This window comes from Paraburkholderia solisilvae (assembly GCF_902859875.1).
Taxonomy (GTDB): Bacteria; Pseudomonadota; Gammaproteobacteria; order Burkholderiales; family Burkholderiaceae; genus Paraburkholderia; species Paraburkholderia solisilvae.
Window position 1 is genome coordinate 1 of the sequence record NZ_CADIKF010000043.1, and the last position, 57,671, is coordinate 57,671.

49 protein-coding genes (1 of these 49 running past the window's edge) are annotated in these 57,671 nt (G+C 63.7%); 18 read left to right on the plus strand and 31 right to left on the minus strand.

The genetic code is table 11. The features are described from left to right. Nucleotides 1–309: tetraacyldisaccharide 4'-kinase (locus HV675_RS23230; protein ID WP_246270494.1), on the minus strand; the 309-nt coding region annotated here is incomplete at its 3' end. Nucleotides 310–851: 542 nt separating this feature from the next. Here HV675_RS23230 and xseA point away from each other — a divergent pair. Together xseA and HV675_RS23240 are read left to right on the plus strand one after the other, a co-directional pair. Further along, a complete protein-coding gene (gene xseA, locus HV675_RS23235; protein ID WP_175113576.1) occupies nt 852–2,231 on the plus strand; it encodes an exodeoxyribonuclease VII large subunit in 1,380 nt (459 codons plus the stop codon). A 448-nt stretch (nt 2,232–2,679) separates the two neighbouring features. Further along, nucleotides 2,680–3,258: a superoxide dismutase gene (locus HV675_RS23240; RefSeq protein ID WP_175113578.1), complete on the plus strand. Its 579-nt coding sequence runs from the start codon at nt 2,680–2,682 to the stop codon at nt 3,256–3,258. A gap of 223 nt (nt 3,259–3,481) precedes the next feature. Here the strand turns inward: HV675_RS23240 and HV675_RS23245 are convergent, their stop codons facing one another. The 3 genes from HV675_RS23245 to HV675_RS23255 form a co-directional block, all read right to left on the minus strand. Further along, nucleotides 3,482–4,102 (minus strand): LysE family transporter, encoded by a 621-nt coding sequence (locus HV675_RS23245; RefSeq protein WP_175113580.1) that lies wholly within the window; start codon nt 4,100–4,102, stop codon nt 3,482–3,484. A gap of 231 nt (nt 4,103–4,333) precedes the next feature. After that, nucleotides 4,334–5,737 carry an NYN domain-containing protein gene (locus tag HV675_RS23250; RefSeq protein ID WP_175113582.1) on the minus strand — a complete coding sequence of 468 codons (1,404 nt, stop codon included), beginning with the start codon at nt 5,735–5,737 and terminating at the stop codon, nt 4,334–4,336. 213 nt (nt 5,738–5,950) lie between these two features. Beyond that, the gene (locus HV675_RS23255) at nt 5,951–6,538 is read right to left on the minus strand and encodes an isochorismatase family protein (RefSeq protein ID WP_175113585.1); all 588 of its coding nucleotides are present in this window, start codon (nt 6,536–6,538) and stop codon (nt 5,951–5,953) included. Nucleotides 6,539–6,590: 52 nt separating this feature from the next. Between HV675_RS23255 and HV675_RS23260 the strand changes: the two genes are divergently transcribed. Further along, on the plus strand, nt 6,591–7,199 hold the full coding sequence (locus HV675_RS23260) for a TetR/AcrR family transcriptional regulator (protein ID WP_175113586.1): 609 nt from the start codon (nt 6,591–6,593) through the stop codon (nt 7,197–7,199). 71 nt (nt 7,200–7,270) lie between these two features. Here the strand turns inward: HV675_RS23260 and clpP are convergent, their stop codons facing one another. Further along, nucleotides 7,271–7,936, minus strand: a complete 666-nt coding sequence (gene clpP, locus HV675_RS23265; protein ID WP_175113588.1) for an ATP-dependent Clp endopeptidase proteolytic subunit ClpP — start codon at nt 7,934–7,936, stop codon at nt 7,271–7,273. A 213-nt stretch (nt 7,937–8,149) separates the two neighbouring features. On the opposite strand from clpP, the gene HV675_RS23270 reads away from it, so the two are divergent. Beyond that, complete coding sequence (locus HV675_RS23270; protein WP_246270496.1) at nt 8,150–9,409, plus strand: sigma-70 family RNA polymerase sigma factor; 1,260 nt, start codon at nt 8,150–8,152, stop codon at nt 9,407–9,409. Here HV675_RS23270 and HV675_RS23275 read toward each other — a convergent pair. From HV675_RS23275 to HV675_RS23285, 3 genes are all read right to left on the minus strand, one after another. Further along, nucleotides 9,365–10,639 (minus strand): EAL domain-containing protein, encoded by a 1,275-nt coding sequence (locus tag HV675_RS23275; protein ID WP_175113590.1) that lies wholly within the window; start codon nt 10,637–10,639, stop codon nt 9,365–9,367. The genes HV675_RS23270 and HV675_RS23275 overlap by 45 nt on opposite strands. Before the next feature lie 250 nt (nt 10,640–10,889). Continuing rightward, a complete protein-coding gene (gene mdtD / locus HV675_RS23280) occupies nt 10,890–12,275 on the minus strand; it encodes a multidrug transporter subunit MdtD (protein WP_175113674.1) in 1,386 nt (461 codons plus the stop codon). A 364-nt stretch (nt 12,276–12,639) separates the two neighbouring features. Next, nucleotides 12,640–14,055 carry an aminotransferase-like domain-containing protein gene (locus tag HV675_RS23285; RefSeq protein ID WP_175113592.1) on the minus strand — a complete coding sequence of 472 codons (1,416 nt, stop codon included), beginning with the start codon at nt 14,053–14,055 and terminating at the stop codon, nt 12,640–12,642. 158 nt (nt 14,056–14,213) lie between these two features. Here HV675_RS23285 and HV675_RS23290 point away from each other — a divergent pair, with 158 nt between their 5' ends. Then, a complete protein-coding gene (locus HV675_RS23290; protein ID WP_175113593.1) occupies nt 14,214–14,516 on the plus strand; it encodes a DUF2917 domain-containing protein in 303 nt (100 codons plus the stop codon). Nucleotides 14,517–14,763: 247 nt separating this feature from the next. Then, on the plus strand, nt 14,764–16,182 hold the full coding sequence (locus tag HV675_RS23295) for a CoA transferase (protein WP_175113595.1): 1,419 nt from the start codon (nt 14,764–14,766) through the stop codon (nt 16,180–16,182). 15 nt (nt 16,183–16,197) lie between these two features. Here the strand turns inward: HV675_RS23295 and HV675_RS23300 are convergent, their stop codons facing one another. Then, entirely contained in the window at nt 16,198–16,944 is a 747-nt protein-coding gene (locus tag HV675_RS23300; protein ID WP_175113597.1) for a GntR family transcriptional regulator, read from the minus strand. Between the two features lie 159 nt (nt 16,945–17,103). Between HV675_RS23300 and HV675_RS23305 the strand changes: the two genes are divergently transcribed. Beyond that, the gene (locus tag HV675_RS23305) at nt 17,104–17,949 is read left to right on the plus strand and encodes an aldo/keto reductase (protein WP_175113599.1); all 846 of its coding nucleotides are present in this window, start codon (nt 17,104–17,106) and stop codon (nt 17,947–17,949) included. Between the two features lie 225 nt (nt 17,950–18,174). Here HV675_RS23305 and HV675_RS23310 read toward each other — a convergent pair whose 3' ends face one another. The 11 genes from HV675_RS23310 to HV675_RS23360 all read right to left on the minus strand — a co-directional run bounded on the left by HV675_RS23310 (nt 18,175) and on the right by HV675_RS23360 (nt 31,697). Continuing rightward, nucleotides 18,175–18,951 carry a hypothetical protein gene (locus tag HV675_RS23310; protein ID WP_175113601.1) on the minus strand — a complete coding sequence of 259 codons (777 nt, stop codon included), beginning with the start codon at nt 18,949–18,951 and terminating at the stop codon, nt 18,175–18,177. A 402-nt stretch (nt 18,952–19,353) separates the two neighbouring features. After that, nucleotides 19,354–21,453: an ABC transporter ATP-binding protein gene (locus tag HV675_RS23315; RefSeq protein WP_175113603.1), complete on the minus strand. Its 2,100-nt coding sequence runs from the start codon at nt 21,451–21,453 to the stop codon at nt 19,354–19,356. Beyond that, nucleotides 21,450–22,376, minus strand: a complete 927-nt coding sequence (locus HV675_RS23320) for an ABC transporter permease (RefSeq protein ID WP_175113605.1) — start codon at nt 22,374–22,376, stop codon at nt 21,450–21,452. The genes HV675_RS23315 and HV675_RS23320 overlap by 4 nt, the downstream gene beginning before the upstream one ends. Beyond that, nucleotides 22,373–23,380, minus strand: a complete 1,008-nt coding sequence (locus tag HV675_RS23325; RefSeq protein WP_175113607.1) for an ABC transporter permease — start codon at nt 23,378–23,380, stop codon at nt 22,373–22,375. The genes HV675_RS23320 and HV675_RS23325 overlap by 4 nt, the downstream gene beginning before the upstream one ends. A 138-nt stretch (nt 23,381–23,518) precedes the next feature. Then, nucleotides 23,519–25,219: an ABC transporter substrate-binding protein gene (locus HV675_RS23330; protein ID WP_175113609.1), complete on the minus strand. Its 1,701-nt coding sequence runs from the start codon at nt 25,217–25,219 to the stop codon at nt 23,519–23,521. A gap of 378 nt (nt 25,220–25,597) precedes the next feature. After that, entirely contained in the window at nt 25,598–26,650 is a 1,053-nt protein-coding gene (locus HV675_RS23335) for a HoxN/HupN/NixA family nickel/cobalt transporter (protein ID WP_175113611.1), read from the minus strand. A gap of 18 nt (nt 26,651–26,668) precedes the next feature. Further along, the gene (locus HV675_RS23340) at nt 26,669–27,187 is read right to left on the minus strand and encodes a cupin domain-containing protein (RefSeq protein ID WP_175113613.1); all 519 of its coding nucleotides are present in this window, start codon (nt 27,185–27,187) and stop codon (nt 26,669–26,671) included. 156 nt (nt 27,188–27,343) lie between these two features. Then, nucleotides 27,344–29,449: an elongation factor G gene (gene fusA / locus HV675_RS23345; protein WP_175113615.1), complete on the minus strand. Its 2,106-nt coding sequence runs from the start codon at nt 29,447–29,449 to the stop codon at nt 27,344–27,346. Between the two features lie 425 nt (nt 29,450–29,874). Beyond that, entirely contained in the window at nt 29,875–30,390 is a 516-nt protein-coding gene (locus HV675_RS23350; protein ID WP_175113618.1) for a DUF192 domain-containing protein, read from the minus strand. Nucleotides 30,391–30,537: 147 nt separating this feature from the next. Beyond that, nucleotides 30,538–30,726, minus strand: coding sequence for a hypothetical protein (locus HV675_RS23355; RefSeq protein WP_175113620.1), 189 nt, complete (start codon nt 30,724–30,726; stop codon nt 30,538–30,540). A gap of 401 nt (nt 30,727–31,127) precedes the next feature. Then, on the minus strand, nt 31,128–31,697 hold the full coding sequence (locus tag HV675_RS23360) for a pseudouridine synthase (protein WP_175113621.1): 570 nt from the start codon (nt 31,695–31,697) through the stop codon (nt 31,128–31,130). Between the two features lie 307 nt (nt 31,698–32,004). On the opposite strand from HV675_RS23360, the gene icd reads away from it, so the two are divergent. After that, nucleotides 32,005–33,261, plus strand: coding sequence for an NADP-dependent isocitrate dehydrogenase (icd, locus tag HV675_RS23365; RefSeq protein ID WP_175113623.1), 1,257 nt, complete (start codon nt 32,005–32,007; stop codon nt 33,259–33,261). Nucleotides 33,262–33,351: 90 nt separating this feature from the next. Here icd and HV675_RS23370 read toward each other — a convergent pair whose 3' ends face one another. Genes HV675_RS23370 through HV675_RS23380 form a run of 3 tightly spaced genes read right to left on the minus strand, consistent with a single transcriptional unit; the run spans nt 33,352 to nt 36,335 of the window. Further along, a complete protein-coding gene (locus tag HV675_RS23370) occupies nt 33,352–34,908 on the minus strand; it encodes a hypothetical protein (protein ID WP_175113625.1) in 1,557 nt (518 codons plus the stop codon). Beyond that, nucleotides 34,905–35,315, minus strand: coding sequence for a GtrA family protein (locus HV675_RS23375; RefSeq protein WP_175113626.1), 411 nt, complete (start codon nt 35,313–35,315; stop codon nt 34,905–34,907). The genes HV675_RS23370 and HV675_RS23375 overlap by 4 nt, the downstream gene beginning before the upstream one ends. A gap of 21 nt (nt 35,316–35,336) precedes the next feature. Beyond that, nucleotides 35,337–36,335: a glycosyltransferase gene (locus HV675_RS23380; RefSeq protein WP_175113628.1), complete on the minus strand. Its 999-nt coding sequence runs from the start codon at nt 36,333–36,335 to the stop codon at nt 35,337–35,339. Between the two features lie 428 nt (nt 36,336–36,763). Between HV675_RS23380 and HV675_RS23385 the strand changes: the two genes are divergently transcribed. Beyond that, nucleotides 36,764–37,156, plus strand: a complete 393-nt coding sequence (locus HV675_RS23385) for a hypothetical protein (RefSeq protein WP_175113630.1) — start codon at nt 36,764–36,766, stop codon at nt 37,154–37,156. Nucleotides 37,157–37,331: 175 nt separating this feature from the next. Continuing rightward, nucleotides 37,332–39,002, plus strand: a complete 1,671-nt coding sequence (locus HV675_RS23390; RefSeq protein ID WP_175113632.1) for a multicopper oxidase family protein — start codon at nt 37,332–37,334, stop codon at nt 39,000–39,002. 150 nt (nt 39,003–39,152) lie between these two features. On the opposite strand, the gene cspD is transcribed toward HV675_RS23390, so the two are convergent. After that, on the minus strand, nt 39,153–39,359 hold the full coding sequence (gene cspD / locus HV675_RS23395; RefSeq protein WP_017776809.1) for a cold shock domain-containing protein CspD: 207 nt from the start codon (nt 39,357–39,359) through the stop codon (nt 39,153–39,155). 585 nt (nt 39,360–39,944) lie between these two features. Here cspD and clpS point away from each other — a divergent pair. Both clpS and clpA read left to right on the plus strand, forming a co-directional pair. Beyond that, complete coding sequence (gene clpS, locus HV675_RS23400; protein ID WP_175113634.1) at nt 39,945–40,259, plus strand: ATP-dependent Clp protease adapter ClpS; 315 nt, start codon at nt 39,945–39,947, stop codon at nt 40,257–40,259. Continuing rightward, nucleotides 40,256–42,556 carry an ATP-dependent Clp protease ATP-binding subunit ClpA gene (gene clpA, locus HV675_RS23405; protein ID WP_175113636.1) on the plus strand — a complete coding sequence of 767 codons (2,301 nt, stop codon included), beginning with the start codon at nt 40,256–40,258 and terminating at the stop codon, nt 42,554–42,556. Before clpS ends, clpA begins: the two co-directional genes overlap by 4 nt. Before the next feature lie 76 nt (nt 42,557–42,632). Here clpA and dut read toward each other — a convergent pair whose 3' ends face one another. The 6 genes from dut to HV675_RS23435 all read right to left on the minus strand — a co-directional run bounded on the left by dut (nt 42,633) and on the right by HV675_RS23435 (nt 50,306). Beyond that, a complete protein-coding gene (gene dut / locus HV675_RS23410; RefSeq protein WP_175113638.1) occupies nt 42,633–43,079 on the minus strand; it encodes a dUTP diphosphatase in 447 nt (148 codons plus the stop codon). A 71-nt stretch (nt 43,080–43,150) separates the two neighbouring features. Beyond that, complete coding sequence (locus HV675_RS23415) at nt 43,151–44,152, minus strand: LLM class flavin-dependent oxidoreductase (protein ID WP_175113640.1); 1,002 nt, start codon at nt 44,150–44,152, stop codon at nt 43,151–43,153. Nucleotides 44,153–44,211: 59 nt separating this feature from the next. Beyond that, nucleotides 44,212–45,411 (minus strand): bifunctional phosphopantothenoylcysteine decarboxylase/phosphopantothenate--cysteine ligase CoaBC, encoded by a 1,200-nt coding sequence (coaBC, locus tag HV675_RS23420; protein ID WP_281364118.1) that lies wholly within the window; start codon nt 45,409–45,411, stop codon nt 44,212–44,214. A 280-nt stretch (nt 45,412–45,691) separates the two neighbouring features. Then, nucleotides 45,692–46,192: a signal peptidase II gene (gene lspA / locus HV675_RS23425; RefSeq protein ID WP_175113644.1), complete on the minus strand. Its 501-nt coding sequence runs from the start codon at nt 46,190–46,192 to the stop codon at nt 45,692–45,694. After that, entirely contained in the window at nt 46,192–49,029 is a 2,838-nt protein-coding gene (gene ileS, locus HV675_RS23430; protein ID WP_175113646.1) for an isoleucine--tRNA ligase, read from the minus strand. Before ileS ends, lspA begins: the two co-directional genes overlap by 1 nt. A gap of 263 nt (nt 49,030–49,292) precedes the next feature. After that, nucleotides 49,293–50,306 (minus strand): bifunctional riboflavin kinase/FAD synthetase, encoded by a 1,014-nt coding sequence (locus tag HV675_RS23435; RefSeq protein ID WP_175113648.1) that lies wholly within the window; start codon nt 50,304–50,306, stop codon nt 49,293–49,295. Between the two features lie 166 nt (nt 50,307–50,472). Here HV675_RS23435 and purN point away from each other — a divergent pair, with 166 nt between their 5' ends. From purN to nadC, 6 genes are all read left to right on the plus strand, one after another. Next, entirely contained in the window at nt 50,473–51,159 is a 687-nt protein-coding gene (purN, locus tag HV675_RS23440; protein ID WP_175113650.1) for a phosphoribosylglycinamide formyltransferase, read from the plus strand. Beyond that, nucleotides 51,156–52,415, plus strand: a complete 1,260-nt coding sequence (locus HV675_RS23445; RefSeq protein WP_175113652.1) for an RsmB/NOP family class I SAM-dependent RNA methyltransferase — start codon at nt 51,156–51,158, stop codon at nt 52,413–52,415. The genes purN and HV675_RS23445 overlap by 4 nt, the downstream gene beginning before the upstream one ends. Nucleotides 52,416–52,449: 34 nt before the next feature. Then, nucleotides 52,450–53,802 carry a mechanosensitive ion channel family protein gene (locus HV675_RS23450; protein WP_175113654.1) on the plus strand — a complete coding sequence of 451 codons (1,353 nt, stop codon included), beginning with the start codon at nt 52,450–52,452 and terminating at the stop codon, nt 53,800–53,802. A gap of 242 nt (nt 53,803–54,044) precedes the next feature. Beyond that, nucleotides 54,045–55,241 (plus strand): DesA family fatty acid desaturase, encoded by a 1,197-nt coding sequence (locus tag HV675_RS23455; RefSeq protein ID WP_175113656.1) that lies wholly within the window; start codon nt 54,045–54,047, stop codon nt 55,239–55,241. A 138-nt stretch (nt 55,242–55,379) separates the two neighbouring features. Then, a complete protein-coding gene (nadA, locus tag HV675_RS23460; protein ID WP_377700621.1) occupies nt 55,380–56,519 on the plus strand; it encodes a quinolinate synthase NadA in 1,140 nt (379 codons plus the stop codon). Then, on the plus strand, nt 56,519–57,424 hold the full coding sequence (nadC, locus tag HV675_RS23465; RefSeq protein WP_175113658.1) for a carboxylating nicotinate-nucleotide diphosphorylase: 906 nt from the start codon (nt 56,519–56,521) through the stop codon (nt 57,422–57,424). Before nadA ends, nadC begins: the two co-directional genes overlap by 1 nt. 156 nt (nt 57,425–57,580) lie before the next feature. Here the strand turns inward: nadC and nadB are convergent, their stop codons facing one another. Continuing rightward, nucleotides 57,581–57,671: the 3' end of an L-aspartate oxidase gene (gene nadB, locus HV675_RS23470; RefSeq protein ID WP_281364115.1), read on the minus strand. 1,517 nt of this gene lie beyond the right edge of the window; only the last 91 of its 1,608 coding nucleotides appear in the window; its start codon lies beyond the right edge, outside the window — the gene reads right to left on this strand; its stop codon occupies nt 57,581–57,583.

Below are 57,671 nucleotides of genomic sequence, written 5' to 3' on the forward strand. Positions count from 1 at the left end.
CGGTGTGCGCACGCGCGCGCCGTAACCGCGCGACACCACGCCGGGTGCGAAGCCGGCCGCGCGCAGCGCTTCGACGAGCGCGATCACGGTGGGCGTCTTGCCCGTGCCGCCGACCGTCACATTGCCGACCACGACGACCGGCACGCCAATGCTGACCTGTTCGAGCCAACCCGCCGCGAACGCGCCACGGCGTGCGGCCGCAACGGCGCCGAACACGCACGCGAGCGGCGACAGTGCCCACGCGAACGCACCGCGCCGCTGCCATTCGCGCGCGATGTACGTCTCGATGCGGGCTTGCAGTTCGTTCATGGGCGTGCGGCGCGGCGGCGCAAGGGGACGCTGCATCCTGGCTGCAGGAGCGGTGCGCGCGACACGATGAACGGGATCGACATCGACAGGATTCTCCGGGGCGATCGATTGCAAAGATTGCAACGGCTACACCCGGCGGGTCGCCGGGACCCGGCACTCTAGCGCGCGAAGCCGTATCGCGGCAAGTCGCCGCTTGTAGCATCGGACAGGCCAGGCGCCGCTTTGCAAACCCGCGCGATGCGCACCCGGCTTGTGGATAACTTTGTGGAGAACCTGCCCCGCATGGACCCGCAAGTACCGCCGCCCAAGCCTTCCGCCGCTATAGGCATACATTTAAGAGATAAAAAACTCATAAAAATCAAATAGATATATCGAAATCAGTGGGTTTCCCGGGCTGTTTTCGATCGCTTATCTTTAGCATCCCGACATGTGGACACTTTTAACAACGTGACTAACCCGCATCCGCGAAGGGTGGACGCAGCCGCCTTGCCGGTCTATCGTCTGTCCGGCCAGTCACTCCGACTCATCGATCCGATCGCCGCATGAATCCAGATAGTTCCTTTGCTTCGTCCATTCCGAACGGCAGCGATGCCGTCGTGCCGGTATCGGCGTTGAACCGTGCAATCGGCACGATGCTCGAGCGCTCGTTTCCACTCGTGTGGGTATCCGGCGAGGTGTCGAACTTCACGCGGGCCGCGAGCGGTCACTGGTACTTCTCGATCAAGGATGCGCAGGCGCAGATGCGCTGCGTGATGTTTCGCGGTCGCGCGCAGTATGCGGAGTTCACGCCGCGCGAAGGCGATCGCATCGAGGTGCGCGCGCTCGTCACGATGTATGAGCCGCGCGGCGAACTGCAGTTGAATGTCGAGGCGGTCCGTCGCACCGGCCAGGGTCGTCTGTACGAAGCCTTCCTGAAGCTCAAGGCGCAGCTCGAAGCCGAAGGGCTGTTCGCCGCGGAGCGCAAACGCGCGCTGCCCGCGCATCCGCGCGCGATCGGCATCGTCACGTCGCTGCAGGCCGCCGCGCTGCGCGATGTACTGACGACGCTTGCGCGCCGCGCGCCGCACGTGCCGGTGATCGTCTATCCGGCGCCGGTGCAGGGCGTGGGTGTGGGCGCGCGACTCGCGGCCATGGTTGAAACGGTGAATGCGCGGCGCGAAGTCGACGTGTTGATCGTGTGCCGCGGCGGCGGTTCGATCGAAGACCTGTGGGCGTTCAACGAAGAGGTGCTCGCGCGTGCGATCGCGGCGAGCGAGGTGCCGGTGGTGAGCGGCGTCGGTCACGAAACCGACTTCACGATCGCCGATTTCGCAGCCGACGTGCGCGCGCCGACCCCCACCGGCGCCGCCGAACTCGTGAGCCCGCAGCGTGTGCTGCTGCTGCGTGAGCTCGATCATCGGCACGCGGCGCTCGCGCGCGGCTTCGGCCGCATGATGGAGCGGCGCGCGCAGCAGCTCGACTGGCTGGCGCGCCGTCTGGTCTCGCCGGCGGAGCGGCTTGCGCGGCAACGCACGCATTTGCAGCAGTTGAGCGTGCGGCTCGCGTCGGCGGGTGCGCGGCCGGTTCGCGATGCGCGTGCACGCTTCGCGTTGCTGCACATGCGCTGGCAGCGCGGCTGCCCGGACGTCGCGGTGCAGCGCAGTGCGCTTGGCCGGCTCGACGAGCGTCTGCGCGCCGCGTTTGCGCGACGGCACGAACGCGACGCCGCGCGGCTTGCCTCGTTTGCGGCGCGACTCGAAGTGCTCAGTCCGCAACGTACGCTCGAGCGCGGCTATGCCGCATTGCTCGACGGGCAAAGCGGCCGCGCGGTGCGCGCGCCGGCTGCGCTGAAACCGGGGCGCCGTTTGACCGTGCATCTGGCGGAGGGCTCGGCGGACGTCGCGCTCGCTGATGTGCAGCCGCGTCTGACCGATGGTTTCTGAGCACTGTAGATTTGACCTGATCGACGCGCAATTGCGTAACGTTCTATCTGCGTCGCGAGCGGGCATTCGGATGGACTCATTACGCCGTTTCATGGATGGGGCAAATCAGACAGCCGCACGCCGCGAGGAGCGCGGATAAAACGAGCGGATGGCGCTGAATAACAGGGCCAATAAAGAGTCCCGATAACGGGCCCGATATCCGCCCGGGTACGCCGCTTGATACCGTTGTTGATACAACACTTGATGGCACGTCCGGTCAGAACGGAATGCGGCATCGACGTGGCGCGAAGACCTGCGGTCACGATACGTGCGCGCCGCGTGAACCTCGCGATTGGCATGCCGATGGCCGAAAGACCGTCGGTTTGCGGGGTTATCCCAACTCGCCTACAATCCATTGCTCCAAGCGTTGTCCGCAGACTTCCCCATAAACAGATAGAAGGAAAGCACCATGGAACATCAGCTCCCGCCTCTGCCGTACGCGAAAAACGCACTCGCGCCGCACATGTCCGAAGAGACACTCGAGTTTCATTACGGCAAGCACCATCAGACCTATGTGACTAACCTGAATAATCTGATCAAGGGCACCGAATACGAAAATCTGCCGCTTGAAGAAATCATCAAGAAATCGTCGGGCGGTGTGTTCAATAACTCCGCGCAAATCTGGAATCACACGTTTTTCTGGAACAGCCTGAAGCCGCAAGGCGGCGGCGCACCGAGCGGCGCGCTCGGCGAAGCGATCAACAAGAAGTGGGGTTCCTTCGACAAGTTCAAGGAAGAGTTTACGAAGACGGCAGTCGGCACGTTCGGTTCCGGCTGGGCGTGGCTCGTGAAGAAGCCCGACGGCTCGCTCGACCTCGTGTCGACCAGCAACGCCGCCACGCCGCTCACCACGGACGCGAAGCCGCTCCTGACCATCGACGTGTGGGAGCACGCGTACTACATCGACTATCGCAATGCGCGTCCGAAGTTCGTCGAGGCGTTCTGGAACATCGTGAACTGGGACTTCGCTGCGAAGAACTTCGCGTGAGCTAATGCGGTGCCGATGGCACTTCATCCGGCACGTTGTGACTCACGCGGTTCTGCGTAGAGTTCGCGATACAACCGGCAGCAGTGCGTAGTCGAAATGAAAGCCCTCCGTTGCGAGGGCTTTTGTTTTTGAATCGGCTCTTCGTCTCTTCGTCCCTTCTCACCTTCTCACGACGGGCTGCTTGCGCCGTTCTTCATGGCGCGCTCGCCGCGGCGGCGCGCGCTTACCGGTCGAGCGCGAGTTTGGCGCCCAGCGCGATCAGGATCGTGCCCATCGCGCCATCGACAATCTTCCGGATGCGGCCATAGCCGTGTTGCACACGCTGCATCGAGAACACGATGGCCATCGCGTTGAACCAGCCGAGCGATACGAGGCTCACCACCGCGACCGTCATCGCATGCACCCACAGCGGCGCATGCGCGGGCAGCACGGTCACGAACAGGCCGCCGAAGAACGCGGCCCCTTTCGGATTGGTCAGGCCGACGAACAAACCGCGGCGATACGCGCCAGACGCGCTGGTGGGGGCGGCGGCGCTGGCGTCGAGCGTGCCGGCGGGCTGACGCAGACCGGCGAGCATTCTGATTCCGAGGTAGACGAGATACAGCGCGCCGGCTACACGGATCGCGCCGTACAGCCATGCGAGCTGCGCGAGGATCAGGCCCAGACCGAAGATCGCAAGCGTGGCCCACAGCGCATGCGAGGTCGCGATGCCGCACGCGGCGAGGAGTCCGGCGCGGCGCCTTGCAAGCGCCTGCGACGTCACGGCCATCAGATCGGGACCGGGGCTCGCGCACGCGAGCAGCATCACGCCGGCGACCAGCGCGAGGTGGGGAATGTAGCTCATAAAACACCTTCGAAAGGACGCGCGCGTGACCGGTAGGACGAGTGAGCCGGCACGACGCGCGTCGAATGTCCAATCCCGTACGGGATTGGCGAATCTAGCATGCGCGGTGAGGATGTGCCGCACGCGGCGCCGCTCCATCCGCGCGTGAAGTGTCGCGGTTCGCTGCGTGCTTGCGTGCTTGCGTGCCGCGCGAGCGCGCGGCGTGTGGCGGCGCGCCGCGCGTTTGGAGGATCAGCCGGCGTCGGTCGCCGCCGTCGATTTGCGTGGCCGGCGGCCGCGCGACGCCGATTTGCGCGCGGTCTTGCCGGACGGCGATGCGCTTTCGTGAGCGGCGGTGGCCGAGGCGTCCGGTTCCGGCGATGCCTGCGGCGAATCTGCGCGGGAGGCCGACTCTTCGGACGCGCGTGCCGTGTTGCCCGCGGCAGATTCGGCCGATGCCTGCTTCGTTTTGCTCGCTTTCTTCGCAGCGGACTTGCGCGCCGGTCGCCTGGTTGCGCGCGTGTCCGCGTGATCGGCCGCCGTTTGCGTGGCGAACGCGCCGCTTCGCTCGCCGGTTTCCGCTTCGGCTTCGGGCGATGTTTGCGCGCTCGCGTCGGTCACTTCGCGCCACCCCTCGACTGCCGTTTGCGATTCGCGTTCGCCGCCATCCGCGGCCGTCGCTGGCGCGCTTGCGGACGCGCCGGTCGATTCGCGTGCGTGCCTGCGGCCGCCGCGGCCGCGGCCTGTTGCGGCCTTGCTTGCCGCTTCATGTGCAGCCTCGCTGGTCACCTCGCTCGCGGTTTCGACAACCGCTTCGCCGGCCGGCGCCATCAGCGCATGGCGATACACATAAGTACCCGATTTCTCGTCGCGGCCCACTTCGAGCAATCCGCGCGCTTGCGCTTCGTCGAGCAGATTGCCGAACGCGCGAAAGCCGTAATACGTTTCGTTGAAGTCGGGCTTGCGCCGCTTGATCGCGTTTTTCAGCACCGACGCCCAGATCTTGCCGCTGTCGCCGCGGTCGGTTGCGAGCGCATCGAATGTCTGCACGGCAATTTCGATTGCCTTTGTCTTGCGCGCGTCGAGATCTTCCCTGCGCTGCTTGTCGCCGTCGGGCGCGCGTTTCGCGGCCGGCTGCGGCGCGCGCGCCGCTTCGCGTTTCGCGGCGGCACGCTGGCTCTCGCGCACCAGATCGTCGTAGAAAATAAACTCGTCGCAGTTCGCGGTGAGCAGATCGGACGTCGAGCGTTGCACGCCGACGCCGATGACCTGCTTCGCGTTCTCGCGCAACTTCGACACGAGTGGCGAAAAATCCGAATCGCCGCTGATAATCACAAAGGTGTTGACGTGCGATTTCGTGTAGCACAGATCGAGCGCATCGACGACCAGCCGGATATCCGCCGAATTCTTTCCCGATTGCCGCACATGCGGAATTTCGATCAGCTCGAAATTGGCTTCGTGCATGGTCGCCTTGAAGCCCTTGTAGCGATCCCAGTCGCAATACGCCTTCTTGACGACGATGCTGCCCTTCAGCAGAAGCCGCTCGAGCACGAGCTTGATGTCGAATTTTTCGTACTTCGCATCACGCACGCCGAGTGCGACGTTCTCGAAGTCGCAGAAAAGCGCCATGCTGACAGTATCGGAAGATGACGCCATGAGGGGTTCTCCATTGGGATGCGGGCCGGCCTGCCTCACGTCGCGGCAGGAAAGAGAGAAAGTAGTAGATGGTAAGGGACAGGGCAAGTGCCGGCCAGCAAAAAAGCCCTCGCGGCGAAGCGGCTTTCACCGATCCATACGGTGCGGCTGCATGAAGCGGCCGTGACGGTCATGCGGCTGCCGCCGCATCGCATGTTCAGGATCACCCGGTTCTCACGGCCGCGGCGCGCTCACCGCGGCGACGAATTCGTCCGTCGAACGGACTCGCCCCATGCGCGGGAAGACGGCTTGCACCGCGAAACGGTGCGCGTCCGCGCTGAAGGTGCTCATGGCGTCCTCGATGAACACCAGCTCGTAGCCCTGATCGAACGCGGCGCGCGCGGTCGATTCGACGCCGAAGTTGGTCGCGATGCCGGTCAGCGCGATGGTGCGAATGCCGCGCCGCTGCAACCGCTGTTCGAGGTCGGTGCCATAGAACGCGCCCCACTGACGCTTGGTCACGATGAAGTCGCCCGGGTGCACGCCTGCTTCGGGTACGAGCTCCGATGCCGACGGCGGCGGCGCCGGCGAGCCGGGCGCGCGCAAAGGTGCGTCGGCCGGCAGCGACAACAGTTCGGCGATATCCACCCGCACATACACGATGGCGCCGCCGGCTGCGCGCAGCGCCTGCGCCGCGCGCACCGAATTCTGCACGACTTGCGCGCTCGCATGAGGCTCCAGCTGCCGCGCGATATTGCTCTGCTGCAAGTCGATCAGCACGAGCGCGGTGGCTTGCGGATCGATGGAAAGGGCTTGCGCCATGGAACACCTTTATGTGAGGATTGCCTCAAATCATCATACTCGAAAAATGAGCATGGCCTCAGCTACAGGAATGACCGCGCGGCGTGTGCCGCAACAGCCGCGCGCCGCGCGCCGCGTCGAAGAACTGCTTGACGCGGCCGCCGCAACGATCGCGCAGCGCGGCTTCGAGGCGGCGACGATGACCGAGATCGCCGAACGCGCCGGCGCATCGATCGGCGCGATCTATCAATACTTTCCGAACAAGGACGCACTGGTGTTCGCGCTGCGCACGCGTTACGGCGACACGATGGATGCGCGTTGGTCGGCGCTCACCGCGAGCGCGGACGGGCTGATGGTGCCGCAACTGGTCGAGCGCATCTTCGCGTTGCTGGTCGAGTTTATGAAGACGCATCCGGCGTACCTGCCGTTGTTATCGGTATCGCTCAATTTCAGGCGCGACGCGGCGGTGCGCAACCGGCTGCGCAAGCGCTTCGCCGAACTGTTTCAGCGCTATCAGCCGGCATTGTCCGGCGACGAAGCGTTTCGCGTCGCCGAAGTGACGCTGCAGGTCGTAAAGAGCATGAGTGCGCTTTACGTTCCCGCAAAGCCGAAGGAGCGGGCCGCGCTGGTCGGCGAATACAAGGCGGTCCTGTCCGCGTATCTGGGTGCGCGTCTTGCGTGAGTTGCGCGACGACGTGCGACGTGCGCCCTGTGCGCTGTACGACGCGGCACACGGCGCGCATGGTTCATCGCTCATCGCGTGTTGAGCAGCGGCGCGGTGCGCGTTTCTAGCACGTCGTCGATCAGCCCATAGCTTCGCGCGGCGTCGGCCGACATGAAATTGTCCCGATCGGTGTCCTTCTCGATCTGCGCGACGCTTTGCCCGGTGCACTGCGCGAGTAGCGCATTCAACCGTGTGCGCAAATAAAGCACTTCCCTGGCCTGGATCTCGACGTCGGCGGCCGTGCCCTGGCTGCCGCCCGACGGCTGGTGGATCATGATGCGCGCGTTCGGCAGCGCGTAGCGCTTGCCGTGCGCGCCCGCGGCCAGCAGGAACGTGCCCATGCTTGCCGCGAAACCGGTGCACAGCGTCGATACATCCGGCTTGATGAACTGCATCGTGTCGTAAATCGAGAGGCCGTCATAAACGGAACCGCCTGGCGAGTTGATATAGAACGCAATATCCTTATCGGGGTTCTCCGATTCGAGAAACAACAGCTGTGCGACGATCAGACTCGCCGACTGCTCGTTGACCGGGCCGACCAGAAACACGATGCGTTCGCGCAACAGCCGTGAGTAGATGTCGTATGCGCGTTCGCCGCGACTGGACTGTTCAATGACGGTCGGCACGAGGCCGAAGCCGGACGCGGACGCTGATGCTGACGGAAAGGAAGATGCAAGCGGGTGGCGCACAGGCATAGGGTCCTCGCTGGATCGGGTAGCCAGGGTGAAATGACGTAAATGGGGCCGCGCGCAATCGGCGCGATGCCTGTCAGCGAAGACGCGCGGTCAGTGGGGCGCGTGACGAAAAGAATTTTTTCGATCAGGTGTCACGGCATGATGCGTTCGTGCGTCTACAGGGAAGCGGGGCGCGATGTGAAGCGCCCGTGTGACCATCGAGGAGCATGACGAATGGACGACGACGCGCAACGCACGGAGGCGGGTGGTATGGACGAAACGAGTCACGCGAGCGACGCGAATAGCGTGCGTCAAGGCGAAACAGGTGGCGCGGGCGGAACAAGCTGTGAAGCAGGCTGTGAAGCCAGCCGCGAAGCAGTCAGCGAAGCAGTCAGCGAAGCAGTCAGCGCAACAGAAGCCAGCGCATACGCGCCGGACGCCGCATTCGCCGCGTTGCGGCGCAAGCTGGTTGCGCATGCGCAGCGTCGGCTCGGCAGCCGCGCGGAGGCGGAGGACGTGGTCCAGGACGCCTGGTTGAAATGGCATGGCGCGCAAGGCCAGGGCGCAGGCGCCATCCGGTCGCCCGAAGCGTGGCTCATGACCGTCACGACGCGGCTCGCGATCGACCGCCTGCGCCGCCTGCGTACCGAGCGTGCATCGCACCTCGCCGGCAGGCTGCCGCAGCCGTGGCTCGATGCGCTCGCGCCTGCGGCCGACCAACCGGCACTGCACGCTTCGCAGATGTCATACGGCGTCACGCTGCTGGTCGAGCGTTTGAAGCCCGACGAGCGCATCGCGTTCGTGCTGCACGAAGCGCTCGACTGCGACTATGCGGAAATCGCGAAGATTCTCGCGAAGACGCCGGCTCATTGCCGGCAGATCGTCCATCGCGCGAAGGAGCGCCTGCGGCGCGCGGGCACGCCGTCGAAAGCGGCGGATGCCGCGCAGCACGCGCGCATCGTCGAACGCTTGCGGGCAGCCATCGATGCGCAGGACCACGCGGGCCTCGTGCGCCTCTTTAGCGACAGCGTGCCGATTGCGATCACGGAAGACGACGGCCGTATCGACTGCACGCAAGCGAATGGCGCTGCCGATACCGCGCTCACAGCGCAGGCTGCCGCCGCGCGGGTCGCTGTGCTAACGGATGAAATCGTGGCGCGCGCAGTATCCGGTCGGCCGCATGATAACGGCGCAGGCTGCACAAGCGGCGCAAGCGGCGCCGTGCAGGCCGAAGCGTTCTGCGTTCACGCCGGCGGCACGCCGAATATTGTCTTGCTGGTGGATGGAGAAATCGTTGCGCAGTTGCATGTATCGACCGCATATGGTGCGATCGCCGCACTGCGTATCGTCACGGACCGGGTGGCGCTGCAAGCGGTCAATCGCGCGTTCGGTCTCCCGGCTATCCGGCGCATAGTGCAGCAAGCGCAGCGGATCGCCGCGCAGCAACCGTCATGGACGCGGTGCGGCGCCGTCCCAGTTGATATCGACGCATAGCACCTGCATGCCGAGCGCGGTCTGCGATGCAATCGACGCGGTCACGCACAGGTGCGCTTCGTTGATCGACAGATACGGCGGCGTCAGTTGCACATGGCCCGGCGCGCGTACCGCCTGGATGAAATAGGGGCGTCGCTCCCAACTCGCGCCTTCTGAATGCAGCAGCGGACGGAAGCGTTTCGCGCGCTGCGATGCGCGCCCGGTCGGCAGCACGTTATCGCCGATCTGCCGTCCCGACCCATCGAGCAGAAAACAGCGCGCGGTTTCGCGCAGTGCGAGCAGCGGCCCGGTCGCGTCCGCGATGGTCGCGCCGTCGGCAAGCTGTGCGCTCGCGTGCTCGAGCGCGGCGACGAACGGCGCCAGCCGTTCCGCCTGCGCCTGTTCGCGCGATGCAACCCGCTTGCGCAGCGCGGCGGACAGGCTGTCCATCAGGCTCACCGTCGCCTGCGGTTTGACCGGCTCGACGCTCGGGCTCGCGAAGTACGTGCCTTGCACGAAATCGACGTTGCATTCGAGCGCGATCAGCGCATCGTTTTCAGTGGTCAGATTGCCCATCAGCACGAGCTGCCCGGATTCATGCAGCAGCGACACGATGCCGGGCAGCACCCGCTCGATATGCGAATGCTCGGTGGCCTGCGCAAGAATGCCGCGGTCGAGCGTGACGATATCGGGGCGCAGCGTCCATACGCGGTCGATGTTCGAATGCTTGGCGCCGAAGCCGTCGAGCGCGATCAGAAAGCCCGACTTGCGCAGCGCATCGATGATTTCCGCGAAGCGCGTGGTTTCGCCGCCGGCCTGCTCGGTGACTTCGAGCACCACGCGTTGCGGCGGCAGACCGAGCGACTTCAGGCCGGCCAGCAATGCGTCGCCATAGCTCAGATCCATCAGCGCGGCCGGATGCAGGCTCAGGAAAAGCCATTCGTCATGGCTGTCGAATGCGTTGAAGTTGCCCAGATGCAGCGATTCGGCGAGCCGCCCGAGTTCGAGCAGGTCGCCGCGCCGCGCGGCTTGCGAAAACACTTCGTGCGACGGCACTTGCAGTGCGTTTTCATCGTGCACGCGCAGCGACGCGTGATAGCCGATCGCGCGCCGATGCGACACCGAAAACACCGGCTGGAACACGCTGAAGACGGTATAGCCGCCGTAGCGCACCGTGCGTCGGGAACCTTCCTCCCCCGCAACAGGGCGCGGCGGCTGAAAGCCAGGAGGATCGAGTTCGACCATGCTCATCGTGTCAATCATTCGCTGGAGTGCGCACGGGCGCGAAGCATTTAGTTTACAGGATCGGCCAGCAAGAAACATGCGCAAGGGCAAACTGTCGCGTCATCTGACGGATGGCTTTCCGGCAAGGCTTTGCGCTTTGCCGACCGGGCCGGTCGGCGAGGTGCACGCCGGTTGTGCGCACGACGTTGGTGCACGATGCGCGCATTGACGTGTGCGACGCCCCGTTGCGGCTCGAAGCGGGCCGTCAGGCGCGAAGTCAGGTTCGTTCCGACGGATCCGTCTTCGGCGCCGGCCGGCGGATATCCTGCGCGAGCTGCGCGAAGATCCACGACGTCCCGGCGGTGATGATGCCCACGCAGATAAACGTCGCGTGAAAGGCCGGCAGCGTGTTCGCTTCGGTGACGCGCGGGATGATGCCGGTGAAGGTGGTCAGCATCGCGCCCGCGACCGTGACACCGAGGCTCATCGACAGCATCTGCACCAGCGAAAAGAGGCTGTTGCCGCTGCTGGCGCCGCCGGTGCCGAGGTCCTTCAGCGTCAGCGTATTCATGGCGGTGAACTGCATCGAGTTCACGCCGCCGAAAAACGCGAGCTGCACGAGGCGCAGCCACAGCGGCTGGTTGGGGCTCGTCAGCGCGAAGCTCGCCATCGCGAGGCCGACCAGCACGGTGTTCGTCACGAGTACGGGCCGATAGCCGTAGTGGAAGATCAGCCGCGTGACGAGACGCTTGGAGGTCATGCCCGCCGCGGCGACCGGCAGCATCATCAGACCGGCTTCGAAGGCGCTGTAGCCGAGACTCACCTGCAGCAGCAGCGGCAGCAGATACGGCATCGCGCCGCTGCCGATGCGCGCGAACAGATTGCCCAGAATGCCGACGCTGAACGTGTGAATCCTGAACAGGTCGAGCGAGAAGAGCGGCTGCGGCGTGCGCACCGCGTGCAGCCCGTATGCGGTGAAAAAGCCGAGGCTCAGGATAAGCAGCACCAGCACGGTCGCGTGTTCGAAGCCGAACTCGCCGTGCCCGTCGAGCGCCATCGAGATGGCGATCATCGCGACGATCAGGAGCAGATAGCCTTTCAGGTCGAATTTCGCGGTATCCGGATTACGCGAATCGGGCATGAAGATGGACGTTGCGATCACGCCGACTACGCCGACCGGCACGTTGATCAGGAAGATCCAGTGCCATGACGCGATCTTCACGAGCCAGCCGCCGAGCGTCGGGCCGATCAGCGGACCGATCAAGCCCGGTATCGCGACGAACGACAGCGCGGGCAGGTAGCGTTCGGCCGGAAACACACGCAGCACCGCGAGGCGCCCGACCGGCAGCAGCATCGCGCCGCCGGCGCCTTGCAGGATGCGCCACAGCACCAGTTGCGGCAGCGTATGCGCGCTCGCGCACAGCAGCGAGCCGACCGAGAACACGAAGATCGCGCTCATGAATACGCGCCGCGTGCCGAGCTTGTCGGCGAGCCAGCCGGAGACCGGGATCATCACCGCCATCGTCAGCGAGTATGCGATCACCACCGATTGCATGCGCAGCGGCAATTCGCCGAGGCTGGTCGCCATCGCGGGCAGCGCGGTGTTGACGATGGTCGCGTCGAGCGTCTGCATGAAGAAGCCGGTCGCGACGATCCATAGCATGACCGTGAGGGCGCGGGCGGACGGCTTGGCGGGAGGTGTCTCGGATGTTGTCGTATTGGCCATGGAGTGCGAAGGGCGAGCCGGTTGAACCGGTCGGGCGATATTTTAAGCAGAAACTGTGTCGGCGGGCAGATCCGGTTGTGCAGGGGCAGCGGAAACGACACGTCATATGACGCGTCATGCGTTCGCGGTGCAAGCGGCAGACCTGTGGAGGATAGCGATGCATTGCGCATCCGCCGCCGCGCCGCTTGCGGCGTGGTGCGGTAGGCGCGTGATCGGCGAGTGCGACGAGTGTGACAAGCGCGACAAGTGTGACAAGCGCGACAAGCGCGGCGTATGACGCGCGCCGTCGGCGTCGCCTGGATCACGCTTTCAGTTGCGCCGCCGCTTCGAAGAACGCCCGCGCCCGCGGATCTTGCGTATAGGCCGCGTTGATGCGGATCCACGGACTCGGTTCCGCGTTCGGGCGAAAGTAGTGGCCCGGCGCGACGGTCACGCCAAGCGGCGTGCCGCAATCGGCAAGCACGCGCGAATCTTCGATATGCGGCACGCGCGCCCAGATGATGTTGCCGCCAAGCGGCTTCTCGAACACTTCCCAGCCGGCCGTTTCGAGCATCTGCACGGATGCGCCCAGCGCGTCGTGCATGCGCCGGCGCAGCCGTTCGAGATGCTTGCGATACATGCCGCGCTCGAGCAGCGCGACCGCGACCGCTTCCGCGAAACGCGACCCGCCGATGGTGGTCAGCATCTTGATGTCGGCGAGATCCTGGATGATCGCGTGGCGCGCGATCGTGTAGCCGATGCGCAGCGATGACGACAGCGTTTTCGACAGCCCGCCGATGTAGATCACATGTTCGAACTGATCGAGCGTCGCGAGCCGGTCGGTCGCTTCGGTCTGGAAGTCCGCATAGATGTCGTCTTCGATGATCGTGAAGTCGTGCTCGCGCGCGAGTTGCAGCAGACGGAACGCGACGTGCGGGGCGATCGTCGTGCCGGTCGGATTGTGGAACACGCTGTTGATAAAGAAGAGCTTCGGCCGATGCTGCTGCAACTGTGCCTGCAGCACGTCGAGATCGGGGCCGTTGCGGGTGCGCGGAATGCCGACCAGCTTCACGCCGTGCAGTTTCAGGAGGCCGAACAGGTTGTAGTAGCCGGGGTCTTCGACGAACATCGTGTCGCCGGCTTTCAGCAGGTAGCGCATCAGCAGGTCGAGCGCCTGGCTCGCGCCCTGCGTGATCAGGATTTGCGAGGCGTCGACCTCCATGCCGAGTTGCGCCGAGCGGCTGCGCAGGTGCTCGCGCAATACCGCATTGCCGAGCGGCGTCGCGTAGTCGATCAGGCTCGCGGAGTCGGTGCGCGAGACGTGGCGGATCGCTTGCGCGAGGCTGTCGACGTCGCGCCACGCTTCGGGGATAAAGCCGCTGCCGAGTTTCAGCGAGCCACCCGGATGATTCAGCTGCTGCAGGATGTGGTACGACTCTTCTTCGGCGCGCCGCGGGTCCGAGGTGCCCTGGCTGCTGTCGAGGCCCGCGCGCGTGCGTTGCGCGACATAAAACCCCGAGCCGTGCCGCGAATCCAGATAGCCAAGCGACACGAGCCGGTCGTACGCCTCGATGACCGGAAAGCGGCTGATCTGACAGTCGGCGGCCAGCTGGCGGATCGACGGCAGCTTGGTGCCGGCGTGCGCGGCGCGCGAACCGATCCATTGCGTGACGCCATTGACGATCTGCTCGGTGAGCGGCACGCCGCTGTCGCGATCGAGTTCGATATCGAGTTTCATCTGACTACCCTCGTGGGCCGCACCTCTGGCTAGGTAAGCGAAAGTGTCCGTTTTTTTAACTGCACAGTTCCGTTGAAAGTGTTCGGTACTGTGCATGTGATTGGCGCCATCGTACGTCAATAATGAACTTACCGAAATGCCTTGCAAGGAGCACGGCGATGCGCGAAATCCGTATTTTCGAACTCGAACACGGCGAGCCGGCGGCCGCGTGGCGCGTCGCGCAGCCGGCTACGCTGAAAGTGACGGCCGGCGAAGTCTGGCTGACCGTCGAGGGCAAACCTGAAGACTACTGGCTTGCCAGCGGTGAATCGTACCGGCTGCCGCGCGGCGTGACCGCGTGGATCAGCGCCGGGCGTCATGGCGCACGCGTCGTGCTGTCGGGCAGCCGTCACTTTGCGGCGTGGCCGTTGCGCCGCTGGTCGGCGCGGAACTGGGTGCCGCGCTGGTTGTTGCCGGTCTGAATGGCGCGGCGGCCCGATACCTCGGGCGCTATTGAACGATCGCGTGTGATCCGCGTGTGATCCGCATGTAACCCGCGTGTTCCATATGTTCCCTGCGATCGGTTCAGGCGGCGTGCGCGGTGGCGCAAGTGTCCCGCGCCGCTCGTGCGGCAAACGCGCCGCGCGTCGTTTGTCTTGATCGCCGCGCGGCCGGATTCTAGACTGGTCGCCCATGCCACTGCGGCGGCGCGCGACGCCACCTTGAATCATGACCACGCCTCGGGTTGCGCTGGACCATCTGTGGACCGCGGCCGGCTGCGATGCCGCCGCGCTCGACGCCGTATCGATAACGGGCGACGATCCTGCTTTGCCGTCGGTGTTTCGGGTCGGCACGCTCGCTGCCGCGACGATTGCCGCAACCGGGCTCGCCGCGGCCGAGTGCTATCGCTTGCGCGGCGGCCAACGGCAACATGTGAGCGTCGATGTGCGGCGCGCGCTCACGGCGTTTCGCAGCGAGCGGTATCTGCGCGTGAATGACGCGCCGGCGCCCGAAATGCGCAGTCCGATGTTCGGTTTCTTCGAGACCCGCGATGGCCGTTGGGTGCAATTGCATACGAACTTTGCGCATCACCTCGACGGCGTGCTGAACATTCTCGGTTGCGCGAATGATCGGGCCGCCGTTGCACAGGCCATTCGCGGCGACTGGGACGGCGCCGCGCTCGACCAGACACTTGCCGACGCAGGGTTGCCCGCCGCGCTGATCCGCACGCCGCACGAATGGGCGGCGCTCGAGCAGGCGCAGGCTATCGCGAGTCTGCCGCTCTTCGAGATCGAGCGGATCGGCGACGCGCCGCCGCAGCCGATCGCCGCGTCGTCGGGCCGTGCCGGCGAATTGCCCGGGCAGCCGCTCTCCGGCGTGCGTGTGCTGGACCTGTCGCGGATCATCGCGGGGCCCGTCGCGGGCCGCGCGCTCGCGTCGCACGGCGCGCAGGTGCTGCTCGTCAACGGGCCGCATCTGCCGAATATCGCGCCGCTCGTGATCGACACCGGCCGCGGCAAGCGTTCCGCGACGCTCGACCTGCGCGAAGCGGCGGGCCGCGAACAACTGGCGTCGCTGACACGCGATGCCGACGTGTTCCTGCAGGCGTACCGGCCAGGCGCGCTCGCCGCACGCGGTTTCGGCCCGCAGGCGCTCGCGCGATTGAAGCCCGGCATTGTCTGCGTATCGATCTGTGCGTATGGGCACGAAGGGCCGTGGGCGCAGCGTCGCGGTTTCGACAGTCTCGTGCAGTCCGCGAGCGGCATCGCGCATACCGAGGCGCGCGCGGCGGGCGTCGACGCGCCGAAGCATTTGCCGTGTCAGGCGCTCGACCACGGCACCGGCTATCTCGCCGCATTCGGCGCGATGGTGGCGCTCACGCGCCGCGCGACCGAGGGCGGCAGCTGGCATGTGCGGCTGTCGCTCGCGCAAACCGGCCGCTGGCTGCACACGCTCGGGCAGATCGAAGACGGCTGGCAAACGCCCGAGGTCGGGTTCGACGATGTGAGGGACTGCCTCGAAGCGGTCGATTCGCCGTTCGGACGTGTGCTCGGCACGCCGCCCGCCGAGCAACTCGCGCACACGCCGGCACGCTACGACCGGCCGCCGGTGCCGATCGGCGCCGATGACGCGCGCTGGGCAAGCTAGCGCGCCGCCGCTTCGCTATTTGCGCAACTCGGCGACGAAGTCGTAATAGTCGTTGCGGCAATACGTATCGGTCAGTTCGATCGCACGCTGGTCCGCCGTATAGCCGACGCGGGTGATCAGCAGCAACGCCTCGTTCGGCGCGATGCTCATCTGCTGTGCGATCTCGTCGCTCGCATTGACCGCGCGAAAGTGCTGCAGCGCGCGCACGATGGTGAGCCCGCGCTGCTCGAGGTACGAGTACAGCGAATCGCCGATCGCATGCGGATCGGGAATCACCGAAGCGGGAAAGGTCGAATTTTCGACGGCCATCACGATGCCGTCCGCGAGCCGCAGACGGCGCAAGCGCGTGACCGCGGCCGCCGGAGACAGCCCGAGGCGGATCACTTCATCGCGATTGGCGGGCACGATCTCGCGTGCGAGCCATTGCGAGCTCGGCGTGAAGCCGCGCCGGCGCAGCATTTCGCTGAAGCTCGACAGGCGCGACAAAGGATCTTCATAACGCGGCGTGATAAAGCTGCCCGCGCCTTGCGTGCGGCGGATCAGCCCCTGTTCGACGAGCAGCGCGATCGCCTTGCGCGCGGTGATGCGCGATACACCCAGCGCTTCGGATAGCACGCGCTCGGAGGGCAGCGCTTCGCCCGGGTTCCAGCGATTGTCATGAATGGCGTGGCCGAGCTTGCGGGCGAGTTGCAAGTAGAGCGGGGTATCGTTTTCCGGGTCCGGGCGCAGATCGCGCCAGCGGTCTTCCGACGTTATGTTCATGAAATGTGCGCAAGAAGGGCAGGCGGCAATTTTATGACATCGGCGCGCCGCGTTATAGCGGGCTTTTGCCTGGCTTGCCGATGCGTTCGCCGCCAAGACGCTAAACTCGAATGCACGCACCGCATGGCGGCGCCGCACCCTCGAGACATGGAGAGACTCATGACGACCGACATCGCCAACGTGACGCTGCCCGACGGCGAGCGCATTCCTAAGCTGGGGCAGGGCACGTGGGAGATGGGCGAGCGCGCGTCGCAGCGCGCCGCGGAGATCGCCGCGCTGCGCGAGGGCATCGCGCTCGGCATGACGCTGATCGATACCGCGGAAATGTACGGCCAGGGTTCGACTGAGTCGCTCGTCGGCGAAGCGCTCGCGGGCGTGCGCGACGATGTGTTTCTCGTCAGCAAGGTGTATCCGCATAACGCGAGCCGGCGCGGCGTGCAGGCCGCGTGCGAGCGGTCGCTGAAACGTTTGAAGACCGACCGGCTCGATCTGTATCTGCTGCATTGGCGTGGTTCGGAGCCGCTCGAGGAAACCGTCGCGGGCTTCGAGGCATTGCGCCAGGCCGGCAAGATCCGCCATTGGGGCGTCAGCAACTTCGACCTCGACGATATGGAAGAGCTCGCCGCCGTGCCGCACGGCGATGCGTGTGCGACCAATCAGGTGCTGTATAACGTCGCGCGGCGCGGGCCGGAATTCGATCTGCTGCCGTGGTTGAAGTCGCGCAGCATCCCGGCGATGGCGTATAGCCCGGTCGATCACGCGCGGCTGCCCAAGCGCTCGCCGCTCAACGAGATTGCCGCTGCGCACGGCGCGTCGGTGTTTCAGGTCGCGCTCGCGTGGGTGCTGCTGCAACCGGACGTATTCGCGATTCCGAAGGCGGGGCGCGCCGAGCACGTACGCGACAACCGGCGCGCCGCGGAGCTGCAGCTTACCGCCGACGATTGCGCGGCAATCGATGCACACTTTCGTCCGCCGCTTCGCAAGCAGCCGCTCGAGATATTGTGACGATGGTTCGACGAGGTCTTCTTCCCGTCGCGCAGGGGCGGCGGCGTGCGTTGTGTTTGACCCGCCGCCCGACGCGTTTGCGATGCGGGCGGTGACAGTCGACCGGGGGATCGAACGATCACCGCCACTGCCACCGCCGCCACTGCCGGCGCGGCGCTGCCTGTTATGAGCGGGTCACGTGGTCTGTCGCGGCTGGAACGGCGCGGGGGCGCCGTTCGCCGGAATCTAATGCCCGTTGCCGCCGCCGTGACCGCCACCACTGCCGCCTGAGCCGCCGCTGCCCTTGCCGAAGCCGCCTCCAAAACCGCCTCCAAAGCCGCCGCCAAAACCACCACCGAAGCCGCCCGCGCCAAAGCCGCCTCCATGGCCACCGCTCGGACCACCTGCGCCCGCACTGCCGCCGCCACAACCACAGCCGCCGCTGTTACCACCGCCGCCACCGCCGCCACCACCGCCACCGCCGCCACCGCCACCGCCGCCACCGCCGCCACCACCACCACCACCACCACCACCACCACCACCACCACCACCACCGTTTCCGCTGCCCCGGCCACCGCCACTACCAGGACCGCCGGAAGCGGAAGCGCCGCCACCGTTTCCGGACGAGCCACTGCCACCCGATGACGCGGCACCCGCCGCGCCGGAGCCACCCCGCGCACCACCGCGTGCGTACGGTCCGCAGTTGTTCTGGTTGCCGATACAACTATCGGGTGTGAACACCGCTGCCGCGTCGTCGGCCGCGGTCACGGTCGTCTGATCGGCGGCCGACTGACCGGTGGCCACTGGCTCTCCCGGTGCGCCGGATTCACCGCGTCCCGGCTGCCCGGCGACCGACACGCTGCTCGCCGGCAGTGCCGCATCCGCGACGACGACCCATTGCGGAATCACTTCCTCCGCGCGCGCGATGTGCGCAGCCGCGACCCAAACCGCCGCGCCGAGCACGATCGACATCGCATGCCGGCCAGAAAGATTGCAGTGCGTAATAACGTGTGTGGTCTTCATCGCACTTCTCCCTGAAACCTGCGGCCCCGTTCTTGCCGCGATTTCCTTTGTTCCATTCTTGTCGGCGGGCGGGTCGCGAGACTTCGTCGTCGCGTAGCCCGCCGCCTTTATTGCCCCGTAGCTTGTCTTGTGCGTCGCACGTCGTGCATGCGTTTGCCCGGCGCGCGACACGCTCCCCTGGATCGCCCGTCAACTGTCGATCCGCTTGCCTGCCGTCGTGCGGCGATCATCAGGCCGATCGCCGCAAAGCCGGACGCACCGCATCTAGCGATAAACATGCCATTGGCAGCAAACGCACGTCACATGCGGTGCGGCATGCGCGCATCGATTGCAGGTGGGCGTAAATCGGCGGAAAACGTTTCGACGCTGAAACGGTCGCGCCATATCAGCACGTGCGACGTTTCATGCGCGGCGTTGAAGCGAGCGAAGCTCGTCGATGGGGATATGGCAGCGAATCTGATGACCGTGGCCGGCATCGGAGGTGGGCGGGTCCTGCTGTTCGCAGATCGCGCCGATCTTGCGCGGGCAGCGCGTATGGAACACGCAGCCCGAAGGCGGCGCCGCGGGACTCGGCGGCTCGCCTTCGAGCTGAATGCGCGGTCGGCCGGCGATCGTTGCGTGCGCATCGAGTGTCGGGACTGCCGACAGCAGCGCCTCGGTATACGGGTGATGCGGTCCTTCGAACACCGCGGCGGCCGGTCCGATCTCGAGCAGCCGCCCGACGTACAGTACCGCGATGCGATCCGACAGATAGCGCACGACATGCAGATCGTGCGAGATAAAGACGTAACTCACGCGATGTTCGCGCTGCAGATCGACCAGCAGGTTCAGGATCGCGGCCTGCACCGATACGTCGAGCGCAGAGGTCGGCTCGTCGCAGACGACCACGCGCGGGTCGCCGGCGAAGGCCCGCGCGATCGCGACGCGCTGCTTGAGCCCGCCGGACAGCTGCCGCGTGCGCGCGCTCAGATAGCGGTCCGGCAAACGCACCGCGGCGGCGAGCGACGCGAGCCGTTCCTCGCGCGCGAGGCCGCGCAGCGAAGTCAGCCGCGACAGCGCGCGGCCGATCAGCCATTTCACCGAATGTGCGCGATTGAGCGCGGAATCGGGGTTCTGAAACACGATTTGCAGCGACTTCACCTGCTCGTCGTTGCGTCGCGTCACGCGCGATGCCAACGGCGACCCGTCGAGTTCGAGCACGCCGCCTTCGTCCGGTGCGATCAGTCCGAGCAGCATTTTCGCGAGCGTCGTTTTGCCGCTGCCCGATTCGCCGACGAGGCCGAGCGTCTCGCCAGCCGCGAGTTCGAGCGATACCGTGTCAACCGCGTAGACGGTGCTGCCCGATGCATGGAAAGTCTTCGACACGCGGTCCGCGCGCAGCACGCGCTCGGCGTGCCCGGGCGTCGGCGCGGCGAGCGGCGCTTGTGCCGCGCGTGCGGACGCATTCGAACTGGTGCGCGGCAATTCGGTCGCCCGCTCATGATAATGACAGCGCGACATCTGATCGCCGTGCGGCGCGCTCATCCGGTGCGGCGGCGGTGCGTCGCGGCGGCAGCGCTCGTCAGCGAGGCGGCAGCGGTCCGCGTAAATGCAACCTCGCGCGCTCGAACCGGGCGGCGGCAAACTGCCCGCGATCGTGTCGAGCCGATCCGTGTCCTTGCTGCGGCCGGGGCTCGGCAGGCAGCGCAACAGGCCGACCGTATACGGATGGCGCGGCCGCGTGAATACGTCGCTTGTCGCGCCTTCCTCGACGAGCTTACCCGCGTACAGCACGCCGACCCGTTCGCACATCTTGCCGATCACCGCGAGGTTGTGGCTGATAAAGAGCACCGCGGTGCCGTACTCGCTGCGCAACTGCGCGATCAGGTCGAGCACTTCGGCTTCGACTGTCGCGTCGAGTCCGGTAGTCGGTTCGTCGAGAATCAGCAGCGCCGGATTCGACGCGAGCGCCATCGCAATCACCACGCGTTGCTGCATGCCGCCCGACAGTTCATGCGGATAACTTTCCATCACGCGCTCGGGCGCGGCGATCCTCACACGCCGCAGCATCTCGAGCGTGCGCCGCATGGCTTCGTCATACGTCGCGCCGGATACTTCGAACGCTTCCGCAACCTGGCGCGCGATCGTCAGCGACGGGTTCAGTGCACGCGACGGATCCTGATAGACGATCGAAATCGCATTGGCGCGCAGTTCGCGCAGCGCCGCCGCGTCGAGCGACGCGACGTCCTGCCCGGCAATCGACATGCGGCCCGCTTTCACGCGGCCGTTGCGTGGGAGATAACGCAACACGGCCATCGCGACCGTCGACTTGCCGCAGCCCGATTCGCCGACGAGTCCATACGATTCGCCGCGCCGCACGCGAAACGACACGTCCTGCAGCACGTCGCGATCGCGGCCGCGCACGCGGTACGCGACGGTGAGGCCGACGATCGTCAGCGCGTCCGTCCGGTCGTGCTTCGAAACGTCGAATGCGGGGAACGCGGCAGCCGGCGATGCGCTCATCGGTCGAATACTCCTTGCACGCTGTCTGCAATCAGATTCACGCCGACCACCAGCGACGCGATTGCCGCCGCGTCGAACACGACCGTCCACCATGCGCCGCCGGCCATCAGCGTATACGACTCGGACAAGGCGAGCCCCCAGTCCGCGGACGGCGGCTGGATGCCGAAGCCGAGGAACGACAGCGTGGCGACCGAAAAGATCGCGTAGCCGAGACGCACGGTCGCTTCGACGACGATCGGCGGCAATATGTTCGGCAGGATCTCCGCGAACATGATGTAGAGCGCGTGCTCGCCGCGCAATTGCGCGGCGGCGACATAGTCGAGATGGCGTTCGGCGAGCACCGCGGCGCGTACGGTGCGCGCGGTGATCGGCATGAACGTGATGCCGATCACGAGAATCACGGTGAGGTTCGATGAGCCGACCGCGGCAAGCGCGAGCAGCGCGACGATCACGAGCGGCAGTGCGAGCACGGCGTCGATCGCGCGGCCGATCACATGATCGACCCAGCCGCCGAAGTAGCCGACGATCAGTCCCAGCGTGGTGCCGGCCACCGTGCCGACCAGCGTTGCGAGCGGCGCGATCGTCAGGATGTCGCGCGCGCCGACGATGACACGCGAGCAGATATCGCGGCCGAGCTGGTCGGTGCCGAACCAGTGTGCGTGATCGGGTGGCAGCAGCGAGTTGAGCGGGTCCGATGCGTAGGCGTCGTGTGGCGCGATCCACTTGCCCGCCAGTGCACACGCGACCCACCACAGCATGATCAGCACGCCGACGACGAAGCCCGGCGACAACACCAGCAGGCGCAGGCGCTCGTAGCGAGGTCCCTGCGCGCCCGGCGGCAGGGCGGCCGCTGCGGCTTCAGCCGTTGTGCCGGCGGCGACCGCGCCGGACGTTTCAGATGTACCCGGAGTGGCGCCCGTCATTCGGCGCTCCTCACACGCAGCCGCGGATTGAGCGTCACATGCAACGCATCCGCGACGAAATTGGCCACCGTATAGACGACGCCCACCGTCAGCACGCCGGCTTCGAGCATCGGAAAGTCCTTCGCCTTCGCGGCGTTGTAGATCAGCGAGCCGATGCCTTCGTAGTGAAACAGCGTCTCGACGACAACGAGGCCGCCGATCATATAGCCGAACTGCGTCGCCGCGACGGTGATCGTCGGGAGCAGCGCATTGCGCAGCACGTGGCGGAAGATCACGACATGCGGCGGCAATCCTTTGAGAATCGCGGTGCGCGTGTAGTCCGCATCGAGCGCTTCGACGGTGCCCGCGCGCGCCATTCGCGCGATGTAGCCGAAGAAGATAAAGACGAGCGGCAGCACCGGCAAAATCAGGTGGCGCAGCTGTTCGGGCACGCCGGCGCCGGGCGGCGCGGAGGCTTCGATCGGCAGCCAGCGCAGCCAGACGCCGAACACGAGAATCAGCACGATCGACGATACGAACTCGGGCACCACCGTCGCCGACAATCCGACGATGCTGATTGTGCGGTCGAGCCAGCGTCCTTCGTTCAACGCGGCCCACACGCCGCCCGCCATGCCGAGCGGCACGACCACGCAAAACGCGAGCAGGCCGAGCTTCGCGGAATTCGCGAGCGCGCTGCCGATAAACGGCGCAACCGGTTCGCGAAACACATACGACGTGCCCATATCGCCGTGCAGCAGATGCCCGATCCACTGCATGTATTGCGTGAGGAGCGGCCGGTCCGCGCCGATCTGATGGTTGAGCGCCGCGACTGCGCGCGCATCGGCGAGCGGTCCGAGAATCGCGCGGCCGACGTCGCCGGGCAGCAACTGGCCGCCCGCGAAGACGAGCACCGACAGCAGCCACAGCGTGACGAGCGCGAGCGCAAGACGCGTCGCGAGAAAACCCGCGACGCGCGCCGCGTTGCCCGAAGCGCCGCGTGTGACGGTGGAGGCAGTAGTCGACATCGATTTCCCTTGCGGCGCGTCGATGGAGCGAGCGCTTGGGCGCTTACTCCGGTCCCAGGCAAAATGGTTGCGGCGAACAGGTGCAGCAGTGCATGCGGTTCCAGCCAATCCGGCAGCAGGATCGAAGGCGTTACCTCGTTACGCGGCAATCACCGCGCGATCGAAATACAGCTGTGCGAGCGCGGTGAAGCGCACGCCGTTCAGTTTGGCCCGTGCTGCAATCAACTGATCGTAAAAGAATGGAATGATCACCGGCGTTTCATCGAGCAATAGCGTCTGGATTTGCGCAGCAACGCGCTTTTGCGATGTGATGTCGAGCGCAGCGTCGAAATTCGCAACGAGCCTGTCGTACTGCGGATTCCGGAAATGCGCAGCATTCCACGTACCCGTGCTCGTCAACGGCGCCTTCAGGAACACGTTCGGCACGCCGCGTGCGCCGTAGTCGGTGATGCCGAGCGGCGCATCGAGCCAGTCGGATTTGCCCGGCACGCCTGCGCCGTAGTACATCGACTGGCTCTCGACCTTCAGATTGATGCGTACGCCGATCGCTTTCGCGTAGTTCTGCACGACCACCGCAAGGTCCGGCAGCTCCATGTACTTTTCGGTGGTGAGCGTGATGTCGAAGCCGTTCGGCACGCCCGCCTGCGCGAGCAGTTGCTTCGCTTTCGCGACGTCGATCTTGCGTTGCGGCACGCCCGTGTCCGAACAGGCAAACACCGGCGCGAACGGGCTGTCGTTGCCGACCTGCGCGCGGCCGCGAAACAGACCGCGGACGATCACGTCGCGGTCGATCGACAGCGCCATCGCTTGCCGGACACGTTTGTCCCTGAACTGCGGGCTGTCGTTGCGCATGTGAATCTGGCGGTGCGCGCTCGACTTCACGCCGATCACCTTGAAATCGGGGTTATTCAGCAGGCCCAGTCCGCCCTGCACGGTGAAGGTGCCCATCACGTCCGCCTGGTGGCCTTGCAGCGCGAGAATCTGTGCTTGCTGGTCTGCGTAGAACACGAACTGCACGCGTTCCGGCAACGCCTTTTCGCCCCAGTAGTCGGGATTGCGCACGAACGACGCGCCAACCTTCGGCTGATACTTCTCCAGCCTGAATGCGCCGGTGCCGATAAAGGTCTTTTCGTAATTGCCGGTGTAGCTCGCCGGCAGGATGATCGCGTTGTAGTTGTCCGACGAAACGTAGTACGGGAAATTGCCGGTCGGCGCGTCGAGATGGAATTCGACGGTCTGATCGTCGACGACCTTCGTGCCGCCTTTGGACAACACACCCTTCAAGACCGACAGCGCGGCCGAGCCGCTTGCCGGATCGGCGAGGCGATCGAAGGTCGCGGCCACGTCTTTCGCGGTGAACGCTTCGCCGCTCGTGAACTTCACGTTCTGGCGCAGTTTGAAGGTCCACACGTCGCCCTTCGCGTTCGGCTTCCACGACAGCGCGAGCGCGGGCCGCAGCATCAGCTTTTCGCTGTCGTCGTCGAGCAGGAATTCGCCGGTCTGGTTCAGCAGCGCCAGGCTGCCGGCGTCGGTAACGGTGAGTGGATCGACCGCGCCGGCCGGCATCAGATGCGCCACGCGGATCGTCGCGTTTGGTGCACCCGGTGCACCCGGTGCACCTTGCGCACGCGCGTCGCGGGGGGCGAAAAGGCAGGTGCCCGCGAGCGAAAGCCCGATCGCGCTTGCGTAGCGCAGCAGTTCGCGGCGTGACAGGCGGCCCGCGACGAATTCGTCGATCGCGTGATTGCCGTACGGATCGGCGCCTTGCCTGGCGCGGTCGAGGGCCCGGCGCAGATGCGGGAAACGCTGCAGGTACGGTAGGTCCGCGGGGGTCTTCATCGATGGATAGTCCGGTTCGTTCTGTTGAGCGCCATGCGCGACTGGGCGACCCGTGGCCGCGCGGCGGTGCGAGCGGTACTGCGACGATGGATGAGCGTTGAGTGTAAGCGATTGCCTGGAGGTTCGGCGCGTTTGCCGCGGCGAACCGCTGTGGCGGCGCCGGGGCCTGTCTCGCGTTGACAACGATCGGCGCTCGTTCGGGTGATGGCGTCGGATGGTGGCAGGGCGACGATAGGGTGGCGGGCGGGGTTGGCGCTTCGGCGATGGCGCCGGAACCGGCGTTGCGACGCCGGTGCGTTCAACGCGTGAGGCGGCCCGGCTGCACGGTGATTTCGTCGCTCGGCCTCGGCCTGGATTAAGTTCGGCCTCAGTGCGGTTTCATTGCGGCGCCGGCGCGCGCCGCCAGCGGTGAAACAGGATCGAGCCGATCCAGCACGCCATGAACGCGGCGACGATCGTATAGCCGAGCATGCCGAAGCGCGCATTGACCGCGGCGACGGCGTCCCATGCGCCGCCGGACAAGCCCAACCGGTCGGCGATGAGGCCGAGCGCTTCGATGCCGCCGATCACGATCGCGACCAGCGCCGAGACGAACGTGATGCTCGCGTTGTAGTAGAGCTTGCGTTTCGGATCGTCCATTGCCCAGCCATACGCGTGGACCATCAGCACGTTGTCGGTCGAGTCGACGAGTGTCATGCCGGCGGTGAAGAGCGCCGGAAACACGAGGATCGAATACAGCGGCAGGCCTTTGCTGGCCTCTGCGGCGGCGATTGCGAGCAGGCCGATTTCAGTCGCGGTGTCGAAGCCGAGGCCGAACAGCACGCCGACCGGATACATGTGCCAGCTTTTCGTGACGACGCGAAAGAGCGGCTTGAGCGCACGCGACAGCAGTCCGCCCGGCGCGGCCGCGTGTGCCGCGGCTCGATGGCTGGCGTGCACGGCGTCGGGGTCGCCGCCGCCATGCTGCGCGTGCCGGTAGCGGCGCCATACGTCGCGCAGGATCGCGAGATTCACGCCCGCCAGCACCAGCAGAAAGGTCGACGATACCAGCGTGCCGACCGTGCCCCCGACCGCCTTGAATTCGTCGAAGCGGCCATGCAACGATAGCGCAGTGAGCGCGATACCGATCGTCGCGGCGATCACGATGGTCGAGTGGCCGAGCGAAAACGCGAGGCCGATGCCGAGCGGCTGCTTGCCCTGCTGCATCAGCTTGCGTGTGACCGCATCGATTGCCGCGATATGGTCGGCGTCCACCGCATGACGCAGACCGAAGCCGTACGCAAGCAGCGCGGTGCCGAGCAGCAGCGGATAGTGGCGGAACGCGATCAGCGCCCACGCCCATGCGCTGAGATTCGCGGCTATCAACGCCGCATACAGGATGACGAGTTTGCGTGTCGGCGGGCTTGGGCGCGGCGTGGCGGTCGGCGTCATGAAAAAAGGGCGCTGAGGTCAGTGTTGATGCGGATGTTTATGGATCGGATCGACCCAGTAAACCGTTTCCGGCTTTTCGACCGCATCGATATTCAGATTCACGACGACGGCCTCGTTGTCGCTGCGCACCAGTACGCATTCGAGCGGCTCGTCGGTGCTCGCATTGATTTCCTGGTGCGGCACATACGGCGGCACGAAGATAAAGTCGCCCGGGCCCGCTTCCGCGGTGAACTCGAGGTGCTCGCCCCAGCGCATCCGCGCGTGGCCGCGCACCACGTAGATCACGCTTTCGAGCGCGCCGTGATGATGCGCGCCCGTCTTCGCATTCGGGTGAATCGTCACCGTGCCGGCCCAGATTTTCTGCGCGCCGACGCGTGCCGCGTTGATCGCGGCCGCGCGGTTCATGCCCGGCGTTTGTGCGGTGTTCGTATCGAGCTGGTCGCCGCGGATCACTTTCACGCCGTGCTCGCGCCAGTCGACTGGCTTGTCGTGTGCACCGTGCGCCGGTTGCTGCGGGTTGTCGTGGTCGTGGCTCATGAGTTGTCTCCTTACGCTGGCGCGGCGGGCGCGCTGCCAGTCATTCTGGCATGGTCAAAAATGGCTCGCATCGAAGCGGACTGTTCGTGCGCGCAAAGAAAAAGCCCGTTCGGAACGAACGGGCTTCGACAGGTCCGGCAAGACATTCAGTGCCGGTTACTTCTGCTTCGCGTTGATGATCGCTTCGGACACGTTGGTCGGCGTTTCGGCGTAGTGCTTGAACTCCATCGTGTACGTCGCGCGGCCTTGCGTGAGCGAGCGCAACGACGTCGAGTAGCCGAACATTTCCGCGAGCGGCACTTCGGCGCGCACCAGCTTGCCGCCGCCGCCCGCGATGTCTTCCATGCCCTGCACCATGCCGCGCCGGCCGGACAGGTCACCCATCACGTTGCCCATGAAGTCTTCCGGCGTCTCCACTTCGACGGCCATCATCGGTTCGAGCAGCACCGGCTTCGCTTTGCGCATCGCATCCTTGAAAGCCATCGAGCCGGCCATCCGGAACGCGTTTTCGTTCGAGTCGACATCGTGGTACGAACCGAAGGTCAACGTCACCTTCACGTCGACTACCGGATAGCCCGCGAGCACGCCGGCCTTCAACGTGTCCTGAATGCCCTTGTCGACCGCGGGGATGAATTCGCGCGGAATCACGCCGCCCTTGATCGCGTCGATGAACTGATAGCCCTTGCCGGGATCGGGTTCCAGCGAAATCACCGCGTGGCCGTACTGGCCGCGACCGCCCGACTGCTTGACGAATTTGCCTTCGACGCCTTCGACCTTGATGCGCACCGTCTCGCGATACGCAACCTGCGGCTTGCCGACGGTTGCCTCGACGCCGAACTCGCGCTTCATCCGGTCGACGAGGATTTCGAGGTGCAGCTCGCCCATGCCGGAGATGATCGTCTGGCCGGATTCCTCGTCGGAGGCGACGCGGAACGACGGGTCTTCCTGCGCGAGACGATTGAGCGCGATGCCCATCTTTTCCTGGTCGGCCTTGGTCTTCGGCTCGACGGCCTGCGAGATCACCGGCTCCGGGAAGATCATCCGCTCGAGGATGATCACGTGGTTCGGGTCGCACAGCGTGTCGCCGGTGGTCGCTTCCTTCAGACCGACGGCCGCCGCGATATCGCCCGCGCGCACTTCCTTGATTTCCTTGCGCTCGTTCGCGTGCATCTGCAGGATGCGGCCGAGGCGTTCTTTCTTTTCCTTCACCGCGTTGTAGACCGTATCGCCCGATTCGACGACGCCCGAGTACACGCGGAAGAAGATCAGCTGGCCGACGAACGGGTCCGTCATGATCTTGAACGCGAGTGACGAGAATGGCTCGTCGTCGCTCGGATGGCGTTCCGCTTCGTTGTCGTTTTCGTCGTGGCCGAGAATGGCGGGCACGTCGACCGGCGACGGCAGATAGTCGATCACCGCGTCGAGCATTGCCTGCACGCCCTTGTTCTTGAACGCGCTGCCGCACAGCATCGGCACGATCTCGTTGGCGATCGTGCGTTTTCTGAGCGCGCCCTTGATGTCTTCTTCGGTCAGGCTTTCGTGGTCTTCGAGGTATTTTTCGAGCAGCACTTCGTCCGCTTCGGCCGCGGCCTCGACCATCTTGCCGCGCCATTCGTGCGCGAGATCGACGAGATTCGCAGGGATTTCCCGGTACTCGAACTTGATACCCTGGCTCTCGTCGTCCCAGACGACCGCCTTCATCTTCACGAGGTCGACCACGCCTTCGAAATGCTCCTCGGCGCCGATCGGAATCTGGATCGGCACCGCGACGCCCTTCAGGCGCTCGCCGATTTGCCGCTGCACGCGGAAGAAGTCCGCGCCGACGCGGTCCATCTTGTTGACGAACGCGATGCGCGGCACCTTGTACTTGTTCGCCTGACGCCAGACGGTTTCCGACTGCGGCTGCACGCCGCCGACCGAGTCGTACACCATGCACGCGCCGTCGAGCACGCGCATCGAGCGCTCGACTTCGATGGTGAAGTCGACGTGGCCAGGGGTGTCGATGATGTTGATCCGGTGCTCCGGATAATTGCCGGCCATGCCCTTCCAGAAGGCCGTCGTCGCGGCCGACGTGATCGTGATGCCGCGCTCCTGCTCCTGCTCCATCCAGTCCATCGTCGCCGCGCCGTCGTGAACCTCGCCGATCTTGTGAGTCACGCCGGTGTAGAAAAGGATGCGCTCGGTGGTGGTAGTTTTGCCGGCATCGATGTGAGCGCTAATCCCAATGTTTCGATAGCGCTCGATGGGAGTCTTGCGGGGCACGTGAACCTCCATGGAATAGCGCGCCGCCTCTTGTCCGCCGGGCGGGTGACCACCCTATCCGGTCGGCTGCGGCGCGACTGGCAGAGACTACAAGGATAGCGTGTCGGATCGCCTTTTGCTTGAATCTTCCGCGCCGCGGCAAAGCGCAAGCGCGCGTGCGGCAAATCGCGTGGATGTCGTCGTGCAACGCGATGATGCGAGCGCTGCGGTGCTGCGCGCCGTGCGGATGCAGAAAACCGGCTTGCACGGATGGGTACGCAAGCCGGCTTTTGCGGGAGGATGAAGGCGCTTACCGCGCTTACCGCGCTTACCGCGCTTACCGCGCTTACCGCGATTGCGCGGTGGCGATGCGGCGCGCGGCGCCGGTTCGCTCGAATCGCGAACCGCTCACGCCGCGCGAGATGGCCGCGACCGTCGCCGCCGGGTCACTGCGGTTGCGGCAACCCTTGAATCTTCGTGCCGGGCTTGATGCCCTTCGACTCGAACCAGCCCTTGCTCATCTCGAGCGCGTAGACGCCGTTATTGCGTGGGCAATGGTTGTTGGTGGTTTCGGCCTGCATCTCGTCGATATCGGTGATCGTGCCGTCCGCGCGGATAAATGCGATGGACAGCGGGATCAACGTGTTCTTCATCCAGAAGCAGTGCACCGCGTTCTCGTTGAAGACGAACAGCATGCCTTCGTTCGGCTTGAGTTCGGTGCGGTACATCAGGCCCTGTTCGCGGTCAGGATCGTTCGCGGCGACGCCGGCGTCGATCACGAACATGCCGGCGGTCAGTTTCGCGCGAGGGAAGTCGCCGGGCTGCTTCGCGCCGGGTGGAATCTGCGCGAACGCATCGCGCGCCGGCAAGGCGGCAAACGACAGCGCGACGACCGACAACGCAACGGCAAGCGCACAGCGTGCCGCAAAATTCGCCCATAGCGAGCGCGGGTTGAATCGCACGACGGAACTCCTTGCTGAAGATGAATCGCGAATGTTACGCGAGCGCGTCGAAAAAGAAAAAGGCAGATAGCCTCGCGGCAATCTGCCTTTCAACGCCGTAAGAACGGCAGGTACAACCGTGTTCTTGACTGCGTTATCTCTTCAAACTTATTCCGAAGCGCCCGAAGCAGCGGCAGCCGCAGCAGCCTTCTTCGACGACTTCTTGTGTGCGTGCTTCTTCGTTGCCTTGTGAGCCGACGAAGCCGGAGCTGCTGCGTCAGCAGCCGGTGCCGAAGCTTGTGCGAATGCTGCCGTTGCGAAGAGGCCAGCGACCAGAGCGGCGATCAGTTTGTTCATTTTGTGAATCCTCAGCTTTAGTTAATTAACCAAATGACCCGTTGGTCGAGTCATGTCGTTCAACGTGTCATCCACCTTTCGGTTGACAGCCGCTTCACAGAAATTTCGATGGAAACTTTCGCGAGACGGCTGCGAGCTTGCGAGACCCGCGCGAGCGCGGCAGCGGGTTTGCAGGATGACGCGAAGGCCCGGCAGGGCCGAATGCCGGATAGCCCGGTCGGCATCTGCGCGTGTAACGCGTGGTGTCGCGCGGCGGTTGACGAAAATCTTTGTGAATTTTTGTCACATCGCGCGATGGCCGGAGGCAAGTGCTGTGCTCAGGCCGGCGAAGGGCGCTGAAATGCTTGCCGGTACAACGACTTAGACGATCCACGCGCGCATGCTGCGCGACGCGGGTGCGCTTACGCGAGTCCGTCCCACGGCGCGCGGGCGGGCAGTTCGCGCGTGTCGCCGGGCTCGAGGCCGAGTGAGAAGACATCGAGCGCGCCGACGCCGACGCGCACGAGGCGCAGCGTCGGAAAGCCCACGGCGGCGGTCATCCGGCGCACTTGCCGGTTCTTGCCCTCGGTGATGGACAGTTCGATCCAGGCGGTCGGAATTGCCGCGCGATGGCGAATCGGCGGGTTGCGCGGCCACAGCGTGTCGGGCGGCGCGACGAATGCGGCACGGCACGGACGCGTCACGTAGTCGCCGAGATCGACGCCGCGCGCGAGCGCTTTCAGGTCCGCGTCGCGCGGCGTGCCTTCGACTTGCGCCCAGTAGCGTTTGACAAGTTTGTGACGCGGCTCGGCAATGCGCGCCTGAAGCGCGCCATCGTCGGTGAGCAGCAGCAGGCCTTCGCTATCCGAGTCGAGCCGCCCGGCGGGATAGACGCCCGGCACGCGCACCCAATCTGCGAGCGACGCGCGCGTGTCATGCGGGGAGAACTGGCAGATCGTGCCGTAGGGCTTATTCAGGGCGAGCAGCGTCATGCGTAAATTTTCTGCGGCGAAAGGACGCGCTGCGGTACGTCGCAAGCGATAAGCTGCAAGGCGCACCGTGGCAAATGGCCGGATATTAATGCATAATACGCACCGCTCAGTCTTTTGTCTTATATAAGACCTAAGACATTGCGCGTTCGTGGATGCCAGCCTTCCCGTCGAAGCCTCCGGGCGCCGCGGTGGGCTAGAATAGCGGCTTGGCCGCTCATGGGCGTCAGGCCTGCGTGTACGACGAGCGCCCCGGTTTCGCAGTCTCCCCATCTGATTTCACCAGCACAGCCATTACTGGAGTCCGATCATGGCGTATCAGCACATCAAGGTTCCGACGGGCGGTGACAAGATCACCGTCAACGCGGATTTCTCGCTCAATGTTTCCGACCAGCCGATCATCCCGTACATCGAAGGCGACGGCACCGGTGTCGATATCACGCCGGTGATGATCAAGGTCGTCGATGCGGCGGTCGCGAAGGCGTATGGCGGCAAGAAGAAGATCCACTGGATGGAAGTGTTTGCCGGCGAGAAGGCGACCAAGGTCTATGGTCCGGATGTGTGGCTGCCGGAAGAAACGCTGTCGGTGGTGAAGGAATATGTGGTGTCGATCAAGGGCCCGCTCACGACGCCGGTCGGCGGCGGTATCCGCTCGCTGAACGTCGCGCTGCGTCAGGAACTCGATTTGTATGTCTGCCTGCGTCCGGTGCAGTACTTCAAGGGTGTGCCTTCGCCGGTGCGTGAGCCGGAGAAGACCAACATGGTGATCTTCCGCGAGAACTCGGAAGATATTTACGCGGGCATCGAGTGGGCCGCGGAATCGGAGCAGGCGAAGAAGGTCATCAAGTTCCTGCGCGAAGAAATGGGCGTGAAGAAGATCCGCTTCCCGGAAACGTCGGCGATCGGTGTGAAGCCGGTGTCGAAGGAAGGCACTGAGCGTCTCGTGCGCAAGGCTATCCAGTACGCGATCGACAATGATCGCCGCTCGGTTACGCTGGTGCACAAGGGCAACATCATGAAGTTCACCGAAGGCGCGTTCCGTGATTACGGCTATGCGCTTGCGCAGAAGGAATTCGGCGCGGAGCTGGTGGACGGCGGTCCGTGGATGAAGTTCAAGAACCCGAAGACGGGTAGCGAGATCGTCGTGAAGGACGTGATTGCGGACGCGTTCCTGCAGCAGATCCTGCTGCGTCCGGCTGAATACGACGTGATCGCGACGCTGAACCTGAACGGCGATTACGTCTCGGATGCACTGGCTGCGCAAGTCGGCGGTATCGGTATCGCGCCGGGTGCGAACATGTCGGATTCGGTCGCGATGTTCGAAGCCACGCACGGCACTGCGCCGAAGTACGCGGGTAAGGACTATGTGAACCCGGGTTCGGAAATTCTGTCGGCGGAAATGATGCTGCGCCATCTGGGCTGGACCGAAGCGGCGGATGTGATTATCGCGTCGATGGAAAAGTCGATTCTGCAGAAGCGCGTGACGTATGACTTCGCCCGTCTGATGGAAGGCGCGACGCAGGTGTCGTGCTCGGGCTTTGGGCAGGTGATGATTGAGAATATGTAAGCAGTGTAGTTTTTGAGGTATTGAGCAAAACCCCGGCACATGTCAGGTGCGCCGGGGTTTTTGTTTGTGTGTGCTTTTTATCAGATGCGGCTAGGCGCGACTGGTCAGTGGTGGCGGCGTCCAGTTCAGGATCGCTTGCGCAGCGGATACCACGACGGCGATCGAGGATGCGAAAAGGCAAACCATGAGCGGCGCCTGCATGGCGATGTACCGTTCAATGTCGAAAGTGTGTACAAGCGCAATGAGAAGATTGGTGGATACGTAGATTGAAAAAAGCGAAATGAAGGTCGCCCGAATTTCCATTGGTATATGTGCGCGCGCTTTTCGAGAAAGCATGCACACAAACAGAGTTACGGCCGCCAGCGGTATCAGGATGACAAATAGTGCGTTAAATACGTCGGGATCGATGGTTCGAAAGCTTGTGTTTTTGCCTAGATCTCGCATGCATTCATCATGAAGAGTTGCAAACAGGGATCCGAGTTTTACGCCTTCGGAAACAATATTACAGTTAATGGGAGTTGGCGCGTCCTTGGCTGACAACGGAAAACTTGTCAGGTATGAGAACTGCGTGCCGATTCTATTGGCGACGATAGTAGGTGAATATAGGGCTGATTGAATATATGTTTGAATGAAAAATTCACTTGCTGCGACCGGGGTTTTGTGAAATGTCGTACTCAGGATCTCTGCGGCCGGCCCGTACATACATTTGTCACCGTTAAAACCGTTTAATACCCACCAACCTGGACCCGCGTCGAGAATTTTTTTCAATTCAAGCTGTAGTGGGATATTTGTTTGCGGTTGCTTTTGGTTCAAATATCTGTAGACAATGTCCGCGTTATTGCAAAATAGCGTTTCAGGACCAAATGTCGTGCTAACGGCGAAATCATACTTTTTTTGGAGTGTCTTCTCAAACAGGTAGAGGGGAGTGACTAGAAACAATCCAGCCATCGCGATGGCAAAAGCTGCTTTCCGAGACGTCTTTTTCGAATTGATAGCGACGGTAAGCGGGGTCGCAACTGCGGACAAAATAAAATGAGGTTTGACGAGAGGGATAACTGCTCCCAAAAAGGCAAGCGATAGCAAAGTCCATTTTTTTGCCGTCGACTTTTTCGTCGAAAAATGCATCGCAATCAGCAAAATTACCAGCGTAAGAAGGGCCGAATAAAGCGGCTCGGGCATTACAGTGTAAGCTAAGGCCAGTGCACTGCCATTGAAGCAAAATAAGGCAAAGCCGGTGCTAAACAAAATCGCTGAAATCACCCAGCTTACGCGGGTCTTAAACTGGATGCTTTTGAATATTACAACCATCACAATCCAACAGCAAACCAGCGTGATGCAATAGAGCGCATGCTGCGCAATCAGAATAGTCCGTTGAGATCGATGTATCTCCATAAGGATTGTCAGGAACATCGGAAAGACGAAGCCACGTCCATTTGTGTGAACGTAAGGCTGCCCATCCATGTAATGAGCGGCGGGATAGAGATAGCCAATTGAATCATCCAGGATCGTGAGCACGCTGGAAGTGGCCAGGATATTGATAATTCCTGCGAGACAAACAATAATATTGAAAGTTGCAAACAATACGACGAGCTTGTCATTTTGAGGGTGGCTAAATCCGCTGCGATTTGCCGAATTTAGTGCTTTCATAATGAATCAAACGACCGTTTGTATTTAAATAAAAAAAGGCGGGACGCGCAGAAATTAATAAACATTCCAGCAATACTGCCGCCACCCACACCAAGAAAAGGGTGTTGCGCAACGACCGGGACAATTGCTATCAATATTACATAGGTCGCATAATTCACGGCACCGCCTCCGAGCATCAAGAAAAGGTAGATCATGAATTCTTTTCTCGTTGATTGCCCAGAATGAAGTGATCGAAAGGTCAGCGCGCGGTTGATCAGCCACGTGGTGAATACCGCGCACAGAAAGGAGATGACACGGGACAGATAAAGTCCCAACGATGGCGCGAGGCAATATAACACTCCCGCGTCGACCAGAAAACCGGCAACTCCGGATAGTATGAACCAGAAAAATGGGCGCAAAAACTTCAATAGTTTGTACTCTGAATCGTATTAGAGGGCTGCAGCCTTGGCGACGGGCTGCATCGAAACTGATTCATGTATCTCTTCACTCGCGGATTTTACCGGAACGGAAAGATACGAGAGCCGCTTGAGTTCCTGCCGGCCCCTCGCGACGTTATCGAGAATCAGCCCGGAAAATAGTGACAACAAAGCGCAAACCATAATGGCGGCCGACAGAATAGCCGTTGGGATTCTCGCGACGAGTCCCGTCTCGAGATAGGTAACCAGTAGCGGAACAGTTATCCCGACCGACAACAACGCAAGCAGCAACGCAACGATACCGAAGAACGCAAGCGGTCGTTCCGTCACGTACAGTTTGACAATCGTCCTCAGAATCCGCCAGCCATCCCGGAACGTGGACAGTTTGCTCGCCGACCCTTCCACGCGTGCGCCATACGGAGTTGTGATCTCACCGATCGGCATGCGGAGTTCCAGTGCATGAACGGTCAGTTCGGTTTCGATTTCAAACCCCTTTGACAGTGCTGGGAACGACTTCGCATACCGCCGCGTAAATACGCGGTAACCGGAGAGCATGTCGGTAAAGTGGCCGCCAAAAATCTGAACGACGGCTTGTGTCAGCAAGCGGTTTCCCCATTGATGGCCACGCCGATACGCCTCGCGCGCGATGTCCCGGGGCGTCGCGCGGCAACCCACCACCATGTCCAGTCGCTCGTCGACTAGCTTGTCGATCAATGCCGTTACCGATAGTGCGTGATAGGTGCCATCTCCATCGACCATCACATAGATGTCAGCTTCGACGTCCGCAAACATCCGGCGCACGACGTTACCCTTGCCCTGCAACGTCACCCGCATGACTTGCGCTCCGTGCGCACGCGCGATGGCTGTTGTATCGTCGGTAGAATTATTGTCGAAAACAAAGACGTCGATGCCGGGCATCGCGCAACGAAATTCACGGACGACTTGCGCAATCGACAGACCCTCGTTGTAGCAGGGAATGACAAGCGCGACGTTCAGGCCACGATATGACACAACAATCCCTTTAATGATTTCTCGATACCGGGCGAATAAAATAAACCCGCACCGTGGGTGGTCTCCAACTGTGTTCGGGCCAAGGCTCGAGGAGCAACGGCGGATTATCTCATTTTATATCGCTGAAGCAAAATTCGAGTTGCTCCCATAGCATACATTCGGTATTCCTTTTACGTCTTGAAAAGGCCACCCAGCAACGAATTTTATTCGTGTCATCACATAGAAACATTGCACCGTTCGCGGAGACTGAAGGAAAGCGATTTACCTTTGAAAACGTCGCCCGGGTTCTCCGGAAAGGAAGCCTCGTACTTCTTTGCAAACAACGGCATTACGGGTTCGCCCAGCAACGCAGGGGCATTCGCCCAGTCGGCTACGAGGTACGACTACCTGCGCTATCCTTCTCCCGAACCGTTACCGACCACAGGGAAATGACGTCGTTTTTGCGCTTCTTGATCGTGTTGTCGCTCGCCATGCTGACGACCCAAGGCGCTCGAGCGCATGCGCGCGACGATGATCCGCTGCGACTGGTCGTCATATGCGCGCACGAGCAAGTCCTCGGCCGGAGCGAAGAAGCAGCGCGGGTTGAGACGGCTGCGTCTGGTCCGGCGCATTTGGTTTCTGTCGACGACCGGCAACGTGCTTCTCATCATTGCTGCTTATGCTGTATGACCGATTGCGGAGCGCACTGCGCGGCGTTGATGGGCAACTCGCGGTTCTCCACGCACGCAAGCACAAAGGGGCTCGCGCATTCACGCACCGCGCCGCGCTACGCCGGCATCACGCGCGCGCCGCCAGTGCGCCCGCCGATCGATCGCGTCTGACAATCAGACACGTTCGGCGCATGCTGCGCTAAGGTTTCGTCACCAACGAACGCGGACTGCGCTTCAGGCCGGTATCGAATTCCGATGACTTCGACGCGCCTGTCCACACCCATACGAATTTCACGCGAGCGGACGCCGGTCGCGCCCGCCGCGCAATAAACAAGGAATCAGACAGATGATTCGTAGGCAATTTCTCGCGCACGCGCTGCGCGCCGCCGTCGCGTCCGCAGCGGCGTCGATGGGCGCGCGCGGTGCATTCGCACAGCACGCGGGCCACGACATGGACGACATGCCGGGTATGGAAGGCATGGGTGACATGCACGACATGCACAACATGGCCGGTATGCCCGGCATGTCGTCCCCCGCCGCACAGCCAGCGGCCAGCGCGCTCGCCTCGCCGAACGCGCTGCCGGCCGGCGCGCCGCTCGCACCGCTGCGCAAGCTCGCGAATGAAAGCGGCGACCCGGGCACGTTCCGCGCGACGCTCGTCGCTCAACCGGTGAGCCGCCAACTGATGCCCGGCAAGCAGACCTCATTCTGGCTTTACGGCGATGCGGCCAAGGGCCCCATCATCGGCCCGCTGATCGAAGTGCATGAAGAAGATACGGTTGAAATCCGTTTCGTGAACCGCCTGCCGCAACCGTCGACAGTGCACTGGCACGGCTTGCCCGTCCCGCCCGATCAGGACGGCAATCCGTCCGATCCGGTCGCGCCGGGCGAATCGCGCGTCTATCGCTTTACGCTGCCGCGCGGCAGCGCCGGCACCTATTGGTATCACCCGCATCCACACACGATGTCGGCAGGACAGGTGTATCGCGGACTTGCGGGCCCCATCATCGTGCGCGCGGCGGATGATCCGCTCGCCGCGTGGCCCGAACGGCATCTCTTTTTCACGGACCTGAAACTGGCCGCGGACGGGGCAGTCGCGCCGAACGACCTGATGGACTGGATGAACGGCCGCGAAGGCCAGTTCGTGCTGGTCAACGGCGCGCGGCAGCCGCGCATCGTGGTCGCGCGCGACGAGCGCTGGCGAGTCTGGAATGGGTGCAATGCCCGCTATCTGAGACTGTCGCTTGGCGTGAGCTACCCGTTCGCGCAGGTCGGCACCGATGGCGGTCTGCTCGGTGACGCGCGCGACGGACTGACCGAATTGCTGCTGGCGCCGGGCGAGCGCGCGGAGCTGATCGTGCGCGCGGGCCAGTGGCCGTCGCAGACGGCGCTCACGGCTGCCGTCTATGACCGGCGCAAGATGGCGATGACAACCGGCAACATGCACGGCAGCCTCACGCCCGATCCCGCGCGCGTACTCGCCGACGTGCGCTTCGCGCCGGCCGGCGCCGCTGCGGGTGCGGCGCCGACGTCGCACGCGCTTCCTTCACCACTGCGTCCGATCGAAGCATTGCAGCCGCCGGCAGGGGTGGTCGCGACGCAAAAATCCGTGGTCTTCTCCGAAGAGATGGATATGGCAGCGATGCACCGGCCCGACGCGACGATGAGCGAGATGCCGGCGGGGATGAAATTCATGATCAACGGCGCGACCTTCGATGCGTCGCGCATTGCGCTGACGAGCCGTCGCGGCGATATCGAGCATTGGTCGATCGAAAATCGTACCGACATGGATCACCCGTTTCATCTGCACGGCACGCAGTTTCAGATTATCGAGCGCGAGCGGGAGGGTAAGAAGATGCCCGAACCGTTTCTCGCCTGGCGCGATACAGTCAATGTTCGGCCCGGCGAGACGGTGCGTATTGCGACAGTGCAGAAAATGCCCGGCGAGCGGATGTTCCACTGCCATATTCTCGAGCACGAAGATCTGGGGATGATGGCGACGTTGAAAGTGGTTTGATCGCCGGATATAGATGCCGACGCTCGAACCGTGAAGAAAAACGCCAAAGAAAAAACCCGGCATAGGCCGGGTTTCAAAAGCCGTCGGGCTTTAAAACGAGGAACCCGGCGTGAAGCCGGGTTCTTTAAAGGGTACGGGAATCGAACAGGTTCAGGCTGCAGCCTGGATGTTCGATGCCTGTTTGCCTTTGGGGCCTTGCACGACCTCGAAACTCACCTTCTGGCCTTCCTTCAGGGTCTTGAACCCGTTCATCTGGATAGCCGAAAAGTGTGCAAACAGATCCTCACCGCCTTCGTCGGGCGTAATGAATCCGAAACCTTTCGCGTCATTGAACCATTTGACCGTACCAGTTGCCATACCAACTTCCCCTGTAACTCAATCACACGAGCCCTCGAAAAGCCCAACGACCGCAGAATGCAGTCGCTCCTCCTCACAAGCTCACCAACGGCATTTTTTCGTATAGACCGCACGTTGAAAAAAGTGCCAGCTTGATTGTTGAGGCTCTTTATTCGAGTGTCAAGAAAATTTTGAGACGCTATGTGCGCCGTTGTAAAGAACCAATTTCCAGGGTTTTTCCTTCTTTTCTTATGTGCGGTGACCCAAGCGGCGTATCTTGAAAAGTCGCATAATCGACTCACATGCCGCTTGTGGCGGCGCTTTGCAGTCTACCCGCTGCGTGCTGTCCGGCACGGCGCGGGCGAGCTTCACATTCGCTGGCGCAGGTTGTGCGATACTCGTTTCGACAGCGGCCATGAGCCGCACTCTGGAACGAAAGAGGATGTATCGGAGGGCTGGTTCCGCGATCGGCCCCGCGCATTGCGCAAGCGCGACGGGCCAACGCCCGCGGGCCGCGGCCGACGTGATCACCGGCTGTGGCCGGCTGGTCGGCCGGTTGGGTTTTGACAGGATTGCGGGCCTGTCCGAGTTGTTTAGAATGGGTGTATGGCGATTATCCCGGACAAGCAGGACAACACGGTACTGGAGCGGCAGGAACAAAAGCTGAAACCGCCGGCCATGTACAAGGTGGTACTGTTGAATGACGACTTCACGCCGATGGAATTCGTCGTGATGGTCGTGCAGGAATATTTCAATAAAGATCGTGAGACCGCTACGCAGATTATGCTAAAGGTGCATCGCGAAGGCAGGGGAGTTTGTGGGGTCTACACGCGGGACATCGCGTCGACCAAAGTCGAGCAAGTCGTTACCCACGCACGGCAGGCCGGGCATCCGCTGCAGTGTGTGATGGAGGAAGCATGATTGCCCAGGAACTGGAAGTCAGCCTGCATATGGCGTTCATGGAAGCACGCCAGGCACGGCATGAGTTCATAACGGTCGAACATCTTTTGCTGGCGCTGTTGGACAATCCAACGGCCGCCGAAGTGCTGCGCGCTTGCGCGGCCAACATCGAAGACCTGCGTCAGAACCTGCGCAACTTCATTCACGACAACACGCCGACCGTGCCCGGCACGGACGACGTCGATACGCAGCCCACGCTGGGTTTCCAGCGTGTGATCCAGCGCGCGATCATGCACGTGCAGTCCACGTCGAACGGTAAGAAGGAAGTGACCGGCGCGAACGTGCTGGTCGCGATCTTCGGCGAGAAGGATTCGCACGCGGTGTACTACCTGCAGCAGCAGGGCGTGACGCGTCTGGACGTGGTGAATTTCATCTCGCACGGCATCGCGAAGACGAACAGCACGGATGCGGCGAAGGCCAGCGATTCGAACGCCGAGTCCGACGAAGCGGCCGCGCAGAAGGAAACGCCGCTTGCACAGTTCACGCAGAACCTGAACCAGATGGCGAAGGACGGCCGCATCGATCCGCTGATCGGACGCGAAGCGGAAGTCGAGCGCGTCGTGCAGGTGCTGTGCCGTCGGCGCAAGAATAATCCGCTGCTGGTGGGCGAGGCCGGCGTCGGCAAGACGGCGATCGCCGAAGGGCTCGCATGGCGCATCACGCGCGGCGAAGTACCGGATATTCTGGCCGACGCGCAGGTGTATTCGCTCGACATGGGCGCGCTGCTTGCCGGCACGAAGTATCGCGGCGACTTCGAACAGCGGCTGAAGACGGTGCTCAAGGAACTGAAGGAGCGTCCGCACGCCATTCTGTTCATCGACGAGATCCATACGCTGATCGGCGCGGGCGCCGCATCGGGCGGCACGCTCGACGCGTCGAATCTGCTGAAGCCGGCGTTGTCGTCGGGCACGCTCAAGTGCATCGGCGCGACGACCTTCACGGAATTCCGCGGCATCTTCGAAAAAGACGCCGCGCTGTCGCGCCGCTTCCAGAAGATCGACGTGACGGAACCGACGGTCGAACAGACGGTGGCGATTTTGCGCGGCCTGAAATCGCGCTTCGAAGAGCACCATGGCGTGAAATATTCGTCGGGTGCGCTGTCGGCGGCGGCTGAGTTGTCGGCGCGTTTCATCACAGACCGTCATCTGCCGGACAAGGCGATCGACGTGATCGACGAAGCGGGCGCAGCGCAACGCATTTTGCCGAAGTCGAAGCAGAAGCGGACCATCGGCAAGGGCGAGATCGAGGAAATCATCTCGAAGATCGCGCGTGTGCCGGCGCAAAGCGTGTCGCAGGACGATCGCAGCAAGCTGCAGACGCTCGACCGCGACCTGAAAGCGGTGGTGTTCGGTCAGGATCCGGCAATCGACGCGCTGTCGGCGTCGATCAAGATGGCGCGCGCGGGTCTGGGCAAGACCGACAAGCCGATCGGCGCGTTCCTGTTCTCCGGCCCGACCGGCGTCGGCAAGACCGAAGTGGCGCGGCAACTCGCGTTCACGCTCGGCATCGAGCTGATCCGCTTCGATATGTCGGAATATATGGAGCGTCACGCGGTGAGCCGTTTGATCGGTGCGCCGCCCGGATACGTCGGGTTCGACCAGGGCGGACTGCTGACTGAAGCCGTCACGAAGAAGCCGCACTGCGTGCTGTTGCTCGATGAAATCGAGAAGGCGCATCCGGACATCTTCAACGTGCTGCTGCAGGTGATGGATCACGGCACGCTGACCGACAACAACGGTCGCAAGGCGGATTTCCGCAACGTGATCATCATCATGACGACCAACGCCGGTGCTGAGGCGATGCAGAAGTCGACGTTGGGCTTCACGACGCGCCGCGAAACCGGCGATGAAATGGCCGACATCAAGCGGATGTTCACGCCGGAGTTCCGCAACCGTCTGGATGCGACGATCAGCTTCCGCTCGCTCGATGAAGAGATCATCATGCGCGTGGTCGACAAGTTCCTGATGCAGCTGGAAGACCAGTTGCATGAGAAGAAGGTCGACGCGCTCTTCACCGACGGGTTGCGCGCGCATCTCGCGAAACACGGTTTCGATCCGCTGATGGGCGCGCGTCCGATGCAGCGTCTGATTCAGGACACGATCCGTCGCGCATTGGCCGACGAACTGCTGTTCGGCAAGCTGATGAACGGTGGCCGTGTCACGGTCGACGTCGATCAGGAAGAGAAAGTGCAACTGACTTTCGACGAGCAGTCGCTGCCGCCGCGTAATCCGAATCCGGAAGCGGTCGAAGTGGACTGAAGTCGGGTCGCTTCAAGGTAAAACGGCGCGGGTTAAAACCCCGCGCCGTTTTTTTATGGCGAGCCACTCAACATCATCAATGCTTGCCGGTACTCCCAAATCCGCCGTCGCCGCGTTCGCTCGCGACAAACTCATCGACGATATTGAACTGCGCCTGCACGACCGGCACGATCACGAGTTGCGCGAGCCGTTCCATCGGGTTAAGCGCAAATGTAGTCTGGCCGCGGTTCCATGTTGAGATCATCAACTGGCCCTGGTAATCCGAGTCGATCAAGCCCACCAGATTGCCAAGCACGATGCCGTGTTTGTGCCCAAGGCCCGAGCGCGGCAGGATCAACGCCGCATAGCCGGGGTCGCCGACGTGCACCGCGAGCCCCGTCGGTATGAGCGCCGTATCGCCCGGATGAAGCGTGAGCGGTTCATCGAGACAGGCGCGCAGGTCGAGCCCTGCGCTGCCCGGCGTGGCGTAAGCCGGCAGATAGTCGCGCATCCGCGCATCGAGAATCTTCAGGTCGAGTTTCATGCAGGTTTGGTTGCTGTTTCGGATTGGAATTCGATCATTCGACAAGGAACGTCGCGACCTGGCGGCCAAGGTCAGCGGCCGAGCTCGAACGCATCGGCGAGCAGTTCGTACGACCGCAGCCGCGCCTCGTAACTGCCTGCGACGGTGAGCACGATCAGTTCGTCGGCATCGAACTGCTCCTGCAACGCGTGCAGACGTTCGGTCACCGTCTGCGGCGTGCCGATGATGCTGCGCGGTTTCTCGCGGTCGATGATCAGCTGTTCGCGCGCGCCGTACTCCTGCGCGACACCTTGCGCAATTGACGGAATCGGCGCATTCAGCCCATACGCCATTTGTACGCGACGCAGATCGACGGCTTTTTCGAGCTCCGCGGCTTCGCGCTCGGTGTCCGCGCAGATCACGAACACGGCGGCCGCAAGATAGGGTTTCGCTTCATGGCTCGCCTGAAAGCGTTCGCGATACGCGTGCGCAACCGTATGCCCGAAATGCGCATTGATGAAGTGCGCAAACGAAAAGCGAATGCCGAGTTGCGCGGCCAGCATGCCGCCGAAGTCGCTCGAACCGAGCATCCACAGTTGCGGACGCGTGTCGATTTGCGGCTGCAGGAGCACGCCGTACGCGAGGTGGTCGGAAGGCAGCGTGCCGTTCATCAAGCCGACCAGATCGGCCACCTGCTGCGGGAAGATATCGCCGCGGTTGTACGTGCCGGACGCGACCGCCTGCGCGGTGCGCATGTCGCCGCCCGGCGCACGTCCGACGCCGAGATCGATGCGATTCGGAAACAGCGCTTCCAGCATCAGGAACTGCTCGGCGATCTTGAACGGACTGTAGTACGGCAGCATCACGCCGCCCGAGCCGATGCGAATGCGCTTCGTCACGCTGCCCAGACGCGCCAGCATCACTTCAGGACAAGGGTTCGATACACCGCGCAAACCATGATGCTCGGCGCACCAGTAGCGTGTGTAGCCGAGATCGTCGGCGAGTTGCGCGAGTTCGACCGTTGCGGCAATCGCATCGGCCACCGAGTGTCCGTCGATCACGGGCGTCTGATCGAGCACGGAAAGTAGCGTCATGACAGCAGTGCTCCCAAATAGCCAGAGTGTCGATACGCGAAGCGGGCGGCGGCCGGCGCCTAGCCGATCAGGCTCGCGTCCGGCAGACGCCGCGCGATCTCGGCAATCAACGCACGCGCGATTGCCTGTTTGCCGGCGCGCGGCAGCCGGGTGATGCCCGCCGCTTCGAACAGCGCGACTTCGTTGTCGTCGAGGCCGAAGGTCAACGGGCCGAGGTTGCCGACCAGCAGCGGCACATTCTTGCGTACGCGCTTTTCTTCGCCATGCACGTCGAGGTCGCCGCTTTCCGCGGCAAAACCGACGCAATATGGCGGATGCGTCAGATTCGCGACCGACGACAGGATGTCCGGATTCTCGACGAATGTGAACGCCGGCACCGCACGGTCGGCCGTCTTCTTGATCTTGTGCTCGCTGACATGATCCGCGCGCCAGTCCGCGACGGCGGCTACGCCGATGAAGATGTCGTAGTCCGCCACTGCGCGCATCACCGCGTCGTGCATCTGCTGCGCAGTCTGCACGTCTTCGCGATGCACGCCCCATGGCGTATCGAGCGCGACCGGGCCGGCGACGATATGCACGTCCGCGCCCGCCTGTTGCGCGGCGCGCGCGAGCGCGAAGCCCATCTTGCCGCTCGAGCGGTTCGTGATGCCGCGCACCGGGTCGAGCGGTTCGAAGGTCGGGCCGGCGGTCAGCAGCACGCGCCGGCCGGCGAGAATCTTCGGCTGGAAGAACGAGACGATTGCCTCGTAGGTGGCCTCCGGCTCGAGCATGCGTCCGTCGCCGGTTTCGCCGCACGCCTGTGCGCCGGAGTCGGGCCCGAGCACCTCTACGCCGTCGCCGCGCAGGAGCGCGACGTTGCGCTGCGTCGCCGGGTGGGTCCACATCTGCCGGTTCATTGCGGGCACCACCAGCAGCGGGCAGTCGCGCGCGATGCAAAGCGTCGACAGCAGATCGTCGGCTAATCCATGCGCAAGCTTCGCGAGAAAATCGGTCGATGCGGGCGCGATTACGATCGCGTCCGCTTCGCGCGACAGATCGATATGCGGCATATTGTTCGGAATGCGCGCGTCCCACTGGCTCGTGTAGACCGGGCGGCCGGACAGCGCCTGCATCGTGACCGGCGTGATGAACTGCGTGGCCGCGTCGGTCATCGCGATCTGCACGGTCGCGCCGGCCTTGACCAGCAGGCGCGTGAGCTCGGCGATCTTGTAGCACGCGATGCCGCCTGTCATGCCGAGCAGCACGTGCTTGCCGGCCAGTTCACCGCTCGCCGCGGCAGGCGCGAAGCCGGCCGCGGATACATCCGCGGAATCTTCGGCGGCGATACGCGTTGGCGGGTCGCTGGCTTCAGCGTTAGCCGCTTTCACGGTCGACGCGCCGCGCGCATCATGGGTCAGCTTGCTTGCCACCTGAAGTCTCCGACTAAACATGACGCCGGGGGCGTCGCTCACCTGACGCCAATGCGCGACGTCGATTCGCGACGTGCGCGCCCTGGCGCAAACCTCCGACTCAAATCCGGCACCGCCCCGAATCGCACCGTCAGCGCGCGCCGCGCACGCGCCGCAATTCGTCGATCACGAGCAGCACCGCGCCGATCGTGATCGCACTGTCGGCGAGATTGAACGCCGGCCAATGCCAGCGGCCGACGTGGAAATCGAGAAAGTCGATCACGTGGCCGTACATCAGCCGGTCGATCACGTTGCCGAGCGCGCCGCCGAGAATCAGCGCGAGCGCCGTGCAAAACATCTTCTGCGTGCCGTGACGCTTGAGCAGATAGCAGATCACCAGCGCCGCGACGATGCCGAGCAGCGTAAACGCCCAGCGTTGCCAGCCGCCCGCCATTGCGAGAAAGCTGAACGCGGCGCCGCGGTTGTACACGAGCACCAGATTGAAGAACGGTGCGATCACATGCGCTTCGCCATACGCGAACACTTTCGCAATGGCGATCTTGGTCAACTGATCGGCGAGAATGACGATCAGCGCGACGCCGAGCCATGGCGCGAGCGACCCGCTGGCGGATTTCGACAGGCTTCTGGACATTATGCCGCGCTCCTTGCTTCGCCGTTGCCGAACAGATTGCTGACGCAGCGGCCGCACAGCGTCGGATGCTCGGCGTGTGCGCCGACATCCGCGCGATAGTGCCAGCATCGCTCGCACTTCAGATACGTCGACGCGATCACCTCGACGCCTTCTTCCGCCTCGCTTGCCACCTTGACGACTTTTGCCGCCGACGTGATCAGCACGAATTTCAGGTCGTCGTGGAGACTCGCGAGCGCGTCGTAACGCGCACCGCTCGCGCGCAGTTCGACTTCAGCCTGCAGCGACGAGCCGATCAGATTCGCGACACGCGCCTCTTCGAGCGCCTTCGTCACATCGCCGCGGACCGCGCGCAGCAGCGTCCACTTATCGAGCAGCGCGGCGCTGTCCGGCACAATCGGATACGCGTGATAGGTCTCGGTGAAGATGGTTTCGCTGTGCGGCTGGAATACCTGCCACGCTTCCTCGGCGGTGAACGACAGGAACGGCGCCATCATCCGCAGCAAGCCGTGCGCGATGTGATACAGCGCGGTCTGTGCGGAACGGCGCGCGGCGGAGTTTGGCGCGCTCGTGTACAGACGGTCCTTCAGCACATCGAGATAAAAGCCGCCGAGGTCTTCCGAGCAGAACGTCTGCAGCTTCGCGACGACCGGGTGGAATTCGTACCGGTCATAGTGCGCGAGGATATCGGTTTGCAGCGCCGCCGTCAGCGCTACCGCATAGCGGTCGATCTCGAGCCATTCGCCGGCCGGCTGCGCATGCTGCGCGAAATCGAAATCCGACAGGTTGGCGAGCAGGAAGCGCAGTGTATTGCGGATGCGCCGGTAGCTTTCGGTGACCCGCTTCAAGATTTCCTCGGAGATCGCGAGCTCGCCCGAATAGTCGGTCGACGCGATCCACAGGCGGATGATTTCCGCGCCGAGGCGATTCGCGACTTCGTGCGGATCGATGCCGTTGCCGAGCGACTTGCTCATCTTGCGGCCTTCGCCGTCCACCGTGAAGCCGTGCGTGAGCAGCGCGTTGTACGGCGGCCGGCCGTCGAGCATCGACGCGGTCAGCAGCGACGAGTGGAACCAGCCGCGGTGCTGGTCGGAGCCCTCGAGGTACAGGTCGGCGGGGAACTGCAGTTCATCCTTGTGCGAGCCGCGCAGCACATGCCAGTGCGTGGTGCCCGAATCGAACCAGACGTCGAGCGTGTCGCGGTTCTTTTCGTACAGGTTCGCGTCGTCGCCGATCAATTCGCGCGGGTCGAGCGATTGCCACGCCTCGATACCGGATACCTCGACGCGCTTCGCGACTTCCTCGAGCAGCTCGAGCGTGCGCGGATGCAGTTCGCCGGTTTCCTTGTGCACGAAGAACGCCATCGGCACGCCCCATTGGCGCTGACGCGACAGCGTCCAGTCCGGGCGGTTCGCGATCATCGAGAACAGGCGCTGCTTGCCCCACGACGGATAGAACGCGGTCGCTTCGATGCCTTCGAGCGCGGTTTCGCGCAGGGTCTTGTCCGTATCGCGCGGCTTCACGTCCATGCCGGCGAACCATTGCGACGTCGCGCGGTAGATGATCGGCGTCTTGTGGCGCCAGCAGTGCATATAGCTGTGCGTGTACTTCTCGCTGCGCAACAGCGTACCGGCCGCGCGCAGCGCATCGACGATCTTCGGGTTCGCGACCCAGATCGATAGCCCGCCGAACAGCGCAAGCGATTCGATATAACGGCCGTCGCCCATCACCGGGTTGATGATGTCGGAGTCCGCCATGCCGTGCGCCTTGCACGACACAAAGTCTTCGACGCCGTAGGCCGGCGACGAGTGGACGATACCGGTGCCGGTGTCGGTGGTCACGTAGTCGCCGGGATAAACCGGCGACGTGCGCTTATACCCCGGGTGTGCGGACGACAGCGGATGATGAAAACGCAGGTTCGCGAGCTTCGCGCCCGGCGTGGTTGCGATGACGCGGCCTTGCAGCTCGAAGTCCTTCATGCACGCTTCGACGCGCTCTTCAGCGAGAATCAGCAGGCCGCGTTGCGTATCGACGAGCGCGTACACGACTTCCGGATGCACATTGAGCGCCTGGTTCGCCGGGATCGTCCACGGTGTGGTGGTCCAGATCACGATGCCGCCGTCGGCGCGCGGCAGCGCGGGCAAGCCGAACGCCTGCGCGGTCCTGTCGGGCTCCGCGAAGGTGAACAGCACGTCGATCGTCGGATCGGTCTTGTCCTTGTACTCGACTTCCGCTTCCGCGAGCGCCGAGCCGCAGTCGAAGCACCAGTTCACCGGCTTCAGGCCGCGAAACACGTAGCCTTTTTCCATGATCTTCGCGAGTGCGCGGATTTCCCCGGCTTCGTTCGCGAAGTTCATCGTCTTGTACGGATTGTCCCAGTCGCCAAGCACACCGAGGCGCCGGAAGCCCACCTTCTGCTTCTCGATCTGCTCGGTCGCATAAGCGCGCGCCTTCTGCATCACTTCGGCGGCCGGCAGCGATTTGCCGAACTGCTTTTCGATCTGGATTTCGATCGGCATGCCGTGGCAATCCCAACCTGGCACGTAGACCGCGTCGAAGCCCGCCATATTGCGCGCCTTGACGATCATGTCCTTCAGGATCTTGTTCACTGCGTGACCAAGATGGATGTCGCCGTTCGCATACGGCGGCCCGTCGTGCAGGATGAACTTTTTGCGACCGTTGCTGGCCGCGCGGATCTTCTCGTAGATCTTGCGTTCCTGCCAGTCCTTGACCCATTGCGGCTCGCGTTTGGGCAGATCGCCGCGCATCGGGAACGGCGTATCCAGCAGGTTGACCGGATACTTGGCTTGAGGTTTCGAATCGGCTTTCTTGTTGCTCATGGTGACGTAGCGATGAATACGGTTGGCGCGGGTTCGCGCGACAGGTGCAACGCGGCTCGTGTGCCTCGGGGGGCCGTCGGGTGTGTCCGGCGGACTGTGCCGGATTGGCTCACGCCCCCGGTTCACCCCCTTCGTTCCCACCTGTCCGGTTTGCCCGCGATGCTTGTGCGGCGTGTGCACGACGCCGCCGTGTGCGGCGCGTACTGACGATGCAGGCGGCCCCGGCGATGCGCGCAGCGCCGCGCGCACGCACCGCGGCCGTTTTATCTAATTCGGTCGGTAGCCGACGTCGAGAAGCCCGTCGACCGGCTGCCGGGCGCGCCTTCCGCCACGGCGCCCGGCGCGCCGAGTGCCGCGAACCACGCGCGGGCATTCGTCACATCGCGCGCGATGGCCGCGGACAGGGTTTCGAGGTCGACAAACTTTGCCTCGTCGCGCAACTTCTTCAGAAACTCGACGCGCACGAGTTTGCCATACGCGTCGCCATGCCAGTCGAGCAAATGCACTTCGAGCAGCACGCGGCCGGAATCGTCGACGGTCGGGCGCAGACCGAGGCTCGCGACGCCGGGCAGCGGTTCGGCTTCGACGCCGTGCACGCGCACGACGAAAATGCCCGACAACGCGGGGCGCTTGTGCGCGATCGGCAGGTTCAGCGTCGGGAAGCCGAGATCGCGGCCCAGCTTCAGCCCGTGCGTGACGTGCCCGCTGATCAGATAGTCGCGGCCGAGCGCCGCGCGCGCCGCATCGAGGTCGCCCGCGACCAGCGCCGCGCGCACGCCGGAGCTGGAAATGCGCGCGCCGGATGGATCGGCCACCGTCTGCATCTGCTCGACTTCGAAGCCGAAGCGCTCACCGGCTGCTTTCAGCGATGAAAAATCGCCGGCGCGCCTGGCGCCATAGCGGAAATCGTCGCCGATGATCACCCAGCGCGCGTGCAGCCCGTTGACGATAATCCGCTCGACGAACGCGTCCGGCGACTGGCTCGCGAAGCGCTGGTTGAAGTGCTCGACCACGACGCGGTCGACGCCGTTCATGCGCAGCGCCTCCAGCTTGTCGCGCAGCATCGCGATACGCGGCGGCGCGCCGGCCGGGTTGAAGAATTCGCGCGGGTGGGGTTCGAAGGTCATCACGCAGACGGGCAGCCCGCGTGCATCGGCGGCCGCGCGCACGTGCGCGAGCAACGCTTGATGTCCGCGGTGGACACCGTCGAAGTTGCCGATAGTGAGCGCGCAAGGCGCGCGGCTTTCGGCATTGGGAAGACCCCGAAAAACTCTCACGATAGCGGGCGCTGGTGGATACCGGTGGCTGGTTCGGCAGGTGCTGCGATAGAGAAGCGATCAATGAAGCGGGACGGATTCCCGCAAAACACACGATTATAAACGGTCGGGGCCGCCAGCGGCGGCGCGGCGCGGGCCGCGCGGTGCCGGATGATAAAATCCGCGGATGAAAAAACTCGTCATTCTGATTTCCGGACGGGGCAGCAACATGCAGGCGATCGTGCGCGCGTGCGCCAGCGAGCGCTGGCCGGCGCAAGTCGCGGCCGTGATTGCCAACCGTCCGGACGCCGCCGGGCTGCAGTTCGCCGCATCACAACGCATTCCCACCGCGGTGGTCGACCACCGCGCGTTTCCCGACCGGGCGTCGTTCGACGCCGCGCTCGCCGATACGATCGACGGCTACGCGCCGGATCTGCTGGTGCTGGCCGGCTTCATGCGCGTGCTGACCGATGGCTTCGTCGAACGTTACGCGGGCCGGATGCTGAACATCCACCCGTCGCTGCTGCCGTGCTTTCCGGGCTTGAAGACGCATCAGCAGGCGCTCGACGCCGGCGTGTGCGTGCATGGCGCGTCGGTGCATTTCGTCACGCCGCGGCTCGATCACGGGCCGATCGTTGCGCAGTCCGTGGTGCCGGTGCGTGCCGGCGACGACGCAGCGGCGCTCGCCGCGCGCGTGCTGGCCACCGAACATCTGATCTACCCGCGCGCGGTGCGCTGGTTCGTCGAAGGGCGCCTCGCGCTCGCCGGCGAGCGCGTCACGCTGACGCCGCCCGAACCGCAGGCATTTTTCTTCGACGACACCGGTCGCGCCACGCTGGCGGCTGACAACAACGCCACCGCGGAGGACGCATGAGGCTGCATGGTTTCCTGATTGGTCAGAGCGAGACATTGCTCGCAGAAGTATTGAAATTTGAAGGTCCGGCGGACGCGGCGACAAGCCGCTTCTTTCGCGCCCATCCGAAGCTCGGCCACGGCGAGCGCGGCGTGATCGCCGAAGCGGTGTTTGCGGTGCTGCGCCGGCGCATGGAATTCGCACACCTGGCCGAAAGCGGCAGCGGCAGTCCGGTGCGCCGGCTCGTGCTGCTCGGCCTGATGCAAACGGCGGGCCGTACGGCGCTCAAGCCGTTCGTCACCGAAGCGGAAGGCGAATGGCTCGAGCGGGTCTCGAAGATCGACCCGGCCAGCCTGCCGCAGCGTATCCGGATGAATCTGCCGGACTGGATCTACGAGGCGCTCGCGAAGCGTTTCGAGCCGCAGGAGCTCGTGCAACTGGCGGCCGCGCTGAACTATCCGGCGCCGCTCGACTTGCGCGCGAACCCGATGAAGGCGAGCCGCGACGATGTGTTGCAAGCGCTGTCGAAGGCCGGTATCGAAGCCGCCGCGATGCCGTTCGCGCCGCAGGGTGTGCGCGTGGCCGGCAAGCCGCCGCTCACCAAACTCGATGCGTTCCAGAACGGCTGGGTCGAGGTGCAGGACGAGGGCAGCCAGCTGTTGTGCGCGCTGGTGGCGCCGCGGCGCGGCGAGATGATCGTCGATTTCTGCGCGGGCGCGGGCGGCAAGACACTCGCGCTCGGCGCGATGATGCGCTCGACCGGGCGTCTGTACGCGTTCGACATTTCCGAGCGGCGTCTCACGAAGCTCAAGCCGCGTCTCGCGAGAAGCGGCCTGTCGAACGTGAACCCGGTGCTGATCGATAGCGAGCACGATGCGAAGATCAAGCGCCTTGCGGGCAAGATCGACCGCGTGCTGGTCGATGCGCCATGCAGCGGCCTCGGCACACTGCGGCGCAATCCGGACCTGAAGTGGCGGCAGTCGCCCGAGTCGATCGGCGAGCTCACGCCGAAGCAGACGTCGATTCTCGCGAGCGCGGCGCGCCTCGTGAAGAAGGGCGGCCGGCTCGTCTACGCGACCTGCAGCATTCTCGAAGCGGAGAACGAAGCGGTGGTGACGCAGTTCCTCGCCGATCATCCGGATTTCGCGCTGGTCCCCGCGCGCGACGTGCTCGCGGAACAGCGCATCGAGCTGGACAGCGGCGACTATCTGTCGCTCTGGCCGCACCGGCATGCGACCGACGGCTTCTTCGCAGCGGTGCTGGAGCGCCGCGACTGACCGCCGACCGGCAGAACGGCATACGAATACAACCATGCAGAATTCCCCGTTCTTCGAGCCGCTGAGCGATTTGCTGCGCGACGTCGGCCAGCGCGCGACGCTCTGGCAGGCCGCCGTGCTGGTCGGCGCGCTCGCGCTGGCGTGGCTCGTCGCGCGGCTGTTGCGCCGTACGCTCGATGCGCGGCGCGATACGCGCTATCAGGCGTTGCGCTTCGGCGCCGAAGCGCTGAACCGCGCATTCTTTCCGCTGATCGGCGCGTTCTTCGTGTGGATCGCGCGCGCGATCGTGAGCCCGTTTATCCATACGTCGCTGCTCGATCTCGCGCTGGTGCCGCTGGTCGGCATCGGGCTGATCTATATCGTGTTCTTTTTCGCGCGGCGCGTGTTCGGCCGCGACGGGCAGGCACACACGTGGCTCGTGCTGGTCGAACGGATCGTGTCGCTCGTCGTGTGGACCGGCATGGTGCTGACGGTGCTGGGCATCCAGGGCACCGTGCTCGACTGGATGGCCGGCGTGAGCTTCAGGATCGCGAATACCCACATCACGCTGCTGTCGCTGTGCTCGGGGCTGCTGTGGGTTGCCGTGACGATGGTGGTCGCGATGTGGCTCGGCGCCGCGTTCGAAGAACGCGTGATGCGCTCGGCTACGCTCGATGCGAACCTGAAGGTCGTGCTCGCGCGGGTCGGCCGTGCGCTGTTCGTGCTGGCGGCGGTGCTGATCAGCCTGTCGCTGGTCGGTATCGACATCACGGTGCTCGGTGTGTTCGGCGGCGCGCTCGGCGTCGGCCTCGGCTTCGGGCTGCAGAAGATTGCAAGCAACTACGTGTCGGGCTTCATCATCCTGATCGACCGGTCGCTGCGCATCGGCGACACGATCAACGTCGGCGGACTGCAGGGCCAGGTCACGCAGATCCGCACGCGATATACCGTGGTGCGCGGCCTCGACGGCATCGAAACGCTGATTCCGAACGAACGGCTCATCACCGACGTCGTGCAGAACCAGTCGTCGTATCTGACGCGCGGGTATCTGAAGGCGAACCTGCAAGTCGCGTATGCGAGCGACGTCGAGCAGGCGATGGCGCTGCTCACGCAGGCGGCGACGGGCGTCGAGCGTGTGCTGCAGGAGCCGGCGCCGGCCTCTTATCTGATCGGCTTCGGACCGGACGGCATCAATCTCGAGCTCGGCTACTGGGTCGCGGATGCGGCCACCGGCACGTCGGGCGTGCGTTCCGCGGTCAATCGCAATATCTGGCGGCTGTTTGCGGAGCAGGGCATCTCGATTCCGTATGCGCAACGGGAGGTGCGGATCGTCGGAGCAGGCACTGCGGATGCGCAGACTATATCGACAGCCGCGCCGGCTGACAGTGGGTCCGGCGCCGCCGCGTAGCGCCCGCGCAGGCGTTGGTTGATCGCGGCGTTGCACGGGCCGCGCCGCACGAAGCCCACAGGTGGTTTCAGGGCGCCTGGGTAGTGCCCCCAATTGATTCGCCGCAACAAATTTCTTATTTTTTACAACGACTTGGAACCCCATCAAGTAGAATGGCGTCCAATTCGATCGCACGCTTTCACTTTCTTGACATTCGCCTTGAATACTCACGCGGGTGTCGTCCGTTCCACAGGTAAATTGCCTTGCTCAACTCGCTGCTCGACTTCCTCGCCCATGGGCTGCTGCGCTTTTCGTGGTGGCAACTCGTCATTTACACGCTCGTCGTCACGCACGTCACGATTATCGGCGTGACGGTCTATCTGCACCGCTGCCAGGCGCATCGGGCACTCGACCTGCATCCCGCAGTCAGTCATTTCTTCCGTTTCTGGCTCTGGATGACCACCGGCATGCTCACCGGCCAATGGGCTGCGATTCACCGCAAGCACCACGCCAAGTGCGAGACGGAAGAAGATCCGCACAGCCCGCAAACGCGCGGCATCTGGAAGGTGCTGCTCGAAGGCGCCGAGCTTTATCGCGTGGAAGCAAAGAATGAAGAAACGATGCGCAAGTTCAGTCACGGCACACCGAACGACTGGATCGAGCGCAACGTCTATACGAAGTTTCCGATCCTCGGCGTGAGCCTGATGATGGTGCTGAACGTCGCGCTGTTCGGTGTCGTCGGCCTGACCGTGTGGGCCGTGCAGATGGTCTGGATTCCGTTCTGGGCGGCGGGTGTCGTCAACGGTCTCGCGCACTTCTGGGGCTACCGCAACTTCAATTCAGCGGACGCCAGCACCAACATCTTCCCGTGGGGCATCCTGATCGGCGGCGAAGAACTGCACAACAACCACCACACGTACGCCACGTCGGCGAAGCTGTCGAACAAGTGGTACGAGTTCGATATCGGCTGGATGTACATCCGCGTGATGTCGGCGTGCCGGCTCGCAACGGTGAAGAAGGTCGCGCCGACGCCGCGCCTCGGTTCCGGCAAGCTCGTGCTCGATCAGGACACGTTGCAGGCGGTCCTCGCTAACCGTTACGAAGTGATGGCGCGTTACGGCAAGGCGCTCAAGCGCGCGTATCGCCAGGAGCTCGCGCATCTGAAGGAAGTGGGCGCGCGCGAGAAGTATCAGGTGATGCGTGGCGCGCGCAACTGGTTCCACAAGGAAGAAGCGGGCCTCGACGAGCCGCAGAAACGTCAGTTGCCGCAGATCTTCGCGAACAGCCAGAAGCTGCGGACCTATATCGAATTGCGCAACGAACTCGCGGCGATGTGGGAGCGCTCGAATGCGTCTCGCGAGCAGCTGCTTGCGCAGCTGCAGGACTGGTGTCATCGCGCGGAACAGAGCGGCATCAAGGCGCTGCAGGAATTCGCGCTGCGCTTGCGGCGCTACGCCTGACCCGACGAAATCCATTAAACTCTGAGTACGTCACAAACCCCGCGTTGGCGGGGTTTTTCGCATTCTGGGCTTGCGAAATGCACATTCATGAATGACGCGAGTGGCCGCATTTCACGCGCCCCTGTCTGGACTGAGGAAATGATGGATCAGGTAATCAGGACCGTCGAGTACGATCGGCCGCTCGCGCAAGGTACGACCTGTGGCGTCGGCGAGGCGTGGACCAAAGTGCCGCTCGCGCCATCCGCTGAAGAACGGCGCGAGTTGAAGGCGCGCATTCGCGCGTTGCTCAAGCGCGAGAAGGCGGTGCTCGTCGCGCACTATTACGTCGATGCGGAATTGCAGGAGCTGGCGGACGAAACGGGCGGCTGCGTGGCGGATTCGCTGGAAATGGCGCGTTTCGGCCGCGATCACGATGCGCAAACGCTGGTCGTGGCCGGGGTGCGCTTCATGGGCGAAACCGCGAAAATTCTGAGTCCGGCCAAGCGAATTCTGATGCCGGATCTGGACGCGACGTGCTCGCTCGATCTGGGTTGTCCGGCCGATGAGTTCTCGGCGTTTTGCGATGCGCATCCGGACCGCACGGTCGTGGTCTATGCGAACACCAGCGCCGCGGTGAAGGCGCGCGCGGACTGGATGGTCACGTCGTCGATCGGGCTCGAGATCGTCGCGGATTTGCATGCGCGCGGCGAAAAGATCATCTGGGCGCCGGACCGGCATCTCGGCGGTTACATCCAGAAGAAGACCGGTGCGGACATGCTGCTATGGCAGGGCTCGTGTCTCGTGCACGACGAGTTCAAAGGCATCGAACTCGACGTGCTGCGCAGCGAGTATCCGCACGCGAAAGTGCTCGTTCATCCGGAGTCGCCGGAAAGCGTGGTCGCGCAAGCCGATGTGGTCGGCTCGACCACGCAACTGATCGACGCGGCGCAACGGCTCGACGCGACGCATTTTATCGTTGCCACCGACCTCGGCATTCTGCACAAGATGCGTCTTGCGGCGCCCGGCAAGACCTTTATCGAAGCGCCGACCGCCGGCAACAGCGCGACCTGCAAGAGTTGCGCGCATTGTCCGTGGATGGCGATGAACGGTCTCGCCAATCTTGCGGACGTGCTTGAACGCGGCCATAACGAGATTTTTGTCGATGCGGCGATCGGTGAGCGCGCGAAGCGGCCGATCGACCGGATGCTGGATTTCGCCGCGCAACACAAGAAGCGCGTGCAGGCGAGCGGCGACCTCGCGCGCGACGGCGCGCTGTTTTCGAACGTGGGAGCGGCCTGATGGGCGCCAACGAGCAACCGAACTATCTGGGCGATGTGGTATCGCCGCTTTTCGCCGAAATTCGCGCGCAGTACGGCGACGCGTTCGACGCGGCACTGGCTCGCAATGTCGCCGATGCGCTGGCTGAGGACGTCGGCAGCGGCGATGTGACGGGGCGCCTGGTGCCGGCCGACGAGATGCGCGATGCGCGGATCATCGTGCGCGAGGAAGCCGTGCTGTGCGGCGTGATGTGGTTCAACGAAGTGATGCGGCGCGTCGATCCGCGTATCGATGTGCGCTGGCGCTATCGCGAAGGCGACCGGATGACGGCCGACACGACCGTGTGCGCGTTGCGCGGCCCCGCGCGTTCGCTGCTGACTGCCGAGCGCAACGCGATGAACTTCTTGCAGATGTTGTCTGGCGTCGCGACTGCGACGCGGCGTTTTGCGGATGCAATCAGCCATACGCACGCGCAGGTGCTCGATACGCGCAAGACATTGCCGGGGCTGCGGCTTGCGCAGAAGTACGCGGTGCGCGTTGGCGGCGGCGCGAATCAGCGTCTCGCGCTCTACGACGGCATTCTGATCAAGGAAAACCACATTGCCGCAGCGGGCGGCGTGGCCGCCGCGATGGACGCCGCGTTGGCGCTCAACGCCAAAGTGCCGGTTCAGATCGAAGTGGAAACGCTCGAACAGCTCGAAACGGCGCTGGCGCATGGTGCGCGTTCGGTGCTGCTCGATAACTTCTCGTTCGAGGCGATGCGCGATGCCGTGCGGATCACGGCCGGCCGTGCGGTGCTCGAAGTGTCGGGCGGCGTGAACTTCGAGTCGATCCGTACGATTGCCGAAACCGGCGTGGACCGTATTTCGGTCGGGTCGCTGACGAAGGACGTGCGGGCAACCGATTTCTCGATGCGGATTATCTAACCGCTGGCCTCGACCGGCTAGCCGCGCCGGAGTATGCCTGCCACACCAGGCATGATGTTATGTCGACCGCGCGCGGCGCGGGACGTAAAGTAAAAAGCCATCACGCGCGCCGCAGGCGGTGCGCGTGATGGCTTTTTCATGCCGACGCATCCTGCATCACATATTGCGATTCGGCACACGCTCCGGCGACAACACGGTTGGCAACGCTTTCGGCAATGCCGTAGGCCAGTCGCGGCTGAAGTGCAGA

What these genes read in the sequence shown, in the direction of transcription:
- xseA (WP_175113576.1), top strand. Translation starts at nt 852, where the DNA reads ATGAATCCAGATAGTTCCTTTGCTTCGTCCATTCCGAACGGCAGCGAT.
- HV675_RS23240 (WP_175113578.1), top strand. Translation starts at nt 2,680, where the DNA reads ATGGAACATCAGCTCCCGCCTCTGCCGTACGCGAAAAACGCACTCGCG.
- HV675_RS23245 (WP_175113580.1), bottom strand. Translation starts at nt 4,102, where the DNA reads ATGAGCTACATTCCCCACCTCGCGCTGGTCGCCGGCGTGATGCTGCTC.
- HV675_RS23250 (WP_175113582.1), bottom strand. Translation starts at nt 5,737, where the DNA reads ATGGCGTCATCTTCCGATACTGTCAGCATGGCGCTTTTCTGCGACTTC.
- HV675_RS23255 (WP_175113585.1), bottom strand. Translation starts at nt 6,538, where the DNA reads ATGGCGCAAGCCCTTTCCATCGATCCGCAAGCCACCGCGCTCGTGCTG.
- HV675_RS23260 (WP_175113586.1), top strand. Translation starts at nt 6,591, where the DNA reads ATGGCCTCAGCTACAGGAATGACCGCGCGGCGTGTGCCGCAACAGCCG.
- clpP (WP_175113588.1), bottom strand. Translation starts at nt 7,936, where the DNA reads ATGCCTGTGCGCCACCCGCTTGCATCTTCCTTTCCGTCAGCATCAGCG.
- HV675_RS23270 (WP_246270496.1), top strand. Translation starts at nt 8,150, where the DNA reads ATGGACGACGACGCGCAACGCACGGAGGCGGGTGGTATGGACGAAACG.
- HV675_RS23275 (WP_175113590.1), bottom strand. Translation starts at nt 10,639, where the DNA reads ATGAGCATGGTCGAACTCGATCCTCCTGGCTTTCAGCCGCCGCGCCCT.
- mdtD (WP_175113674.1), bottom strand. Translation starts at nt 12,275, where the DNA reads ATGCTATGGATCGTCGCGACCGGCTTCTTCATGCAGACGCTCGACGCG.
- HV675_RS23285 (WP_175113592.1), bottom strand. Translation starts at nt 14,055, where the DNA reads ATGAAACTCGATATCGAACTCGATCGCGACAGCGGCGTGCCGCTCACC.
- HV675_RS23290 (WP_175113593.1), top strand. Translation starts at nt 14,214, where the DNA reads ATGCGCGAAATCCGTATTTTCGAACTCGAACACGGCGAGCCGGCGGCC.
- HV675_RS23295 (WP_175113595.1), top strand. Translation starts at nt 14,764, where the DNA reads ATGACCACGCCTCGGGTTGCGCTGGACCATCTGTGGACCGCGGCCGGC.
- HV675_RS23300 (WP_175113597.1), bottom strand. Translation starts at nt 16,944, where the DNA reads ATGAACATAACGTCGGAAGACCGCTGGCGCGATCTGCGCCCGGACCCG.
- HV675_RS23305 (WP_175113599.1), top strand. Translation starts at nt 17,104, where the DNA reads ATGACGACCGACATCGCCAACGTGACGCTGCCCGACGGCGAGCGCATT.
- HV675_RS23310 (WP_175113601.1), bottom strand. Translation starts at nt 18,951, where the DNA reads ATGAAGACCACACACGTTATTACGCACTGCAATCTTTCTGGCCGGCAT.
- HV675_RS23315 (WP_175113603.1), bottom strand. Translation starts at nt 21,453, where the DNA reads ATGAGCGCATCGCCGGCTGCCGCGTTCCCCGCATTCGACGTTTCGAAG.
- HV675_RS23320 (WP_175113605.1), bottom strand. Translation starts at nt 22,376, where the DNA reads ATGACGGGCGCCACTCCGGGTACATCTGAAACGTCCGGCGCGGTCGCC.
- HV675_RS23325 (WP_175113607.1), bottom strand. Translation starts at nt 23,380, where the DNA reads ATGTCGACTACTGCCTCCACCGTCACACGCGGCGCTTCGGGCAACGCG.
- HV675_RS23330 (WP_175113609.1), bottom strand. Translation starts at nt 25,219, where the DNA reads ATGAAGACCCCCGCGGACCTACCGTACCTGCAGCGTTTCCCGCATCTG.
- HV675_RS23335 (WP_175113611.1), bottom strand. Translation starts at nt 26,650, where the DNA reads ATGACGCCGACCGCCACGCCGCGCCCAAGCCCGCCGACACGCAAACTC.
- HV675_RS23340 (WP_175113613.1), bottom strand. Translation starts at nt 27,187, where the DNA reads ATGAGCCACGACCACGACAACCCGCAGCAACCGGCGCACGGTGCACAC.
- HV675_RS23355 (WP_175113620.1), bottom strand. Translation starts at nt 30,726, where the DNA reads ATGAACAAACTGATCGCCGCTCTGGTCGCTGGCCTCTTCGCAACGGCA.
- HV675_RS23360 (WP_175113621.1), bottom strand. Translation starts at nt 31,697, where the DNA reads ATGACGCTGCTCGCCCTGAATAAGCCCTACGGCACGATCTGCCAGTTC.
- icd (WP_175113623.1), top strand. Translation starts at nt 32,005, where the DNA reads ATGGCGTATCAGCACATCAAGGTTCCGACGGGCGGTGACAAGATCACC.
- HV675_RS23370 (WP_175113625.1), bottom strand. Translation starts at nt 34,908, where the DNA reads ATGAAAGCACTAAATTCGGCAAATCGCAGCGGATTTAGCCACCCTCAA.
- HV675_RS23385 (WP_175113630.1), top strand. Translation starts at nt 36,764, where the DNA reads ATGACGTCGTTTTTGCGCTTCTTGATCGTGTTGTCGCTCGCCATGCTG.
- HV675_RS23390 (WP_175113632.1), top strand. Translation starts at nt 37,332, where the DNA reads ATGATTCGTAGGCAATTTCTCGCGCACGCGCTGCGCGCCGCCGTCGCG.
- cspD (WP_017776809.1), bottom strand. Translation starts at nt 39,359, where the DNA reads ATGGCAACTGGTACGGTCAAATGGTTCAATGACGCGAAAGGTTTCGGA.
- clpS (WP_175113634.1), top strand. Translation starts at nt 39,945, where the DNA reads ATGGCGATTATCCCGGACAAGCAGGACAACACGGTACTGGAGCGGCAG.
- clpA (WP_175113636.1), top strand. Translation starts at nt 40,256, where the DNA reads ATGATTGCCCAGGAACTGGAAGTCAGCCTGCATATGGCGTTCATGGAA.
- dut (WP_175113638.1), bottom strand. Translation starts at nt 43,079, where the DNA reads ATGAAACTCGACCTGAAGATTCTCGATGCGCGGATGCGCGACTATCTG.
- HV675_RS23415 (WP_175113640.1), bottom strand. Translation starts at nt 44,152, where the DNA reads ATGACGCTACTTTCCGTGCTCGATCAGACGCCCGTGATCGACGGACAC.
- lspA (WP_175113644.1), bottom strand. Translation starts at nt 46,192, where the DNA reads ATGTCCAGAAGCCTGTCGAAATCCGCCAGCGGGTCGCTCGCGCCATGG.
- ileS (WP_175113646.1), bottom strand. Translation starts at nt 49,029, where the DNA reads ATGAGCAACAAGAAAGCCGATTCGAAACCTCAAGCCAAGTATCCGGTC.
- purN (WP_175113650.1), top strand. Translation starts at nt 50,473, where the DNA reads ATGAAAAAACTCGTCATTCTGATTTCCGGACGGGGCAGCAACATGCAG.
- HV675_RS23445 (WP_175113652.1), top strand. Translation starts at nt 51,156, where the DNA reads ATGAGGCTGCATGGTTTCCTGATTGGTCAGAGCGAGACATTGCTCGCA.
- HV675_RS23450 (WP_175113654.1), top strand. Translation starts at nt 52,450, where the DNA reads ATGCAGAATTCCCCGTTCTTCGAGCCGCTGAGCGATTTGCTGCGCGAC.
- nadA (WP_377700621.1), top strand. Translation starts at nt 55,380, where the DNA reads ATGATGGATCAGGTAATCAGGACCGTCGAGTACGATCGGCCGCTCGCG.
- nadC (WP_175113658.1), top strand. Translation starts at nt 56,519, where the DNA reads ATGGGCGCCAACGAGCAACCGAACTATCTGGGCGATGTGGTATCGCCG.